We start from the raw sequence: 57,671 nt of genomic DNA, 5'->3' as shown, positions 1-57,671 counted from the left end.
CGCGCCAACCTGTCATGCCCATGACTTTGTCGCCCACGGAAAAATCGGCATGATTCGATTCAATCACTTCACCCACGCCGCTTGAACGCATCACTTCCCCCAGTTCGACTGGCGGGATATAACTTCCTCTGTCCTCACTCATCCAGCCCAGCATTGCTGGATCTAACGACATATGAGTTTGTTTGATAAGGATTTCGCCCTCACCTGCTGTGGGAATGTTTTTTTGTTGTTCCTGAAAAAGATACGCGCCGATTTGGCCGTTTTTAGGACGGTTTACTAATACAATTTCTTTATAGGTAGACATAACAACATTCCTTTTACTTTGTAGAGCAATCATAGGGTAATGGTTTTATATGCTTTGCAGCCGCTCTTGAGCTAATAAACTGGACAGCTGTTTAAGCTTGTTTTCATTGAAATCTGTTTGGGATTTATATCCCTAAAGAGACTATGCCGCCACTTGGCAGAGTAATCAATTTTGATTGAATGGCCGGACTGAGCGTTCGGCCAGAATGAGTGAATTATTCGAATAGCTGCGGCTGTTAACTATTCATAGGAATATAAAGATAACTTCTGAATGCCAAAGCGCCCTTGTGGCAATCGTACATGTCTGCCCTGATGGGTTTGGTCGCCATTTAACTGGCGCACCGGGTGCCAGCTGCCTTGTTCAAATCGGCCTTCCTGCAGGCTTAAAATACCGGCATTGAGTTTGTCATCTTTTGCCACGGCAAAGTTAATCACAACGCCATTACCAGCAATAAAATATTCATTTTGTTTGGTTTGAATAACGATGACTGCCGCCATTGGCCAGCTGTCGTTTTTAGCATCGGGTGACCAGCCAAGGGTAAAATCGTGTTTTAGTTTAAAGATATAATCGCCAAACTGAATGTTTTGGCTCTGCTCGGTTTTATCAAACAATACTGCATCCACTTTTAGCACATTGGCATTGGTAAGCATCGGCTGTAGCTGTTTAATCAAGGCGTAGCTTTTGCCTAAATCCTCCAGCTCTGGTTTATCGGTCGATTCAATCGAAAAAGGCGAAAAGCCCAGCGCACGGTAATGGCCAATCGCGTATAAGGCTTTAGCCGCCACAGTCTCATCAAATTTATGTTCGGGGATGAACAGTGGGTTGTCTGCACGGCTGTATAAATCGTTCCAGTGCTTAAAGCGCGGGTTGTAAAAATCCGGCGAGAGGAAATCAAGTGCGGGCGCGGCGGCTTTCCAACAATTAATCACATGCGGCAGTGGGCCAGCACTTGGGTATTCACCGGGGGCTTTGCCCGGGCGATTTAACGCCGCATTCACGTACATTGGCAGGTTATAAACCGCCTTACCGGCAGCGGCCAGTTGCTGCACAAAGTCGGCGTAATACCAGGCCATAAACAATTCATCGGTTCGTTTGGATTTACCAAACATTTCTACCCAGTTACCTGAGGTTTTATTGCCTTGTTGCTGCCACGCATTTGTTAGTTCCGGCGCAAGTTTGGTCGGTGGATTTTTAAGATAGTTAATTAACTTAGCTGGCACTGGGGCATTGAACTTGGCATTGGCCAGCGGGTGATGATCACGTGCACTAGGTAACATGCCGATTTCATTTTCCACCTGTACCATAAGCACGGTGTTTTGCTGACTGTCGCTAGCCTTTAAGTGCTGCATTAAGGTGACAAATGCGGCTTTATCGGCTTTTAATACCTCGGTGGAAAAGGGTGTTAAAATTTCCTGGCTTTTTCCCTTTTCATCTTTAATGCGTGGGTAAGTTTTTTGATTGAGTTTTATCCAGCCTGGGGCATGGCTCGACATACTGTTTTTCCATGCGCCAAACCACAGCAATACCAGTTTTTGTTGCTGATTACGTGCCTCGCTAATCAACGCATCTAACGAACTGAAATCGAACTTACCCTGGGTTGGTTCAATCATTTCCCAGTACACGGGGGCTAGCACCGTATTGATATTCATTGCCTTGAGTTTGGGCCAGATGGGTTGCATGTATTCCATGCTGGTGGCGGAAGAGTTACCCAGTTCACCACCGAGCATAATAAAGGGCTGGCCTTTGACTAGTAACTGGCTGTGGCCGTTAACGGGTTTTAAATGCGGCAAAGAGTTTGCGGCACAAAGCGGTGAGATAACTAATAGTAACAGGCTGACAAACCTTTTAAAGCGCATAGATAGTTCCTTATTTGCAGATACAAAAAAGCCGGCGTGTTGCCGGCTTTTGTCCCGTTGAAGGGCTGAGTTACAGCACATCAACGGCATTTAAATCGCTAAATGCTTTTTCCAGTCGTTTAACCATGGATGACTGGCCTTCACGCAACCATACACGCGGATCATAGTATTTTTTGTTAGGTGCTTCATCGCCTGTAGGGTTACCAATTTGCCCTTGCAGGTAATCTTTTTTGGTTTCGTAGTAGTTTTTCACGCCTTCCCAGGTGGCCCACTGGGTATCGGTGTCGATGTTCATTTTGATCACGCCGTAACTAATGGATTCTTTGATTTCGGCTTCGGTCGAACCAGAGCCGCCGTGGAATACAAAGTTCAGCGAGTTTTGTGGCAGGTTAAATTTCTCAGACACATAGGCTTGGGAATTGCGCAGAATTTCCGGGGTTAACTTCACGTTACCCGGCTTATACACACCGTGCACATTGCCGAATGACGCAGCGATAGTGAAACGGTGGTTAACTGCAATCAACTCTTCATAAGCATAAGCCACGTCTTCTGGCTGGGTGTATAACAAGGATGAATCCATGCCGCTGTTATCCACGCCATCTTCTTCGCCGCCGGTGCAGCCTAATTCAATTTCCAGCGTCATGCCCATTTTGCTCATGCGTTCTAAATAGGCTTTGCAGGTAGCGATATTTTCTTCCAGTGGCTCTTCAGATAAATCAATCATATGGGAGCTAAACAGTGGTTTACCGGTTTCTGCGAAGTGTTTTTCCGAGGCATCTAATAAACCGTCAATCCACGGCAATAATTTACGTGCTGCGTGATCGGTATGCACAATCACCGGTACGCCATAACTTTCGGCCAGGGCATGAATATGTCTTGCGCCAGAGATGGAACCAATAATGGCGGCTTGCTGACCTTCCAGTTTTAGCCCTTTGCCTGCCATAAAGGCTCCGCCACCATTAGAAAACTGGATAATTACCGGAGCCCGTACCTTGGCAGCCGCTTCCATTACCGCATTAATCGAATCGGTACCCACAACATTAACGGCTGGCAGGGCAAAGTTGTGTTGTTTGGCAACCTCAAAAACCTTTTGTACGTCGTCTCCTGTGAGTACACCGGGTTTTACAAAATCAAAAATCTTAGACATGGTAGGGCCTTTTAGTAGTGTGTTTGAGTGTGGTTGTATTGTAATGGCGTTCCTGCGCGTAAATGTTATCCAATACATGGCTAAAAATACGGCAAAAAGACTGTTTTTATAAGAGTAAAATGATAAATAATATACAAAGTGCACACAATCATTGAGGCACAATTTATTCACAACTGAAATATTTGCTTAACATCTGTGCAGATATGGCGTAGTGATTAAACAATCAGAACAACTCTGCACAAGGAGTGTTGCAATGAAAAAGGGAATAGTACTGCTGCTGTTGGTTTTGCTGGTTGGGGTGTATGTAACACTCCCCGCCTTATTAGAGCCAAAATTCAATCGGGTCATTGACCATCCTCCCTATAAAATAAGTGACCAAGCAGCTCAACTTCACCAAAAACTGACCATTATGGACTGGCATGCGGATACGTTGTTGTGGGAGCGGGATTTAAATCAGTCAGTTGCGCGTGGACATGTGGATTTGGCGAGGCTGCAACAGGGCAATGTGGCGATTCAGATGTTTACTACTGTGACCAAATCTCCCTCCGGACAGAATTATCAGAAAAATGATGGCAATAGTGATCGCATTACTCTGCTTGCTGTGGCGCAGGGATGGCCTGTTTCCACATGGGGTAGTTTGTTGCAACGGGCGCTTTATCAGGCGCAGAAACTGGATGATGCTGTACAACAATCTAATGGTCAGTTGCGCTGGATTAAAAATCAGAAGGATTTAAATGCATTACTTGAAGCGCGCGGTGAGCAAGGAGATAAGCCACCAATTGGTGTCATGTTAGGCAGTGAAGGAGGTCACCCGCTGGAAGGTAATATCAGTAATCTCGATTTAATGTATCACCATGGTTTTCGCATGATGGGATTACAGCACTTTTTTGATAATCAGTTGGGCGGTTCGTTGCACGGTATCTCACAACAGGGATTAACCGCATTCGGTCGTCAGGTGGTTAAACATCTTAACGAACTGTCCATGATTATTGATGTTGCACATTCATCGGCTCAGGTAGTGGAGGATGTACTTGCAATATCCAGTCGGCCAATAGTGGTATCACATACCGGCTTGTATGGCGTGTGTCAGACGCCGCGTAACTTATCCGATGGTTTGATGCAAAAAATCGCGCAAAAGGGTGGTTTAATTGCGTTGGGGTACTGGGATGCCGCAGTCTGTGACATTTCTCCGCAAGGTATCGCCAAAATGATCCAGTACGGTATTAATTTAGTGGGCGAGGATCATATTGCGCTGGGATCTGACTTTGATGGTGCGGTTGAAACTCAGCTCGATACCAGTGAACTGGCGGCAATTACTCAGCATTTAGTGGATTTAGGTGTAAAAGAAACGCAAATTCAGAAGGTCATGGGTAAAAATTCTGTTAATTTTTTGCAAAATAACCTGCCAGAGTAACTGAATTTGTTATAAATATAGCGAAGTAGTTGGTGTCATAAAGTATTTATTTTACACTATGTAGTGCGCACGTAAGTTATTTTCAAATTTCAGTTTTAAAGGCCGGTTAATGTTTAAAAAACTTGTTATCTGCAGCTTCGCTTTGGTACCCATGGTTAGCATGGCGGACATCGACCTTATGTCGAAACTTTATATGGCGGAAAACAGCTCGTCACCTGATGGTGGTGAGAATGTTAAACCTTTTACAATGGATGGTGAGCTGGGTCTGATTAAAACCACAGGTAATACTGAAACCACCTCATTAAAAGCCACGTTAAGTGCGCATCAGGAAATGCAGGACTGGAGTAATGATTACGCTCTGGAAACTCTGTATAAGCAGGATGAGCTTGATACTGACGATGGCAAAGAAACCACTACCACAGCTCAAAAGTTGTTTGTATCTGGCCAGGGTAACTACAAGTTAACCGATCCCAATCACCGATTGTTCGCCTTTGCTTCTTATGAAGACGACAGATTCAGTGGTTACCAGTATCAGGGCACTGTCGCTGGCGGTTGGGGCCACCAAATGTGGAAAACTGATACCAGCAGTTTTAACTATTCAATCGGTCCGGGTTATGCGTTTGCCAAAACCGAAGACGGCGAAAGTGCGAATGGTTTCATTGTTCGTGGCGCGTTAGATTATAAGTGGAAAATTTCGCCTACAGCGACTTTCCGCCAGTTAATCAGTACGGAAGCCGGTTCCAACAACACCAAATCGAAATCCGAAACCTCACTGTCAGCCAAAATTAATGGTTCGCTGGCGATGAAAGTATCACTGCTGTTAAACCACAACTCAGATGTGGCCGAGGGCAATGAAAATCTCGATACACAAACCGCAGTGACTTTGGTTTATACCTTCTTCTAAATATGACAAGGCCAGATGCAATCTGGCCTTTTCTTTTGTCATTTAACGACTTTTCTTATGTGGTATCAAAAACACATTATCATTAGCGCCAAACCCCGCGGTTTTCATTTAATCACCGAGCAGATTATCAGTGCACTGCCACAAATCCGTTCGTTAGATGTGGGCTTGCTGAATCTGTTTATCACTCATACATCAGCCTCGCTGGCGATTAATGAAAATGCAGATCCCACTGTACGCAGTGATATGGAGGCCCACTTTAATGTGCTGGCACCGGAAAATGCGCCTTATTATCGCCACACCTACGAAGGGCCGGATGATATGCCTGCACATATTAAGTCGGTACTGCTAGGTGCCAGCCAGACGATTCCGATCAGTAAGGGTAAACTGGCGCTTGGTACCTGGCAGGGCATTTATTTGTGTGAGCACCGGGACCACGCCTCAGAGCGCACATTAATCGCTACGCTGCAAGGTGAGTAAAATTATCACTACAGTGCTTCAGGCGCCAATTTCTGTAACACGTCGGCGTTTTACATTTTTTTCACATCGTGTCATTTTAAATCCTCAACCTTCAAAATAATGTGAAAAACAAAACCAGCGGCACATAGGATAAAGCTGCTGGCAGGTGTTGCAGGTGTAAAATGAATCGTAAACTAAGTTGTTTGATGCTGGTATGGCTGGTTGTTTTAATCCGGCCGGTTTATGCACAAGCCGAATTTGATTTACCTGACTGGCTAAGTGTGTCGGTTAAGCTTCCTGACTCTTACGATAAAACGGAACGTGCTTATCCTGCGGTGTATGTATTGTCCGCTGCGCCTTTTTATTTGGGGGATTATCACAAAGAAGCTACAGATCTTATTAGTGGCTTGCACCGTTATGGTTATTTTCCCGAGGTACTGGTAGTCAATGTTCAGGTAAAGTCACTTTATGATTATGTTGCTAATCAACCAGAGGTATTGCGTGATACGTTAGTTAACCAGTTGGTGCCGAAAGTCCATGAACAATACCGCACAGGCATTTCGTCAACACTGGTTGGGTTTTCCTACTCAGCTGCATTTACCAGCATTTATGCACCTTCGCTAGCCAGCCAGTTTGAACAGATCATTAGTATTTCACCGGTGTTTTCGACTGCTAAATATTCAGCAGCAATTAACCAGCAAACCACTGCCACATTGCCTGAATTATATCTGGCTTATGGCAATGAAAGTTTGCGTGAGTTTCAAACAATCAAATCCCGGTTTAACCCGGACCATTTACAACAAGTTGTTTTTGCGCAGGAAAATCACCAGTCGGTTTTATTACCGGCACTACGTGGTGGATTGTTGTGGCATTTCCGTGATTATCGTAAACCCGGTTTCAATCAGACTGAGAGTGAACAATGGAATAGTGACAAAGTACGCGCTTTTTTGACCCGGCGTAATGCCAAATATCAGCTTCAGCAGGATGATACTGAATTTTCACAGTTGTGTACCGGGTTAGCGCAGGATTATATGGCACAGCATAAACTCGATGCTGCATTTGAATTGTGGAAACACAGCCAGTCGCGTTTTCGTAGTTATTTTTTACACCAGTATGCATTAGGACAGAGTCAGGCGGGCGAGTTGCAACGAGCCAGCAAAATCTATGTGCAAATGGCGATGTTAAGCCCGAAATATCCGCTACCGGATTATCAGAAATTAAAATTAACCGATGGTATGAGGCATGTGTCAGTAAACGATCTTAAGGCGATTTCTGACAAAGTCCGGATGATGACAACCGATGTGTCGGAACAGGAAATTAACGATTTTGCCTATGTCTTGCTGGAAGACAAACACAACAAGCTGGCAATACAGACGCTGGACAAAGGTATATCACTTTACCCGTCATCGTTAAATTTACTGGATAGTCTGGCCGATGCGTATGTGGCTGTGGATGATAAAACCAGCGCCAAAGTGACAATTAGCAAAGCATTAGCCCAGGCCGGTAATGACAGACAAAAAGCCCATTTTAATGCGCGTTTAATCGCCCTGAGTGAGTAAGTCATGAATAAACATAATAAACTGAGCATCTTACTGGTTGAGGATAACCAACGTATTGCCGAGTCGGTTATTCAACATTTCACCCAGAAAGGACATGTGGTGGATTATGCGTCCAGTGCAGAAACCGCGTTAAATTTACTCGAACAAAGTCGTTTTGATTTAATGATTCTGGATTTAATGCTGCCAGGCATGGATGGACTTACATTTTGCAAACAGGCGCGTGAGCAAAATAATTATGTGATCCCGGTGTTGATGTTAACCGCCAAAGATGCCATCGATGACATAGTACAAGGTTTCAATCATGGTGCGGATGATTATCTGACCAAACCATTTGCCATGCAGGAGTTGGAAGTGCGGGTAGTCGCATTATCACGTCGCCATATGCTTAATACTCAATATTTAATTGAACTTGGAGAGCTGCAAATAGACCGGCGGGCGTTAACGGTCAAACGGCAGGGCAGGATAGTTGAGTGTTCACGTATGGGGTACAACATTCTCAAATACCTGGCGGAGGCGTACCCCCGAGTGGTGACACGCTCCGAATTGATTCAAACGTTATGGGGCGACAATGAAACTGAATCAGATGCCTTACGCACCCATATGTATCAGTTGCGGTTATGTTTAGATAAACCTTTTACCAGTCCTATGTTAAAAACGGTACATAGTGTTGGGTTTACGTTGCAAAATATTGAATGAACCAGTTTCGACGACTACATAGCCTTTCACATCGCATTATTGTTTATTGCTGTTTATGCACCTTTTTGTGTGGCGTAGTGTTTAGCGGCTTTAATGTGGCATGGTTATATTGCCTGGAAAATACATACCTGAATCGCATGATCGATGTGGAAGTGGATTATGTTGATCCTCTGTCAATGGAGCAAATTCAGCGGATAGCGGCCCAAAAAGAACACTTGCAGTTGATCAATGACCAGCAATTGCCTGAGCACTTTGATATTGGCCAGTGTGAAGAACATGGTCATCGTGCAATCACTTATCATCATGATGGACAGGATTTTATTGCACATGGTTTGGCACAACACCCGGGGGTGTGGCTGGTGACTAATATCAGTAAGCTGGAATTAGTCCGGCCATATCAGGGCATGATTTTGCTAACCCTCAGTGCAGTGGCTTTGGGTCTTATTCTGCTCACCTGCCTGATTATTTATTTAGTGCTCAAAAAATTACTCAGGCCACTGAATCGACTGGCCGACTTTGTCGCAACCATGAAAATAGATGATCTGCCAAAAGGATTTGCTGCACGCTATCCTGCTAATGAGGTGGGATTACTGGCATTTACTCTGGAGGAAAAAATAACCCGTATCAGTGAGTTTATTTACCGTGAACAGAATTTTACCCGTGATGTGAGTCATGAGCTAAGAACGGCTATTGCTATCATCAAAAATCAAACATCTGAATTAATGGCTAACCCTAATATTGATCAACAGCAAAGGCAAAAACTTGAACACATTCAGCATGCTAATTTTGAAGCTGAAAATACGGTAAAAAACCTGCTATTTCTGGCTCGTGAACAGCATGATGAATTGGTTCATCATTCGGTAAAATTATTGCCTGTGGTGGAGTCGACCATCATTCAGCAGGCTTATCTGCTTGACGGAAAAAATGTAAACGTTGACGTTAATATTGATGCTGCGGTTTCTGTGCATATACCTGCCGGTGTTCTGGCGATTTTACTATCAAATTTAATCAGCAATGCATTTCAGTATACTCAACAGGGGCAGGTAGAAATTGGTTTCGATAATTACAAGTTATCGGTGTCAGACACAGGTATTGGTATTCCACAATCAATTCGTCACAAGGTTGAGCAACCCTTTGTGAAAAGCGAGAATAGCCGAGGTTACGGCGTCGGTATGGCGATAGTGAACCGATTATGTGATGTGTATCACTTGCGCTTTTATATTGAAGATAAACAACCGGGTACCTGTGTTACTGTGGTGTTTCCAACCCGCGCTTAAAATAGCATCGTGGTTCTATCATCTCAGTTTCATTCAATTGCCGGAATAATACGTTTAATAATGGTGGCGGGATTGCCTGCAATGACCACATCGTCGCCAAAACTTTTGGTTACCACAGCGCCAGAGGCAACCACCACATTGTTACCCAGAGTAACGCCGGGATTAATGACCGCCATACCACCAATCCAGCAGTTGTCTCCAATGGTGACGGGTTTGGCAAATTCCAGTCCGTTGTTACGTTCAGCAGGGTTAAGCGGATGAGTCGCGGTATAGATACCCACCTGAGGCGCTAACATGCAATTATCACCAAAACGTATCGGTGCCACATCGAGTAATACGCAATTAAAATTAGCGTAGAAGTTTTCCCCAACATGGATGTTAAAACCGTAATCACATTTAAAGTCAGATTGGATTTTGATGTTGTGGCCGGTACTGCCAAACAAGGATTTTAATATCTGTGCGCGTTCATCGGTTTGCGTCATGCTGGTGTGATTAAATTTTTCTAAATTACGCATACAATGCTGGTGCAGCTCAACCAGTTCAGGATCATCTGGCCGGTACATATCGCCATTAATCATTTTTTGTTTTTCGCTCATTTAATGTCTCTGTTTTCAATTGGTATCGTGACGGACGGCATCCTGGTTATCGGTCCAGCAAAGGGTAAATCTGGCACCGCCAAGCAATGAATTTTCAACCAATACTGTGCCATTATGTAACTGCGCAATTTGTTGCACAATCGCTAAACCCAATCCATGCCCTGTGGTGGTATTCGTTGAGCCGGAAGCTTGAGTAAAAGGCAACAATATTCGTGTTTTATCTTCATCTTTCACGCCTTCGCCATCATCCTCGACACTAAGGCTGTAACGGTGTTCGCCCTGTTGCTGCACGCTGATCCGAATCTGCGAATGGGCAAAGCGGCTTGCATTGGCCAGTAGATTATTCACTGCGCGCATAAACGCACTTTCGTCCAGATAAAAGGTTTGCTGTTGCAATGATGGGGCAATCTGAATATCAAACTGCACGGCAGGCTGTTGCAGCTGCATTATCTGAACATCCTGTTTGAGTTTGTCTGCCAGCATTACCCTGGTCATATTTAGCGGAAGAGAAGAGCGATTGTAACGGGCTAAAACCAGTGTTTGATTAATCAGGTGATCCAAATCGTCAATGCTACCTGAAATGCGCTCGCGGTAGCGTTGTATATCTTGTGGGGTTAATTCAGGGCTATCGAGCATCTCAAACGCAAAGCGCAGCCGGTAAAGTGGTGTGCGTAAATCGTGGGCAATGGCATTGGTTAGCTGGCGCTGATTATTGATTAATTCTTCAATGCGCTTGGCCATGGTATTAAATTGTGCACCCAGTGCAGAAATGGCCGAGGTTTTAGCCAGACTCGCCTGTGCATTGAGTTGTCCTGCCCCAAAATCACTGGCTGCCTTGCTTAGTTTGCCAATATCGCGCCATAGCGGCCATACCCATAAAAACATGCAAAGTGAAATCAGCACCACAAATACCAATAACAGGTAAATGATATTAAATGGATTGGCCGAGCTAATGGGCAGAGCCTGGGCAATCAGATATGTTGAGTCATTTAACTGAGTGATAAAGGTAAGTTGGCCATCGGCTTCCGGTTTCCAGCTAAATCCAAATTCTGCCATTTGCCTATTTTGTAAGGGTGTCAGGCTAAATTGCTCTTTGGTTTGTAAATACAACCTTGCGGCAAAATGGGGTTCCAGTTGTTTTAGTGTTGACGGCCAGCTTTCCACAGGGAGTTGTGATAGTTGTTGTTTTAACAAAAACACAGTGCCTTGTGCACCTCGTTTGATTTCTTCCTGTAGTGCAAAATCGACCGCCAGCATGACGACCCATTGTGAATCGGTCAGGCGTTGTGCCAGCCATTCTGGTTCAGAATTAATAAATACGATTTGGTTATTGATTAAGTCTTGTTGTACAGCGGGAGCATTAGCAAAGTCGCTTAGCCGGCTTAGTTTTAATTCAAACCCAAATTGCTGTTGTAAGTCGGCCAGTTTGTGTTGCTGATCGTCGGCTGACGTTGATTGCAATGCCTGTTGTAGCAAATAAAAGCTGCCACGGTAGGCTTGAATAAAGCGGGTACTTTCTATGTGATTATTAAATAGCTGAATAGGGCTATAAGAATGTGGATACAGCAGAAAAAACAGGGGCGCAAATACCACCAGCCATAAACCGATAAAAGATTTAAACATCTGCAGACTCCGGATGAGACAAACAAAGCTGATATCCAGTGCCTCGAATCGTTTTGATTATGCCGGGCTGATTTGGATCATCCCCTAACTTACGACGTAAACGTGAAATACGGCGGTCAATTGAGCGTTCCATACCGTCATATTCATAACCTTTAAGTTGATGGCTGATGGTATCGCGGCTGACGATTTTTCCACATGATTGCGCCAGCAAATAAAGAAGATCGTACTCTGCGGTGGTTAAGTCGATATTTTGTTGATGTAAAAGTACGGTTCGCGTGGCAACTCTGATTTTTAAAGGACCAATATCCAGATCTATCGCTGTGGTTTCCTGAGGGGCTGGCTGTTGCCGACGTTCGAATCTGCGTAACAAGGCATTAATGCGCGAGAGTAAAAGGCGGGGTTGAATTTGTTTCACGACATAATCATCAGCACCTATCTCCAGTCCCATCATCTGATCAATATCGTCATCCAGGGCGGTTTGCATCAATACCGGCCCTGTGTATTCAGGACGAATAGCTCGACAAATATCCATGCCATTCATGCCCGGCAACATAATGTCCAGAATCACCAAATCGGGTTGAGCATCGATAATTCGTTGCGCAGCATGTGTACCGTCACTCAGGTGGGTAATGTTAAAACCAAAACGGCACAGGAAGTCAGTAATGAGTTCCGCTAATTGCAGATCGTCTTCTACTAAAAATAAATGGGCTGCTTGCGTCATCCATGTTTTCCCGTACGAAAAATATTCGTCAATTGTAAAACAATCAACGCCATTGCTATGTGACCAATTGTGACAAATCTGGACTGTCACCCTCAAACTTTGGCACTTGTCACTTAGTGTCCACAAAACAAACAATTAAGCCACAGAGTCACAGTGCATATTGCTGCAACATCAGGTTATTCGTTTATTGATGTGACTCACTAAGGATTCTAGCAATGAAATATTATCGGCCCTTTTTTAATCGAACCAGCATTGTGCTTTATACAACCTGTTGGTTACTGAGCGCTTGCAGTGATGACGCTGCCAAATTTGGCGGTGAATATAAAAAATATCAGGGGATTTGGCAGTCAGATGCCTACGGCCAGGTGATGCAAATTGCCGGTGACACCATCATTAATTATCAGAATACTTTTGATCAGTGCATTCGCGTATCAACCCAAAATAATGTCACGCTCCAGCAGTTCGAACAGCGTTTTAGCTTTAAAGGAGAGCAATTGTTTGCGTTCAATTATCCACAAGTGAAGGACGTTGATGAGTCTGGGGTAACGATGCAGCCAGTTAAAGCCTTACCTTACAGTTGCAAATCAAACCTCATCGCAATCAAGGGCGATAAAAATTATCAACAGGATGCTGAACGTGACGCCAGATTTTGGTTTGATGATTTTAGTGAACACTATGTGGATTTTGAGTTGTCTGCCACTGACTGGCAACTTACGCAGCAACACATACTCAGCCAGATTAATCCACAAACAAGCGACAGTGAGTTTTTTGAATTCCTGGCTGTCGCGATGGCCGGGCTGAAAAATGGCCATCTTGGGTTATACGATGGCAGCATAACCTATCAGGTGAAACGCGCGGATAAACCGGATCTGTTTGAGAAATTATCTCAGGAATACCTGCAGGAAGTCGATTTGCAGCCACCTTTGACTGAAGAACAAAAGCAACAGCAGGCTCAGTATGTTGCAGATAATCTCGCCCTTATTGAGGGCATTATTGGCTATTACAGCAACGATATGTCACAAATAAAAACGGCCGCGCAGGGGAATCTGGTGTGGTTTAAAACCGCAGACTTAGCTTACCTGAACATTATGGGGCTTAGTGAGTTTGCCAGTGCATCAGATTTAAGTACACAGCTGAGTGTGGCCGATACTGCTCTTAAGGAGGTAATTGAGTCGATGCAGGATACCAGTGGCATGATAATCGATTTGCGTTTTAACGGTGGGGGATACCCGTTTTTAGCCAAAAAAATAGCCGGTTATTTTACTGATGTTAGTTATGTGGCTTATACAGAACAGACAAAAGGATTAGGTGGTTTTAGTGACAAAGTTGAAGTAAATGTTGAACCTCAAGCACTTTATTATGAAAAGCCAATCGTGGTTCTGGTCAGTAATACCACTGCTTCGGCAGCAGAGTTGCTGGCGCTGATGTTACGTGCGCGCGGTAATGTCACTTTTATCGGTGAACCCACTCAGGGTATGTTATCCGGCTCATTGGGCAGAACCCTGCCAAACGGCTGGTTGTATAGTGTGTCGAATTTGAAGCGGTTAACACCTGATGGTGACTGGTTTGAGTACAGTGGGATCCCGGTCAGCAGGCAAACCACTTTTTTTAGTAAAGAGGAGCGGGCTGGCTTTTATGACCAGGCAATTGATGCCGCAAGATTAAGTCTGACCCGAAATCTTTAACATTAAAAAAGGCCCGTTTAGGGCCTTTTTTAACTGAAAGAGGTTAACACACTAGTGTTATTGGCAGCTTTTACACACACCATGCGCTTCAATGGTTTGGCTTTTTACTTTAAAACCATGCTCATTAGCTTGTTTGTCGAGGGTTTGTTGTAACCCGGCAGACTGTATTTCCACCACATCGCCACACTGGTCACAAATCAAAAATTGCACTGGATGGCTGCAACCAAAATGATGACAAGCAACAAAGGCATTGCTTGATTCGATGCGGTGAATTAATCCAAACTCGAGTAAAAAATCCAGTGTACGGTATACAGTGGCTGGCTTGGCAGTGTTTTCTGTTTCTTTGAGTTTATCCAGTAACTCGTAAGCACCTATTGCTCCTTCGCGCTCCAGTAACAGACCGTACACCTTTTCACGCAGTAAGGTAAAACGTGCACCTTTGTCTTCACAGTAGCTTCGGGCTTTATGAACTTGGGTTTCAACTGACATTAGTAATCCGTTCCTGAATATTTCGCAGACAGTTTATCACAGTAAAAGTGAAGCGAAATTAGTAATGTTAATCCTGATACAGGGGTAAGTTATCAACCCGTTGCTGTACCTGTTGTTTCAGTGCAATGTATCGTTCACCATCCACATCCCCGATTGCCTGATTAAACTGATCTTTATGCAGGCCTTCCGGTAAATTCTTTATATCAGGAAAATAAAAAGATTCGTCAATATGTTGCATAAAACGCTGTTGTAACCGTCGTGCTTTGTCACTGTGAGTAGCTTGCATTGCCAGTTTTATACCGGCTAAATCTGCACTTAAATCCGCAAAACTAAAACCGCTACCACTGTTGTTGCGATCCATCAGCTCTTTTAATTCACCAACGGCAGCAGATATGCCTTGCTGGGACAATATCTCGATGGCAGCAGAGTAAACAAAGTGCTGACACAGGTCGCGACGACTTGCCAGCATTAACAAATGTTTGGGTCTGGCTTTTTCAAGTTGCTCACGGTCGAAATTACCGCTTAATCTGGCAAAGTGTTTGCTGCCATCAAAAATGGCCAATGCCAGTAACGCGGCTTTGTTTTCTGTAGCGGCATTATCTGGATTTGATTGTTGACTGGCCTGCGTGAACAGGGCGACTAAATATTGATTCAGCGACACCGCGGGTAATTGCAAATCCAGCGGCTTAAATTGCTGTAAAAAGTCCAGATAAAATGAAACACGCTGTTGTAAATATTGCTCATCCTCGCTGAGTTCACGTTTGATGCTTTTTAAGCTGATGATTACATCCTGTACCGGTGCCAGACTGAGCTGTAAACGTTGCGGATCCATGGCTGTGCGTTCAATGCGCGAAATGAGTTCGCTGGTAACGGGTTTTCCAATATAACTATCTGCGATATAGGTCAGTGTTCCTAATGCCATTTTCCCCGGTAAATAAAGATCACCAATTTGCACCGATTCCAGCGGAAAGCCCTCTCCTTCCTGTAACCAGGCCTGTATGTTGATGAAGTAAGCATCCAGTGGCGCCGGAAGCTGGTAGCTCATTGCTGCCACGCTGCGAGTATCTCCCAGATTGACCTGGGCTCTAACGGCGGGCTGAGCCCGTTGCGCAAAACCCGCCAAAGAATTCAGCTGCTTAGCATTGAGTGAAATATTTTGATGGCGATGTGCTTTGTCGCTTAAGCGTTGTAAGCGTTTTAATAATGCCGGTAAGGTGTCTGCATTTTCGACCTGGACATGACTTTGTGCCACGACTAATGGTGTTTTTTCAATGGCCAGAAAAATTAACACGCCACATAAAATGATCAGAATGCCGCATAGCAGAAATACAGATTTTAACAGGCGTTGTAACACTCGCATTGATCGTTCAGGGAGGGAGGATTCGATAGGTTTAACGGTACCAAGTCAGTGTAAAAAACGCCAGTATTTCAAAGACTTTTTCACAGCGAAAAAATGTTATTTAGGGTAAATATAGCGATACGATTGGGTAAATGACTGGATTTAAGGTTTGCTTAATCTTTGGTTTTTATAGTCATCCTATCAAGTTATGTTTAGGTGATAGTCTGGTGAATAAAAAAACAGGTTTCAGGCGTATTAGTGCCGCAACCGGATATTCAATAAGTGGTTTAAAATCTGCGTTTATTTCTGAAGCTGCATTCCGGCAGGAATGTGTCCTGTTTTTAGTCTTGTTTCCGGTTGCGTTGTTATTGCCTGTTAGTTATTCGACAAAACTGCTTTTAGTTTCTACTTTATTTTTAGTCTTAATCGTTGAATTAATTAATTCTGCCATTGAAGCCACGGTGGACCGGATAGGGGAAGAACATCACCCGTTAAGTGCTAAAGCCAAAGATATTGGGTCTGCCGCTGTTTTTATCTGCCTGATTTTTATGGCCACAGTATGGGGAATAACCTTGTGGTCTATGTAAAACGTCAGTGGATAGTCGGACCGGTTATCAGCTGCATTGTGATTAGTGCACTGGCATTTTACTGGCACTGGAATTTACAAATTGCATCGTGGTTTTATCAACTTGAAGGTGGGCAATGGTTGTTGCGTGACCATTTTGTTACCCAAACACTGTTTCATAAAGGTGCGCGTTTATTAAATGATGCGGCGGTTATTTTATTGCTGTGTATAACTGTTGCAGTGAGTGTGCAATACCGGGGACGTTGGATAAGTCGTCAGTTTTTATTCTTACTGGCGTCTGTTTTGGTGTCGTTTGGTTTGGTTGCCTATTTAAAATCGGTGACCAATATGGATTGTCCATGGGACATCAATTTATTTGGTGGGTCGAAACCATACTATGGATTGCTTGATTTCAAGCCCTCATCGATAAAACTGGGTAAATGTTACCCGGCGGGTCATGCCAGCGTTGGATATGCCTGGTTGGCACTGTTTTTCTTTTTTTATCCCATCAATAAATCGGCAGCTCGAATGAGTCTGATTGGTGCGCTCATTTTAGGTGTGATGTTAGGGATTGCTCAGCAATTGCGTGGTGCACATTTTTTTACAGATGATGTTGCCACTGCGTTGATATGCTGGTTGGTACCGGCGTGTTTATTTGGTTTAGGTGCAAAACAGCGTGATAAGGAATTTGAATAAAATGAAGCTCGGATTGAAGTGGTTAACCGTCAAAACAAATCGTTCATTTTCTTCACACCATATTGCGGTGTTAACTGCACTTTGGCTGACCGTTGCCTATAACTGGGTGTTAAATCAACAAATACTGCAGTGGGCAAATCATGTATTCGAGCCGCTGCAAATCGGGCTAAATTTATTATTATTTTTAATCAATCTGATTTTGATCTCGTTGTTTACTTATAAACGCAGTTTTATGGCGGCAAGTAGCCTGTTATTTATCGTCAGTGCTGGCAGTCTGTACTTTATGCATAGTTACGGCATTGTTATCAGCAAAGAAATGATTACAAACGTTGCTGAAACCGATGTTAGCGAAGTAAGTGAAATTGTTAACAGCTCAATGATGTTTTATATATTGGTGCTGGGAGTGTTACCCGTTTGGCTTTTGCACAAAATCTCGATTAGCTGGCAGCCCGGCTGGAAACAACTTAAAGCTAATACAATCCGCATAGCTTGCAGTATTGCTGCAATAACAGTGATTCTGATCAGTCATTACTCGGCGTATGCCTCTATGTTTCGCCAGCATCGGGAAATTAAATATCTTGCGACACCATTGAATGTTATTTCGGCCAGTCTGGGTTACGTAAATAAACATGCTTATGCCATGGAAATGAGTGATTATCAGGATATAACCAGTGATGCTGAAATTACCCGTACTAATCATATCCCCAGATTACTGGTTATGGTGGTAGGGGAAACTGCCCGGGCCGATCACTTTGGCTTAAACGGCTATGCTAAAAATACCACGCCTTATTTGTCACAAAAGATGCAGAACAAAGAACTCATCAGTTTTACTCAGGCTACGTCTTGCGGCACCGCTACTGCGGTATCTGTGCCTTGTATGTTCAGTTATTTGACCGAGGAGCAATATCAGCCTAAAGAGGCTAAAAGTCACAGCAATGTGTTAGATGTATTACAAACTGCAGGGTATCAGGTGTTATGGGTCGATAATAATTCCGGCTGTAAATCCATGTGTGACCGGGCGCCCACGATTGAAGTGGAGTATGATGCGACCAAAGCCGATTGCCAAAGTGGCAAGTATTGCTATGACACTATTTTGAATCGTATTCTGGCAGATAAAATAGAATCAGTCGCGCAGGATACCGTTATTGTTTTACATATGGTGGGCAGCCACGGGCCCGAGTATTTCAAACGTTCGCCTGAAAATTTAAAAAACTTTAAACCGGAGTGCCTTGAATCACGTTTGGATCACTGTACTTCTGATAGCATTAATAATGCTTATGACAATTCGATACTGGTGACTGATAAAGTATTAAACGATGTTATTGAGTTACTGAAAAAACAGCCGCAGTTATCCAGCTCGATGCTGTATGTCAGTGATCACGGTGAATCTTTAGGGGAAAATGGTATTTATTTGCATGGTTTACCAACCTGGCTGGCACCTGAAACCCAACGTCATGTGCCTTGGTTAATGTGGCAATCGGATGAGCAGTTGGACTGGCAATGCATGCAAAGTAGAGCAAATGATGCTATTAGTCATGATAATTTATTTCACACCTTATTAGGTATGGCTGGTGTCAGCAGTCATTTATATCAGTCTGATTTGGATTTAACCCAATCCTGTCGTCAAAATTAGGATTTGTTTTATGCGTATTTTGTTAGTTGAGGATGACAAAGATGTTGCCGCAGGTATTATTCAGGGATTAGAACAACAAGGGTATAAAGTTGAACATTGTGCCAATTGCGCACAAACCAAAGCTGCCTTAAGCACTGATAAGTTTGGTGCGGCAATTTTCGATTTAGGACTGCCCGATGGTGAATCCATGCCGCTGATAAAGCAGATTAAATCCGAACCTGAAGCCATGCCAATTATAGTGTTAACAGCATGGGATGATATCGAAAAAAAACTTACTGCGCTAAATATGGGTGCAGATGATTATGTAGTAAAACCTTTTGATATTCGTGAGCTGGAAGCACGTATTCGTGTGGTGGTCCGACGTTCACAGGCGCGACAAAATGATCAAATTAGTCATGGCCTATTGTCGATTGATTTAAATAATCACAGTTGTGAATTTGATGGTCACAGTATAATGCTTACCCAACGGGAATGGTTGCTTCTTAAGGAATTTATGTTAAACAAGAAGAGGGTGTTAACCCGGGAACATCTTGAGTCACTCTGTTTTGGCTGGGATGGTGATACCGAGAGTAATGTGCTGGAAGTGCATATTCATAAATTGCGTAAAAAAATATCAAAAGATGTTATCCGTACCGTCAGAGGGGTAGGGTATCTACTGGGTGATTCGCTTTCTTGAAAATTTTTAATTCTATCCGCAGCAATTTAATGCTGTGGATTAATCTATCGGCACTTATTTTACTCGGCATAGCCGGCTGGCGCACTTATCAGGCAACTGAACATGAACTGGATGAGTTATTTGATGCGGAGTTAGCACAGACTACTCGTATGATTTCGGCCATGCTCAATCAGGAGAATGGCGTCAAACTTACTAATGTCACTACCATTGTTGATGTACCACGCCTGACCAATCCCGATGAAGATGATGCCGATGATAAAGTGCGTTTTGTGAGCGGTCACAGATATGAGAGCAAGTTGGGATTTCAGGTTTGGTCGCCCGAAGGTAAATTGTTGCTGGCATCAAAAAATGCGCTACAAAAACCTTTCTCTAAAATGGAACATGGCTATCACGACTTCTATCAGGATGGCAGGCGTTGGCTAAGTTACAGCTATTTCGATAAAGGCACAGGAACCTGGATTTTTGCTGCTCAACGTGAAGATGTTCGTTCAGAATTAAGTGGCTATATAGTGGATGAGCAAATGTTACCTTTGATGCTCACCTGGGTACCCGTTTCTCTGGCAATTTTTATTGTGGTGTCATTGGTACTTGCACCGGTAAACCGTTTTTCTGATGAATTAAAAAAGCGCCGTCCCGATGAATTAACACCTTTTAATGAGCCACTACCCAAAGAAGTAGAGCCGGTGCGAATCGCTACCAATCAGCTACTTGAACGCATTGATCATTTTATTGAACTGGAAAAGCAGTTTATCAACGACGCTTCCCATGAATTACGAACGCCACTCGCTGGATTAAAAGTACGACTGGTTAATCTGATTGAGCTGGATTTAACAGAACAGGAACGCAAAGACGGCCTGGAGGCCATCTTAGCGCTTACTGATAAAATGACCTCGTTGGTCAATCAGTTGTTGCTAATTGCACGAATGGACTCAAGTAAATTCAAAGCACCGCAACCTCAATCTATTGTTGTCAGAGAGGTTGTGGACGAAGTTATTTCTGATATGCCTGAGCCATTACTGGAAAAAGTACAATGGAATATTCGGTTGCAAAACACCATTCAGGTAAATGCTGAGCCAGTGCTTTTTCACACCTTATTGCGAAATTTAATGGATAATGCAGTGCGTTACTCTCCACCGGATGGAGAAGTTACCATCAGTGCAGAGCAAACCAGTGATGGAGTTTTAATTCGTATCGAAGATGAAGGTGGTGGTGTACCGCCAGATGCATTAAAGCGTCTGGGTAAACGCTTTTATCGTCATGAAGCTAAAAGTAATATCAGCGGAGTTGGCCTTGGATTATCCATTGTAGAACGTATTGTCGCGCTCAATCACTGGTCGATTAATTACGCTAATAATGACAATGGATTAGTGGTGACTTTAACTGCCCGTTAGTGGCTAAAGTAAGAAACCAATACGCTAGTCCATATAATTGCTGCTATCCCAAGTGAGATTAGTACGGCTGCCGATCCCAGGTCCTTAGCTAAACCCGACAGTGGGTGGATATCGAGGCTAATTCTATCCACCACAGCTTCAATTGCGGTGTTAATGATTTCTGCCAGTATGATCAGTAATAAAGAAATAAACAGCGCGGTTTTCTCATACAAACTGATATCCCAAAAAAACAGAATGGTTGTTCCCAGCAAGAGTAAAATACATTCCTGACGAAAAGCCGCTTCGTTTTTCATCAGCCAGTTAAATGCTCTGAAAGAGTTGTTGCTGGCCAACACCAGTCGGTTAAACCCTTGCGGCTTATTGGTATTATCAAATTGTTTCACGTCTAAAATGCCTTAGTATTTTTGCAATAACTAAAAAGGTCTTGCTGAGCCTGATACACCGAACTTTTTACATCAGAAAGCCCGAGCATCAAATCAAATAAGTTGTCGTGTGACACTGGAGTTGCGGACTTTTCTTCTATGCAACTTTTGTAGTTTGTGTCGCTGAAATGACTGTCCCAGTATATCATCGGCACATGTTTTTGTTCATCTGGAGCCAGTGCGTAGGGAAAACCATGCAGATACATGCCATTTTCACCTAAAGATTCTCCGTGATCAGAAATATATAACATGGCTGAATTCGGAGTGTTTTTCAGGTTATTAATGACTTCATTTAAAATATAGTCAGTATATAAAATCGTATTATCGTAAGTATTAATCAGCTGTTGCTGACTACAGTTTTGAATATCGCTCTGTGGACAGTCTGGGACGAATTGTTTAAACCCGGCAGGATAGCGGCGATAGTATGTTGGTCCATGTGAGCCGATCATATGCAATATGATGACTTTATTTGACTTTGATTTTTGTGAGATGGCGTCCTTTAATTCGTTCACCAGAATCTGATCAAAACAATAGTCACCGTCACACAGCTTTTTATCACGTTGAGCATCAAACTCAATGGTATTTACGCGTTTGCAAACACCTTTACAGCTGCTGTTATTGTCAATCCAGGTAACATCTACCCCAGCCCGGTGAATAATGTCCAGAACGTTATCCTGACTACTGGCCATGCGGTCGCTGTATTCATCTCTGGATAAACGCGAAAACATACAGGGCACCGAAACAGCAGTGGCAGTGCCACAGGAGCTCACATTGCGAAAGGTTACCGCATTTGAATGTTCCAGTAATGGATTGGTGTTGCGCGTGTAACCATTGAGGCTGAATTTATCTGCTCTTGCTGTTTCACCGACTACAACAACCAGCGTTCGGGGGGGCAATGAGTCAGATGAAACTAATTCAGGTGATTTATCCAGAATTCGATAAGGTAAGGGTGGGGCAAGATAAGTATGCTTAACGTATTTAAAAAATGAGTCGTAAAAGGTGAATGGTGTGATGCTTTTGCTTAGTGCTTTGTGGTTACGGCCCACCGAGGCGTAATCTTTATAAAACGCCCCTAAAATCGCCACAACACAAATTAATGCGATCACATTCAGTTTTATTATACCTTTTAGTTTTTTAAAAAAGCCTTGTTGAACGTTTTGACTAAATATCGCGATTAATGGAAACAAACAAAAGAATACAAAAAACAGAACCAGACCAAGGTTAAGGTAAGAGCCAGCCTCTCCACTGTTAGTCTCCATTATGTTTTGAATCATGCCTTTGTCGAAAATAACGCCATAGGTGCTGGTGGCATAAAACAAAATCGCGGATACCACAAAATGTACACCAATAATAAAACGCGGGAAAAATAAGGCGCCTGAGATAGTCATAACAATGATGCATAACGCGCAAAGTAGCACGGGTACACTAAAGAAAAATAACCATTCAAATATGCTATGCGGGGCAATCGCATTAAAAACGGCGGTTAGAAATGGCCAGTTGAGCAGGGTTGCCATAATGACTGCCGCTAACGCCAAAAGCTGTGCAGATGAGAGATGCACGTTAAATGTATTCCGACTTAACACTTATTCAAGGCCACTAAAATAAAAATCCAAAGGAATAGTAGAAGCTGAATCTTTAGGATTGCTGAAGGTAAACTTAGGGCTTAAATGTTGGGGATTTAGTCAGTTTTAGTAAGGTGGTATACAGGCCGGGCGCAATCAGTAACACCAGAGGTAACTGCACTAACAAGCCGGAAATAATAGCGACAGCCAGAGGTTGTTGCATCTCTGCTCCCTGACCCATAGCAAATGCCAATGGGGTGAGTGATAAAATTGCCGCTAAGGTGGTCATTAAGATTGGCCGTATTCTGTCGTGACCAGCTTGTTGCAGTGCCTCTGATGTTGAAAGGCCTTGTTCAGCCAGCTGTTTGAATTGTGAGAAGTAAAATATCGCTACCTCAGTAACTATACCCAAAATCATGGTCATGCCCATAATGGCGGTAATATTCAAATCAATCCCGGTTAACCACAGCCCAATAAAAACCGTTCCTGCTGCAAGTAAGGCAACACTGAGAATGGCAATACAAATTAAAAAATCTTCATACAGATACAGCAGTAAGGTGAACAAAATGGCGACGGCAGAGATAAATACCGTGATTAGTCCACTGAATGCTTGTTGCTGCTGCTGGTAAAGGCCGCCCAATTCAAAATACATATCCTTTTTTAGCAATTGGGATGTGGAAATAAGTGATTTTATTTCGCGTACAGTAGAGCCGATGTCCCTATTTTCAATACGTGCGGTTACTGCAACCAGACGTTTTAAATTTTCGCGGGTAACTTGTGGTTCACCCTGGGTTTGTTTAATGCTCACCAACTCCTTTAATGCCAGTCGTTGACCCTGGGGTGTTTTTAGCCAGATACCATCCAGATTGGTGGCATTGTTACGAGCTGATGGTGGGACCCACAATCTTAAGTCGATGTTTTTTTGTGTATCGCGGAACTGGCCAACAACATCACCATCAAACCAGCGCCTGGCCTGTTCGGCGACCCAGACTGGACTTACACCTTTTAACGCTGCTTTTTGCTGGTCAATGACAAATTCAATTGAGTTGCCGGCGATATTGCTGCCATTGTTGATATCTACCACACCTTTAACCCTGGCTATAAGCTGTGCGATGCTATCTGCAGTTTGTAATAACTCATCTGCATTGTTACCAAATAATTTAATTTCAATTGGTTGCGGGACCGAGGTTAAATCTCCAATGAGATCTTCCATCAATAGTACCAGTTCGATTTCTAACTGAGGTACTTGCTGATTAACTTGCTCTCTAATGTCACTCATGACCTGATCAATCGGAGCCCGTGGCAGAGGTTTTAATTTGACAAAAAAGTCACCTTCGTTGGCTTCAGTGAGTCCGCCACCAAGTTGCAGCCCGGTTCTGCGTGAATAGGTGTCTACAGCTGGGTTTTGTTGCAGAATTTTTTCTAATTTTGCAAGCAGTTGGTTGGTTTCATTTAAGGATGTGCCGGGCTCTGCGCGGTAATCAAGTACAAAGCCACCTTCGTCCATTTTAGGCATAAAACCGGTGCCCACCTTTAAAAACGATTGATAACAAACCAACGCCAGGACGACGGAAGGTATCACTATCAGCCGCTTTTTGTTTAAACAGGCTTTAAGTACTTGTTGGTAAACGCGTTGCAGCGATGAGGTTGAGTTTACGTCGCTCCCCAGCTTTTTTGTGGATAACCATTTGGTCGCCAGTAGTGGTACCACTAACCAGGCTAAGGTATACGAGGCGATTAATGAAATGGCTATGGTTAATGATAAGGCTTTAAAAAAAGCCCCTGTTACACCATCTAAAAATGCCAGGGGGGCGAAGATAATAACGGTCGCTGCAGACGAGCCGGTCAGGGGTCTGGCAATCTCGCTGCAGGCCTGCAATATCGCATTTTTTTCGTCACGTTTCCGGGTCGAAAGTTTATGCATGATATGTTCTATGACCACTATCGCATCATCGATAATTAATCCGATAGCTGCAGCCATACCGCCCAGCGTCATAATATTAAAACTCATTCCCGCTACGTGCAGCAGCAAAATTGTCGTTGCGACTGACATAGGAACCACACACATCGCAATCATAACCGTGCGGCTGTTTCGTAAAAATACCCACAGTACTATTGCGGCCAGACCAACGCCTATTACCATGGCCTCTACGACGCTCATCGCTGCATGTTTGATAAGTTCACTTTGGTCGTACCAGGGTTTGATTGATAAATCTGCAGGTGCCTGATTTATAAAATCTGCGATTGCTGCTTTTACATCTGCCACTATCTGAGTGGTATTACCGGCAGGTTGCTGATAAACCTGCACTAAAACCGATTGTTCACCATCCGCCGTTACTGTCTGCCATACCGGTGATGTAGTTAAGTAAACATCAGCAATATCACTCAATTTAATCGGATTGTTATTGCGATTGGCAATCACTGTGGCTGCGATGTCATTAATACTGTTCATTTGTGCATTGGCAATCAGCAAATACAGTTGATGCTGTTGTTCAATTCTGCCTACCGATGTCAGTTGATTATGTTGTTTAAGCGCATTGGCCACATCGGTTAAAGACAATGAATAAGCGAATAATCGATCAGGGTTTATTACCAGACGAAATTCCGCATCCTTACCCCCTAATACGGTTGCCTTGGCTAAGCCCTGGATACCTGAAAGTCTTGGGACTAAATCAAACTGAGCCAGATCTTTTAACTCGACCAGATTCAGGTGAGGGGAATGCAAACTATAAGCGAGAACCGGAAATATAGTGGGATCCATTCTACGTACTTCAAACTGTAAACCCGCAGGCAGCTGGTACATATGCTGATTGATGGCGCTTTGAATCAGTAACATGGCCTGAGTCATGTCATCCTGCCACGAGAAACTCACGGATAATTCGGCGCTGCCACGACTGGTCGTCGACTTAATATTTTTTACACCAGGCACAGCTCTTAGCGCTTTTTCCAGCGGTAAGGTTATATCAGTAACCATTTGCTTTGCCGGTATATCGCCGACATCCACAGACACCACTATTCTGGGAAATTCCACATGTGGAAATAAAGATACGGGTACTGAACGACTGACAATCAATCCACCAATGGCAACCAGTATAAATAAGCTCAACAGAGCGCGGCTGTGTTTGCGTGCCCATTCTGTAATAACAGTACTCATAGCATTTTTACTTTTACTGGTGTGGTATCAGTTAATTCATTGTTGCCTGAAATAACAACTGTCTGACCTGGTGATAACCCTTTAACAATTTCAATTTGATCATCAAGTTGGGCGCCAGTATCGACATACTTTTTATGTACGATGCCCTGATTGATGATAAATAAGAAATGACCACCAATATCCTGTTTAACCGCGGTTTGCGGCACGACTAAGGCAGAGTGCTTATTTAAGGTGAGGGTTGCTGAAACATGGGTGCCAAGTGGAAAGGCATTTAAATCACCGGCCGGCAGCGTAGCAAGCACGTCAACCAATCCAGTACTGGTATTAATCGAGTGGCTTATGGACGTAATCTGACAAATTACCTTAACCTGTGGATTAAACACATTATAAAGCTGGCAGCCACTGTCAGTTGTCAGGTTTGGCAAATCTGATTCGGCCACACCTAATCTCACCTTCATTTGTGCTTCATCAATCAGGGTAAAAAGCGTCGAATCGGCCGGGAAGCGCTGTCCATTTTCAACCTTGATAGCATAAATGATACCGTCAAGTGGCGAGACAATTTGTTCAACCGTATGATTTTTTCCCTCCGATTTTAATGCTTTCAGAACGGCATTCGCCACCTTTAACTGGCGTTTGGCATCGTCCAGTTCGGTTATATTAACGAGGTGGTTCTTAAATAAGCTTTCGATCTGACGAAGATGCTGTTGCTGAAAATCAACACTTGCCTGAGCTTGTTCCATTTGTGATTGGTCACTGGCAAGGCTTTGGTAGGTAAGTACAGTCTGGCCTGCTGTAACTTTATCGCCCTCAACCAATCTTATATCTGATACTGTTCCTGCGCGTCTACTTGCCATTGTGTGTATGGAAGTGGCATCGGCTTCCACCGTACCGTAAACCTGAATAAGCGAATGTATCTGTTGGGCAGAAATTTTATGTGCTTCGACAATTGGTATTGATTGCTTGCTGGTTTGCGCAGCCGCTCCAGCTAAGCCGCACAAGTATAATATAACCGGGAGGTATCGCATTTAAGTCCTTTAAAAGCTGGTTCTGGTAGTGATCAAAAATTCCACATTGTTGACATTTTGATGATTTAACATCGGGAACGACATATCGATATGGATCACTTTTGCATCTGATGAATGTTTTGAGAAAAGTCTTGCACCAATTCCGACGCTGGTTAGCCATTGATTGGTATCATTGTGAAAATCGTTAGTGGAAAATGCTTTTCCTGTATCCACAAAGGCCGCGGCACCTAATTCAAACAGGTTGTAAATATTAATATTGGGGTAATAGCGTAATTCGCCAGTGAATGAGATTTTGTGATCGCCACGTTGAAATTCCAGTGGATAACCGCGTACACCCGTTTCCTCACCGATAGCAACAGGCGCATCTAAATACTGGTTTTTACTCAGAGTCAGGAATTGACCACCATAAAGAGAAAAACGGTCAGACAGGCGATAAAACAGTTCATTATCACTTTTGACCACAAAGCGATTTTTGCTGCTACTGCCAAAATCAGACTCAAGGGAAAAGTCTGAAAATAGCAGCGTGTTATTGGATAACTGTGTTCCTTTACTGGCGTTGAGATTCCATATGAAACGGGATTCGTCGTTATTTCTGGCAGCAACATTCACACCTAGTTTAGTGGAAAGCTGCCAACCAAAATTGAAGTCTTCAATTTGGTTAATTACGTGAATATTATTAAGTTCAGCAAAAGCATCCTGAATGTAGTCAATTTGTACAAATGGCACCAGATAACGTCGATCATCTGGCTGGTTGATGTCAAAAATACTAGTGATACCGGTAAACTGGCGGTCAGTCGCATCCACTCCAACCTGATAGCGCCAGACAGAATCTGGCTGGCGTGATAACAGCTGCCCCCAGCTGGCAGAAAAATTGGTATCTGTGTACGCCAGTTCATAATAATCGGCACCATTGAGGTAAAATTGTTGTGATAACTTGGCATGATAGGCGTCAAATGAATACGCAGTATTGGTGTCATAACTGACAAATGGTTTGATAATACTAATGCCCTGTGCGCTGCCATCGTCAGTATCTGAGAGTATTAAACCACCATGGATGTTTTGCCCTAAATAGAGAGGGAATTCAGATTTAAAGGTATATCCAGTACGCTGATCATTTTTAAAATATTCAATATCAGCATCTATGCCATAGCCAAACAGATTGCGATCTTTGAGGCCAATTGAATATTTGTTTTTACCTCCTTTGCGGCCGAAATCCAGTGTTGGCATCATGGTCCACTTATCACTGGTTTCTACTAATATATTTCCTTCATCATTAAAACTGGCTTCAGCTGTTTTGATATATTTTAATTGGCGTAAATGACGCTCCACCTCACGCAAATCGCGTTCAGAGACATCACACTTTTCATTTAAAAAAGCCAGCTCATTTTCAATGGTTGATTGTCTTGTTACCACATTTATACTGTTGGCCAGGCGATGGAGCCATATCGTATCCGGGTCAGTCAGATCAAAGATGTTATTCGTTTTCACCTCAATCTCGGGAACGGAGTTACAGCTATCTGCCACTGCGACTAAGGGACAAACAGCAACCATACCTACAACCAGAATCAAGTGTTTTACCATTGGGTAAACCTGCAATTAAAATAACCAGTATCAAGCGTAGGCATGAATTCTTATGATTGGCTGAAGAAAGGCTTAAAGTTTCTGTTTGAGCAAATTTGGATGAGCCTGGCTAACATTTATTTCCGGGTACAAAGTACAACCTTTTTACCGTCAATTCCGGTATCATTCACAACATTCCCAGCATATTGATGATTGTTTTCTGGTTAGTTTTTTATGCGTTTGCTTTTGATTGAAGATTCAGTGTCGCTCAGACGAACTCTAAGTCTTGGTTTGGAAAAACTGGGATATATGATCGATGCCACAGGAGATGGTGCCGAGGGCTTAAGTATGGCTCTGCTGGGGGATTATGAACTGATTATTCTGGATCTTATGCTGCCGGAAATGGATGGCATGTCGATTCTAAAAGCCCTTAGAAAAAGCCAAAAAGATACCCGGGTACTTATCTTGTCAGCCAAAGCTGAACATGAAGATAAGGTTGGAGGGTTATTAGCAGGTGCGGACGATTATTTATCTAAACCCTTTTCATTTGATGAACTACATGCCCGCCTAATCAATTTGATGAGACGCGGTAAAGCTATCCAGGCTGATGATAAAATTCAGGTGGGTGATTTTGAACTGGATATTCACAGCAAAAGCTTTTGTTATCAGGGCCAGAATGTTGATTTAACACCCAACGAATACCGCATTCTTGAATGTTTATTTTTAAACAAAACCCGGGTGGTTACGTCTGAAAAAATGAGTGAGTACATCGCGGGTCATTATGACTTTGTATCTAAAAATGCAATTGAAGCCCATTTATCATCCGCACGTAAAAAGGTGCGAACACTCGGAGCCGATTTACCGGTCAGGAATAAACGTGGTTTTGGTTATATTGTGACAGAAAACTAATGAAATCGATTCAAAAAACACTTTCCCGCAGATTGTCCGTTGGCCTTTCGTTATTAATTCTGACGGTACTGATTATTGCTGATGTATCACTTGATGGTTGGATTGAGGATGAATTTAACCGCAACATGATTAACAAAATTGGATTACTGCAAACTTTGGTAAATGAAGATGCAAATGGCATAGAATTTGAGTTTTCTGGTGAGTACATGCCTGAATTTGAAGGGAGTGTAGAGCCGGAGTACTTTCAGCTATGGTATGACGGAGAAGTATTTGAACGGTCGGATACACTGGCATTTCACTCGCAAATGGATTTACCGTTTAAAACCACCGCGTTGCATGAAATTGAATTGCAAAATCTGGAATTACCGGATGGGCGGTTAGGACGAATTGCATTTATTACTTTTACCCCTCAAATTGATAGCAAAGACAGAGATAAGCTAGCGGAGAACAGGCCAGTTGCAAAACAAATGACTCTGGCATATGCGACATCCCGGGAAGAGCTGGAATATTATCTGTGGCTAATCGATATCAGTTTCATTCTGGCCGTCATTCTGGTGCCACTGATTATTCGTTTTATTGTCAATCACACTGTGTATTTTACTTTATCACCCTTACAAAACTTAAAACGCGACATTCAGAAAATTCATTTTACGTCACACGATAATAATAAGCTGGTTCTGGCCGAACCGATTGAAGAATTAATGCCGATTGTTGAGAGCCTTAATCATTTTATTGAACAAAACTACACACTGTATAAACGTGAGCGGCAATTAACCTCGGATATTGCACATGAATTAAAAACACCGGTTACTGAACTTTTAAATCTTACCGAAGTGGCCATGCGCTTTTCTGACCGTGAACTTGAAACCAGTTATAAGCCAGAAGTGCTGCAAATTGCATTACGTATGAAAAATATCATTTCCAATTTAATGATGCTGCATAAACATAGTCAGCAATCATTAGAATGTAACGACACATTTGACTTTGCACATAAAGTGCAGGAGCTTATTGAAAGGCAAAGCGTTTCGAGGTTTTCGCTGACGCTGCCCGGCAATCAATCATTTTTGGTCACATCTAATTTGTTTGCAGTTGAAGCCATTATCAACAACCTGTTTGAAAATGCCCTGTGTTATAGCCCCGACGAATCAAAAATTGAGGTGGAAATCGAGCGTATAAATGAGCAGTCGTTGCAACTATTGGTCAGCAATCAGTTGATTAGTGTTATCACACAAGATGAGCTGGTGAAGATGTTCGACCCGCTGTGGCAGAAAGATCAATCACGTACCTCGAATGAAAACTTTGGTCTGGGCTTATCTATTGTAAAAGTGCTTAGTGATGCAATAAATGCCAGTATAGATGCCAGTGTGCCAGATGATAAAATTTGTTTTAAATTAGTGTTACCTGTCGAAAATAAGTCTTCAGTAACCACTGCCAATTAGGCTGAATTTAGATACTGTCTACCAAAGCCAATACACCGATAATTCCGGCAGCAATACTTAGCAACAAAACCATTGCTGCCAGCATATCTTTAATGCACCCGACTGTGGGGTGTATGTCTGGATGCAAATGGTCTAACATCGCTTCAATTGAGGAGTTTAAAATTTCTGCTGCGATAATCAGGCAGATCACCAATACAATCAACGCCCACCAAATTGCTGTTGGCTGGACAAAGGCAAATAAAATAAGAGCCGTTAACCCAAAGAATATATGTCTGCGTACGTTCGATTCTTGTTTAAATGCGTAGCCTAGTCCTTGTAGTGCAAATTGTAACTTTTGTTTGAAAGGCTGATTTTTTAAATCAGCAGCGTTATTTTCCATTGATTAAATATTCCTATTCCACAGCAACAGTTCAATGCGATTAAGTTAAAAATTCATCGCCAAATGCACGCCAACACCATCAGCATTAGCATAGGGGGCTATGTTTAAATCTTTATAACGTTCCGTAAAGTAAGCACTGCTCAGTATGCCAATCGCTGCACCAGCGAGCACATCTATACTGTAATGTTGATTTGATTTTACTCTGCTCCAGCCCACATAACTGGCAAGCGTGTATGCAGGCACACCGTACTTCCAACCATAACGTTTTTGCAAATAAGTGGCACTTTGAAACGCAACTGAAGAATGCATAGAAGGAAAAGAGGTATAAGAATTCCCTTGCGGACGTTTTTTATGTACCGCGTATTTTAGTAATTGGGTTAATGCCAGATTACTAAGTGCTGCTTTTGAAAATTGCTCTATTCCTTGTTGATCATTATTAAGATAGCTCCATCCCGCAGCAAAAAGTGGTAGTGTTACTGCGCCAATATCGCCATAGGTCTCAGTGTCAGATTTGGCAAAGCTGTTTTGACTAAACAAATAAAGTACCAATAAGATCAGAGGCAGTGGGAATCGCGCTGTCATCAGAAGAAATTCCTGTATTTTATTTTGTGTCGCTCGCACAAATTGTAAATTTCGTGCTTTTTAAGCGTATGTATTGAAACTGATAGTGCCCCACGAGTCTTAAAAAAACTTAATTATCCAGGAGTTATGTGTCGGGATTTGAATCGATTATTTACGCAAGAGGTCAGCTTAAGTTAATCGAGTCCTATCTTTTTGTAAGCAAGACGTGGTGTGCTAAAATCCGCAACCCCAAATTTCCATCCGCTCAAAAGTTGGCCGGATTGGAAGCCGTATTAATTTATCGCGATGAGATTCTCAGTGAAACACAATGTCCAGCAACCAAATGCAATCAATGTAGCTTCGATTAACAGACGTATCTCGGTGGCACCGATGCTGGACTGGACCGATCGTCATTGTCGTTATTTTCTGCGCCAAATCTCGCAGCATACGTTGCTATATACTGAGATGGTCACCACAGGGGCGATTATTTTCGGTAAAGGCGATTATCTGAGCTTTAGTGATGCTGAGCATCCCATTGCGCTGCAATTAGGCGGCTCAGATGCTAAAGACATGACCCTCTGTGCGCAAAAGGCGCAGGAATATGGTTATGACGAAGTTAATATTAATGTGGGCTGTCCGTCTAACCGGGTTCAAAATGGTCGCTTTGGTGCTTGCTTAATGGCCGAACCACAAACAGTGGCAGAGTGTGTTAGCGCCATGCAGCAGGCGGTTGATATTCCGGTTACGGTCAAATCCCGCATTGGTATTGACGATATGTGTGAGATGGAAGATTTAGACCGTTTTATCACCACCGTTGCCGAAGCCGGCTGTGACACTTTTATTGTGCACGCCAGAAAAGCCTGGTTAAAAGGCTTAAGCCCCAAAGAAAATCGCGATATTCCCCCACTTATGTACGACCGTGTTTACCAGCTTAAACAGCAGTATCCAGATTTACACATCGATATTAACGGTGGGGTAAAAACGCTGGATGACGCCGAATTGCATTTGCAACATATCGACGGCGTGATGATCGGACGCGAGGTATATAGCAACCCATGGATCCTGGCCGGGGTTGACGAGCGTTTTTATGATCAGGCGCCAAATGAGCTAACCCGCGAGCAGGTCATTAAAGCTATGCAGGATTATACCGAGCAACAAATGCAGCAAGGTGCGCGTTTTTGGCATGTTGCACGTCATATGCTGGGTTTATTTCAGAATCAACCGGGCGCACGCGCCTGGCGACGTTATTTAAGTGAAAACGGCACCAGCGACACAGCAACTCCTGCCACTTTTGATGCAGCACTTGCTGCCATGGCCCAACGTTGAATTGGCTGGGGCAAATTAAGTTGGTTAATTTGACCAAATGGTTGGTTAATTTGGCTATTTAACAGTCTGGCAAGTTGGCACGCTTAAACACTCTTGATAAATTAAAATTAAAATATTCAATTAAAACAAAGAGATAAAATTTTTTTAAAGATTGGCACAACTATCGCAATAGTTACTGCGACTTAACTAGTAACCTAATAAATGGAGCCAATCATGTTTAACAAAGTCAAAACTTTAAGCGCAGTATTTTTAATCGCCGTTTCTGGTAGTCAGGTAGCTCAGGCACAGGAATTCGATTTAAACCAGGTATCTGGTCAGTTAATGCAAAAAGCGACTCAGGTATTAGAGCAACAAGTTCAACAACAAATTGATAAGGCGGTAGTCAATGCGACTGAGAGCCTGGATACTCAATCTAAACAAACTTTACCTGAATCTGATGTTGTGATTCAGACCGAAGAAGCACCGGAAATTATCGCTGCTAACATCGGGTAAAGATTATGCTGAGCCAATTAGACCTAATCGGAATATTGATGATGCCCGTGGTCGCCTATCTGGCAGGGGCCGTTATTCTCAGCCTGTTAGAGTTTAAACAAACTCACATACAATTTGACCACTCATCGAGGCAAGACAGTCAATCCTAAACGACTGTCTTGCATTTTGTACTTTTCATTGTCTTTAAATCTCTAAATCACTCGCATTTTTCAATTTCATCGTTCCTCTTTATATTTACTCCTAAGATCCATCAACTATGAAAATAATGGTGTAATTTTATTTTTCCATGAATTAAATTCATAAAATAAGTTGCTTAAAATTGGAATCTCGTTGTGTTGGGTCGTTTTCATCTGGAAGTGTTAGCTGCAATCAAACAGCAAGGCACCTTAACTCAGGCCGCTGAGTCATTGAATTTGTCTCAGTCTGCGCTCAGTCACAGTATTAAAAAACTTGAGGGGCAGTTGAAAGTACCTGTGTGGCAAAAAGAAGGGCGAAATTTGCGCCTGACGGCAGCTGGTGAGCGGATCTTAATTCTTGCCAATCGTGTATTGCCACAATTCCAGCATACCGAATTATTATTGAGCCAGATTGCCAGGGGCGAAATGGGCTCGTTACGCATTGGCATGGAATGTCACCCCTGTTACCAATGGCTGTTAAAGGTGATTGAGCCGTTTCTGCAAAAATGGCCTGAAGTGGATATTGATGTAAAACAGGAATTTCAGTTTGGTGGTTTGGGCGCGTTGCATAGCTATGAAATTGATATTCTGGTTACGCCAGATCCTTTGTTTACACCAAAGGTGGCTTATCTTCCGGTATTTGATTATGAACATCGCTTAGTGGTGCCCGCTTCTCACCATTTAGCTAAACAAGACTTTGTGATCCCCGAGCAGCTAAGTGATGAAGTGTTATTTAGTTATCCTGTTGAGCCACAGCGGCTGGATATTTTTAGTCAGTTTTTAAATCCGGCAAAATGCACGGTTAAAAAACACAAGATTATCGAAACCACCGAGATCATGTTGCAGATGGTGGCGGCAGGTCGTGGTATCTGTGCCTTGCCCGGTTGGTTAGTCGATGAGTTTGCCAGCACACTGCCAATTAAAAGTTTACGTTTTGGCAAACAGGGTATTAAAAAACAGATCTTTCTGGGTATGCGTAAAGACGAAGAACAAATTAATTATCTTAGTGATTTTATCGCCCAGGCCAGAACCAGCGGTTAAATCTAAAGGTATCTGTGTAAAGCGCTAATTTATTAGGCGAGGGGTGTTTAAATACGACCCCGCGCAGATTTATCTTCTTTTCTAACCCCATAAAATCGTATTTCAGCTGGCAACAAGCGCCAAACAATCAAACAAAACGGCATAGCTTATTCCTTTTATTGGGTTATTTAGGCCGTTTTTTAAGCGATATTACATGATTTATTGTAATTATGAATATTGTGCATGTATTAATGAGATTAAATCATTTTTATTCATGTATTTGGCGCAGTATAACCTACTCATCGCTTCAACATTCAGGGTTTATCCCAGATTACTAGCAGAGTACAGAGCCATGTTTAAAGATTTCACCTTTACCATTGAGAGCCTTAAATTTGATGAAAACTATCAGCCATCAGAAAGCACCCGTATCACCACTAACTTTGCTAATTTAGCGCGGGGAGAAAGTCGTCAGCAGAATTTACGCAACGCATTAAACATGATCGATAACCGTTTTAATGCGTTGGCTTACTGGGATAATCCGCAAGCCGATCGTTATTCGGTGGAGCTGGAAATTATCTCGGTGGGAATGGATATTGAAGGCAGCGAACAGGCTTTCCCGTCGATTGAGATTTTAAAAACCAACATCCTTGATCATAAAACCGGTAAACGTATTGAAGGCATAGTGGGTAATAACTTTTCCTCTTATGTGCGTGACTATGATTTCAGTGTACTGTTGCTGAAACACAACAAAGATCAGGCGCAATTTAGCATTCCGGATAACTTTGGTGACTTACACGGTAAATTGTTTAAGCACTTTGTTAATTCCGACGCTTATAAACAACATTTCCAAAAGTTACCGGTCATTTGCCTGAGCGTGTCGGATAACAAAACCTACCACAGAACCGAAAACCAACACCCGGTATTAGGTTATGAATACCAACCGAATGAAACCTCGTTGACCGAGCAATATTTTAAAAAGATGGGCTTGCAGGTGCGCTACTTTATGCCGCCTAACGGTGTGGCTCCGCTGGCGTTTTACTTCTTTGGCGATTTGTTAACGGATTACACCAATCTGGAACTGATTAGCACCATTAGCACCATGGAAACCTTCCAGAAAATTTACCGTCCTGAAATTTACAACGCTAATGCGATTGCCGGTAAGTGCTTTAAACCGAATTTAAAACATCAGGACCATTCACTAACGCAAATCGTGTATGACAGAGAAGAGCGCAGCAAACTGGCGATTGCGCAGGGCAAATTTGCTGAAGAGCATTTTATTAAGCCTTACCAAAATATCCTTGAGCAGTGGTCGTCGCGCATTGCGATCTAGGCCATATAAATACTGATTTTAACTAATACAAAAGCTAACTGAATTAATCATGACAAAGTTATTACCTACTTCAACCGCTGGCAGCTTGCCTAAACCCTCATGGCTGGCTCAGCCGGAAACTCTTTGGTCACCGTGGAAATTACAAGGTGACGAGCTGGCAGAAGCCAAACAGGATGCACTGCGTGTTTCATTGCAGGAGCAGCAATTAGCTGGCATCGATATCGTCAGTGACGGTGAGCAAACTCGTCAGCACTTTGTGACCACCTTTATTGAGCACCTAAGTGGTGTGGATTTTGAAAACCGTAAAACCGTCAAAATCCGTGACCGTTACGATGCCAGTGTGCCTTCTGTGGTCGATGCGGTATCACGTCAAAAACCGGTGTTTGTGGAGGATGCGAAATTTTTGCGCCAGCAAACTACTCAGCCAATTAAATGGGCATTGCCTGGCCCTATGACCATGATCGACACTCTGTACGATGCGCATTATAAAAGCCGTGAAAAACTGGCGTGGGAATTTGCCAAAATCCTTAATCAGGAAGCCAAAGAACTGGAAGCTGCGGGTGTGGATATTATCCAGTTTGATGAACCGGCCTTTAACGTATTTTTTGATGAAGTAAACGACTGGGGCATCGCCTCACTTGAGCGCGCAGTCGAAGGGTTAAAATGCGAAACCGCAGTACATATTTGTTATGGCTATGGCATTAAAGCCAATACCGACTGGAAAAAAACACTGGGCTCCGAATGGCGCCAGTACGAACAGGCGTTTCCTAAATTACAGCAATCCAGTATCGATTTGATTTCACTGGAGTGCCATAACTCACATGTGCCAATTGATTTACTCGAATTAATTCGCGGTAAAAAAGTAATGGTGGGTGCCATTGACGTAGCAAGCAATAACATCGAATCCCCGGAAGAAGTGGCCGCAACACTGCGCAAAGCACTGGAGTTTGTGCATGCCGATAAACTTTATCCGTGCACCAACTGCGGAATGGCGCCGCTATCGCGCAATGTGGCACGCGGTAAATTACAAGCATTAAGCGCGGGTGCTGAGATTATTCGCAGAGAGCTTTCCGTTTAATCAGCTAAGCAAATTCCGATTAATCAAAATTCGATATGGGTTAGGGTTTAATGGTGTCGCCGCAGCGTTTAAAACTCGCTTATGGCCACACCTTAAATCACTAGCCCTTTTTGTTGGCTTTACTTTTTAGTGGTTTAAATCAAATCAGGCACAGTGATCTACATGTTCCTAGCAAGCATCAGTAAGGTAGCTATGAGCGAAATAGCGGACATCGAATAATTAGGTTTAAGCTAGTCCGCTATAGGCAAGGAGCGGAAGTTCAGGAAATTGATATTGCACTGTATATTTGTGCCAACATTAAATTGTCAATAGAACCGCTTATCCTGATGATTTTGCTCATAGTTTTACTTTAAGTGATTTCTCCAAATAGCTTTTATCCAGATGATATACCGTCGCTGCTTGAGATCCACTATTCAATATTTTCTCGATAGATGTACCATCCTTGTTCGCTTTGTAAATATCAAAAAAACCATGCACGTTTTCCGATGAAAAAATGACTTTGGAACCGTCAGAAGACCAGGTTGGTCCCCACTCTTGAATATCATTTTTAGTTATTCTCTGATGGCTAGAGCCATCAACATTCATGATGTATACCTCTTGATTCCCATCTCTACTTGAAAGATAAGTGATTTGTGAGCCATCAGGGGAAATCTTTGGCATCATGTTATCTGTATCATCTTTGGTTAATTGAATTACATTGCTTCCATCTATATTGGCGATGCTTATTTGACTTGGGCTAGATTTGGATTGATAGAGAATTCGTCCATCTTGCAAAAACGTGGGAAAAAGTCCATTAAGTGCTTTTATTTGACGTTGCTCAGTTCCATCTGTATTCATCAGCCAGATTTCTTCCTGCCAAGCTCCATTTGAATCTTGATACTCTCTAGCAAACGCAATAGTTTTTCCATCAGGGGACCAAGCTGGGGCACTGTCGCGAACATTTTTGTCATTGGTTAATCGGCGAACATTCTTTCCATCTATATCTGCAGTATGAATGGACCAAGTTTTGTTTTTGTCGTATTTACCATAAAATGCAACACTTTCTCCTGTTGGGGATACAGCCGGATAACCATCACTGCTAGTTGAATCTACAATTTTTATGCGAGTTTTACCTTCTTCATCACTCAAATAAATTGCTCTGTTCTTTCCCTCTTTAAAACTATATACAAGGGATAAGGGCTTAGAGGGCAGTTGTTCATCGCCTTTGCACGGAGCCGCTAAGCTAAGAATAGTAATTGAGAGCAGTAGTGTTTCTATCCTAATAATTTGTTTTGCTAGCATTGAATATTTTTCCTAATTTTCATTTTTGAGCTAGGGCAAGAACAAGTTTAAGGAGTTGTATCTTCGAAGATAGATAACCCATCCCGAAAATCATATCATTCAGCTTTAGTCAGACTCCTTATGACTCATCGAATGAATTGTGCCTAAATCGCTTTAATTAAACCTAAACCCAGTAGTTCATCCGTTTAACACCATTTCGCTTCCAAATATCTAATCACTCAGTTTCCATATTTATCTATTTTTTGTCTTTCGATCATTCAACTCAATTTTCAATTGGCGAATTTGACTAAATTGCCTGCGATTTTGACCACTTTTGTTTTTTAAATTCTTTGCTGTATACCCCACTTAAAACATCGAGTCTCTAAAAATTCATTTAAAAACAATAAGATAAATTTATTTTTAATCTTGGCACGCCACTTGTAATAACTCTATTGGAAAGGGCAAACAGCCCGAACAACAAAATTAATTTTTAGTGTGGAGATTAAAAATGGGAATGTTTACTCGTATTAGCGACATCGTGCAATCAAACATCAATGCGTTACTGGATAAGGCAGAAGATCCGCAAAAAGTGGTTCAGCTGATTATTCAGGAAATGGAAGAAACCATGGTTGAGGTGCGTTCTGTCGCGGCCAGACAACTGGCTGAGAAAAAAGTATTGGCACGCAAACAAATTCGCTTAGCCGCCAAAATTGCAGACTGGCAGGCAAATGCCGAGTTAGCCATGAGCAAAGGCCGTGAAGATTTAGCGCGCGCCGCATTAATTGAAAAGCAGCAAGCACAGGCTGAGCTGGACGCATTGCAAAACGAACTGGATGCAGTGGACGAAAGTATCACTAAATTGCAGGACGATTGCAGCAAGCTAAATGAAAAGCTGGCGGAAGTGCGTGCTAAACAAAAGTCACTGGTTGCCAGAAATCAATCTGCCACCGTGCGTTTAAAAGCCAAAGCACAACAAAGCAGTGAAAAAATAGCTGATTCTATGCTGCGTTTTGAGCACTACGAACAACGTATTGAACAGATTGAAGCCAAAGTGGAAGCCTACGATTTAACCAGCTCGGCTAACAGTCTGGAAAATGAATTTAAGCAGTTAGCTAAAGAAGATGACTTGCAAGCAGAGTTAGACGCTCTTAAGAAAAAAGTTGCTTAAGTCGAAGGTTGTCAGGTTGTGGAACGCAGCCTGACACCGGACCTCAACAAATCCAGGTCATCTATAACAATTATTAGGAGCAGAACATGAAAGATTATTATCACAATACCCGTCAGTTGTACCGTGCAAACTTTGGCAAAAAGGTGACTGGTGTCTGTGCAGGTTTGGCGCGTTACTGGCAGCTTGATGTCAGGTTAGTAAGAGTTGCAGCCATTGTTGCGCTTATCTTTTTAACTGTACCAACTGCGGTGGCGTATTTTTTAGCGACCTTGTTACTGCCTGTTCGTTAGGACTTTGGGGGAAACCATGTTTAAGAATCTATTAATTGCGGTATTGGTGGCGATTATTCTGACCTGGTGTTTTGGAGAGCTGTTTACTGATTCACACCATATGCAGATTATGTTTGATGATGGTCCGGCTAATTTTCTGGAAGGTGGATTAGCGATAACCGGCATTGTGATATTTTTTGTGGTGTTAGGCTTTTTACTGGCCGTGAGTATGCTATCGGTTTTGTTTTTTGTGGGCATTGTAGTGGTGGGCTCGATTTTATTTGCCGGTGTTGCCGCGCTTTGGCCTGCTATATTGTTTGTTGCCATCGTAATTTGGTTAGTGAAAGATAATAAACAGCCCAATTATTAGCTTGGGCTGTTGGCTTCTGTCTGATTTTGCTGAATAATTTCGCTTAATCATTCAAGGAGTGTTGTATGCGCTATCTACTGCTAATGTTAATTGGATTATTCAGTACCACGGCTGCGGCCACCATCGAAATTAGTGACGCCACTGTGCGTTTGTTACCTCCCGGGGTTAAAAACACTTCAGCCTATTTTACGATCAACAATAGTGATAAAACCGATTGCATTATTGTTGCCGCACAAACTGATATTGCAGCGCGTACCGAGTTACACGCGCATATGATGCATAACAATATGATGCATATGATGAAACAGGAAAGTGTTACCTTAAAAGCCGGTGAACAACTTCAGTTTCAGCCAGGTGGCTTACACTTAATGTTGTTTGATTTGAAACAGCCGCTAAAAGAAGACCAACAGGTTATGTTGACGCTGATCATGCAGGATGGTCAAAAAATTGAATTTAGCGCTGTGGTTAAACGGCCCGGCGCGCAAAAAATGAGTCAGCATCAACATCACTAGCTCAACAAGGAGATCCCAGTGAGACAACTTTTTAATGTGAGAAATTCGCTGATTTCACTCACCGTGTTATTTATTTTGTTCTATGCGCTGGCGGTGTACTGGAGTTTTGAGCCGGACCAGTTTGATCCGCGTGAACGTGCTGTGGCACAAGTTAACGCCCATGGTCAAAAGCTGGTATCAGGTTACATTGTGACTAATACCTTAATTGAGGTGTCGCAAACCTTATTAAATAAATCCGGTGGTTATTTATCCAATGATGTATTGCCGCCCAGCGTGATGATGGACAATATGCCCGCATGGGAATTTGGTGCGCTGGAAATGGTGCGCGATATGGCGCTGGCCATGCGTCGCGATTTCAGTCGTTCACAGTCTCAGTCGCTGGAAAATCCCGATTTAGTTAAAGCCCATCCTAAATTTAATATTGATCATCGTGGCTGGTTGCTGCCTTCTGCGGAATCACAGTATCAGGAAGGTATCGACGCGCTAATACGTTATCGCGATCATCTGGCACAACAATCGGACAATACTGCACAATTTTATACCCGTGCCGATAACTTACGTGACTGGTTGAAACAGGTGCAAAAACGTCTGGGTGGATTATCACAACGCTTAAGTGCCAGTGTAGGGCAGGAAGCAGTAAATACCGATTTGGCCGGTGATGCCTCTGCTACTCAGTCAACACCCACCCGTAATCAGGCGTATTTAAAAACCAGTTGGTGGGATTTGGATAATGTGTTTTACGAATCGCGTGGCGCGAGCTGGGCATTAATTCATTTCTTAAAAGCTGTGGAAGTGGATTTTGCTGATGCACTGGATAAGAAAAATGCACTGGTCAGTTTGCGTCAGATTATCCGTGATTTGGAAGCCACTCAGCAAACGGTGTGGAGCCCAATGATTTTAAATGGCAGTGGTTTTGGCACCATGGCTAATCATTCATTGGTTATGGCTAACTATATTTCCCGTGCCAATGCCGGATTAATTGATTTAACTGAACTTTTGACCCAAGGATAATGTATGAAAAAATCGCTAATATTACTGGCAGCACTTGGACTATCGGGCAATGCTGCTGCAGATACATTGTTAGGGTTGTATGCCGGTGCGCAACTATGGAATTTTGACGCAAAAGGTGGCTTTGCCGATGAATCCAATCTGGTGAATTATAATTTTGACCGCGATAACTCGGCCTCACTGTATGTTGCACTGGAACACCCAGTGCCAATGATCCCCAATATTAAAATTCGCCGTACTGATTTTGATAACGAGGGTACTGCGACTCTAACCGGTTCTTATACTTTTGGTGACCAAACCTTCACTGAACAAAGCAACCTGTTAACTCAGATAGATTTAACCAATACCGACTACATCCTTTATTACGAGTTATTTGATAATGATTTGATCACCTTTGATTTTGGTTTGAACATCAAAGATGTAGACGGCACCATTAATGTACAGGATGCCAGCGATCCTACTATTCAGGGCGCTGAGGATTTTTCTGGCTTTATTCCTCTGCTGTATTCAAAGTTCGCTACCGAAATGCCACTGACTGGTTTGGGCTTTTACGCTGAAGGTAACTATTTATCCATCGACGATCACACCGTCTATGAATATCAGGCAGCGTTAACTTATTACTTAATGGATAATCTGGCGCTGGATATGCGTGTTCAATTAGGTTACCGCGCATTTAAAATGGAATTAAATGACCTGGATGGTGTTTACACCGACCTTGAATTTAAAGGCCCGTTTGCAGGTATTGAGTTTCACTTTTAATACGCGAACTCAATCTTTGTTGTAGTTTAATTCATGCCCCAACTTATGCTGAATTTGGGGCATTTTTATGTGAACTGAGCAAAAATTGTAATTAGGTCTACCGAGCATAGAAGGAATCAAGGAGTGATTCGCAACTCTCTGAAATATTTATACCTGATACTTATATTGTTTTTAGTTATCGATAGTTTTGAGATGACTTCAAGAATTCAGTCTTGGGAGTATTTTACGTCGCTTATATTAAGCATGTTGCTTGGAGTTTTTTGGGGAGGATGGAAATTAGTTTCACAATTGCGTGCTTTTCCAGCAATTTGTATTGTCGTTATTGTGGCATTTTCTCTAATCGCTGGAGGAGTGCAAATGGAATACTATTTTGGCTCTGAGTTACGGTTTTACTTCTTTTCAGTAGGTTTCTATTTGCTTGTTTTTTCTCCATTTTATTTAAGGATTTATTTTTTATTTAAACAGAACACCAGCAACAAACTGTAAATTTGTCTGTTTTCATGTCGATTAATTAGGTTGAAAACGCGCAGAAATAATTACTCTAAGCTTAAAAAGTAATAAAAAATTTTTATTTATTCTTTCCGGTTATTCTCTTTCCTCTCTATCCTTCCGAATAGTTAACGGTAATAACAATAAATTCGGATTTTAGTTTCTATGTCTCAACAATCAGATGCAGTGGTCGCGCAAGGCTCTATGCTAAGTGAACCCCAGTGGAGTGCATTAAATCAACTGGCAGGTTCGCTCAATGCTCAACAACTTACCTGGGTAAGTGGTTATCTGGCAGGTTTGGCTCAGGCAGGGCAGGGCGCTACTGTTGTGCCCCAGGCACAATCGACTGCGCAGGCCACACTGACGATTTTATATGGTTCGCAAACGGGTAATGCCAAAGGCGTCGCCAGCGAATATTTGCAACAGGCGCAGGCGGCTGGGTTGCAAGCCAAATTAGTAAATATGGCGGATTACAAACCGCGTCAGATAAAAAGCGAAACTCATGTATTGGTTGTGGTGAGCACCCACGGTGAAGGTGATGCGCCTGACGATGCCATTGAATTGCATGAATTTATCGGCAGTAAAAAGGCCCCCAAATTAGATAACCTGCATTTCGCAGTTATTGGACTGGGTGACAGCAGTTATGAGTTTTTCTGCCAGACCGGTAAAGATTTTGAAAAACGCCTGAGTGATTTGGGCGCTAAACCTATATGCGATCGTCTGGACTGCGATGTGGACTATGACGATGCCGTGGCGGTTTGGACAAAGCAGCTTACAGATTTGATTCAGCCTCAGTTGACTGCCAGTGCAGCACCCGTTTTAGGTGGCGCTGCGCCTGTTACTGCAGGGGCTGCAAGTCAGTACAGTAAGAAAAATCCATTTAGTGCATCACTGATTGAAAGCTTAAAAATTACGGGGCGCGATTCGGTTAAGGATATTCGCCATATCGAATTATCGCTGGAAGACTCCGGTCTCACATACCAGCCGGGTGACGCGTTAGGTGTGTGGTTTACTAATGACCCGGATATGGTCAGTGACTTAATCCAGTTATTAGCTCTGGATGCCAGTGAAGAAGTGAGTGTGTCAAATCAGACTCAGACGCTGGCAACGGCATTAATTGAGCATCTGGAACTTACGCAAAGCTATCCCAAATTTGTAGAAGCCTATGCGGCTTTTGCAGGTAGCGATGTATTAAACGCGTTGCAGGAAGATAAAGCGGCGTTACGTGCGTTTTTAGCTGAACGTCAGATCATCGATATCGTGCGTGAATTCCCGGCTAAATTGTCTGCGCAGCAATTAGTTGATGGATTACGTGGCATTACACCACGTTTGTATTCTATCGCCTCAAGTCAGGCGGAAGTGGAAGACGAGGTGCATTTAACTGTAGCGTTGGTTGAATATGACGCACACGGTCAGCCGCATACCGGCGGCGCTTCTGGCTTTTTATCTAAGCGCGTGCAGGAAGGTGAGCCAGTAAAAGTGTTTATTGAACACAATGATAATTTCCGTTTACCACAAAATGGCGACACACCTGTGATTATGGTGGGGCCGGGTACTGGCATTGCGCCTTTCCGTGCGTTTATGCAGGAGCGTCAGGCTCAGGATGCTCAGGGCAAAAACTGGCTGTTTTTTGGTAACCCGAATTTCACTCAGGATTTTCTGTACCAGACTGAATGGCAGTCGCTGGTTAAAGATAAAGTGCTGGACAAAATCACCCTGGCATTTTCCCGCGACCAGGCTGAAAAAATTTATGTGCAACATCGTCTGCGCCAACATGGCAAAGAGGTGTTTGAATGGTTAGAGCAAGGTGCGCACTTTTATGTGTGTGGTGATGCAGATCGCATGGCCAAAGATGTTGAACAGGCTCTTATCGATATTGTTGCTGAACATGGCGCTAAGTCGCAGCAACAAGCTGAAGAATATATATCTGAATTGCGTAAAGCAAAACGCTACCAGAAGGACGTTTACTAATGAGTAACGAACAAGATACCTCAGTCAAACTCTCGGATAACGAGCGACTGAAGCGCGAGAGCCGAAATCTGCGCGGTACAATTGAACAAGATTTACAAGATGACTTAACCGGTGGTTTTACTGCGGATAATTTCCAGCTTATTCGTTTTCACGGTATGTACCAGCAGGATGATCGTGATATCCGTAATGAACGCACCAAGCAAAAGCTGGAGCCATTGCATAACCTGATGCTACGTGCACGTATGCCAGGTGGTATCATCAAACCGGATCAGTGGTTAGCCATCGATAAATTTGCTGGAGATCACACCATCTACGGCAGTATTCGTTTAACCACGCGTCAGACTTTCCAGTTCCACGGTGTATTGAAACCAGAACTGAAAAACATGCACCAAACATTGAGTAAAGTGGGGATCGATAGTATCGCCACCGCGGGCGACGTAAACCGTAACGTATTATGTACCTCGAATCCGGTTGAATCGGAAGTGCATCAGCAGGCGTATGAGTGGGCGAAAAAGATCAGTGAACATTTGCTGCCAAAAACCCGTGCATACGCTGAAATCTGGTTAGATGGCGAAAAAATCGAATCTACGGAACTGGAAGAAGAACCGATTTTAAGCGGTACTTATTTACCACGTAAATTCAAAACCACTGTTGTGATCCCACCACAAAATGATGTGGACGTGCACGCTAACGATCTGAATTTTGTGGCAATCGCTGAGAATGGTAAATTGGTTGGTTTTAATGTGTTAGTTGGCGGCGGTCTGGCCATGACCCATGGTGATAAAACCACTTACCCACGTAAAGCCAGCGACTTTGGATTTATCCCATTAGAAAACACCCTGGATGTTGCCGCAGCGGTAGTCACCACCCAACGTGACTGGGGAAATCGTAGTAACCGTAAAAATGCCAAAACCAAATACACCCTTGAACGTGTTGGTGTTGATGCGTTTAAACAGGAAGTGGAAAAACGCGCAGGTGTGACATTTGCGCCGAGCAAAGCCTACGAATTTACTGGCCGCGGCGACAGATTCGGCTGGGTTGAAGGTATTGACGGTAACTATCACCTGACCTTGTTTATTGAAAACGGCCGTATTTTAGATTATCCGGGCAAAACATTAAAAACCGGTTGCCGTGAAATCGCAAAAATTCACAAGGGTGATTTGCGTATGACAGCCAATCAGAATCTGATTGTTGCTGGTGTGGCGCCTGAAGATAAAGCACAAATAGAACAGCTCGCCAGAGAACATGGCCTGCTTAAGGATGACGTTTCTGCACAACGTTTAAATTCAATGGCGTGTGTATCTTTGCCTACCTGTCCGCTGGCGATGGCAGAAGCGGAACGTGTATTGCCTGAAATGGTAACTGACGTTGAAGGGTTGTTAGCAAAACATAATGTGGCAGATGAGAGCATTGTTTTTCGTGTTACCGGTTGTCCAAACGGTTGTGGCCGCGCCATGTTGGCCGAAGTCGGTTTAGTGGGTAAAGGCCCGGGTAAATACAACTTGCATCTGGGTGGTAACCGCGAAGGTACACGTATTCCACGTATGTATCGTGAGAATATTAGTGATGATCAGATTTTACAGGAGCTGGATGAACTTATCGCACGCTGGTCGCAAGAGCGCAATGCCGATGAAGGTTTTGGTGACTTTGTGATCCGTGCTGGCGTGATAGCACCGGTAATCGATTCAGCTAAGGATTTTTATGACGCAGCTAGCGTTTAAACCTAACACCTTTGAGAAAGTTCCATCAGCAGAGCTGGTGGAATTGAATCAGGAGTTAGAACAACTTACCGCACAAAAACGGGTGGAGTGGGCGTTAGAAAACCTGCCACACCAGTTTATGTTGTCGTCCAGTTTTGGGATTCAGGCGGCGGTGATGCTGCATATGGTGACGCAGCAGTATCCTGATATTCCGGTGGTGTTAACCGATACCGGGCATCTGTTTCCGGAAACCTATCAATTTATTGATCAGTTAACCGAGCGATTAAAACTTAATTTAAAGGTATACCGTGCGGATGTAAGTGCGGCCTGGCAACAGGCGCGCTTTGGTAATCTTTGGGAACAAGGGGTGGAAGGCATTAAGCGCTACAATCAAATCAACAAAGTTGAGCCGATGCAGCGCGCGATTGATGAGCTTCAGGTTAAAAGCTGGTTCGCCGGATTACGTCGTACGCAATCAGATACCCGTGAAAAGTTATCGGTGCTGCAACAGCTTGATCAACAGTTTAAAGTGTATCCAATCCTGGACTGGAGCAATAAGCAGGTACATTACTACTTGAAAGACCATGACTTGCCTTACCATCCGCTGTGGGAGCAAGGTTATGTTTCTGTGGGTGACTGGCACTCCAGTCGTCCACTGGAAGCGGGCATGTCGGAACAAGACACGCGTTTCTCGGGTTTAGTACGAGAGTGTGGATTACATGAATTTGGTGATGGCATTTAATTATAGCCATCACCATTGTTATTTTTTATTACTATTCACCTAAGGTATTAATTTAAAACAGTCGTTTACAGACTTTTTCATCTTTCATCCAGTAGCAAAAAAGCTGTTATTCCGTCTAGAATTATATTAGCTTATCCTAATTAATGTTCTGTTCATCAGGGTTCTTCCTGTTTAAAAAAACTGGTAGTTTTGAATGTCACAAAACGAATATGAGAATGACGAACTAGTCTTTTTTGAAGAAGATGACGCGCCGCCACAAAATCCTGTAAGCAAAGACGTGTGGAATTTACTCATTGTTGATGACGATGAAGAAATTCATTCGGTTACCAAACTGGCTTTGTCTGATCTGGAAGTTAACGGTAGACGGCTTAAGTTTCATCACGCCTATAGTGGTGCCGAATCCCTTGAGCTACTTAAAACAATGGGCAACGACATTGCTATTATCCTTCTCGATGTTGTCATGGAAACGGATGACGCGGGGTTAGTGATTGCCAAAACGTTGCGCGAAGAACTTAAACTCGAAGAGCCCCGTATTATTTTACGAACCGGTCAGCCTGGTTATGCGCCGGAAGAAAAAATCATTAAAGAATACGATATTAATGATTACAAAACCAAAACCGAACTAACCCGAAGCAAACTTGTTACTACCATTATTGCCTCAATTCGTGCATACCAGCATATTCAATCAATTAACCAAAGCCGCACCGGGTTAAATCAAATTATTAAGTCGGCTTCCAATTTACTCGAAGAGCACTCAGTTAAAGGCTATTGCGAAGGTGTGGTTACTCAGATTAGCTCTTTAATGGGCTTAAAAGCCGACAGCATTGTATGTGCCCGCGCTGGCAGTATGTTGGATAAAGATGATAACGGTGTGTATGTTTTAGGTGCCGCAGGGGAGTACGCCAGTTACATTAATCAAAAACTGGAAAATATGCATGATGGTAATATCGTTTACCATGTGATCCAGTGTTTGTTGCGTAAAGAGCATATTTATACTGAAGATTTCACTGTGTTGTACATGTGCAGCTCAGGCTATGAAGCTGCAGTATTTGTCGCTATCGGTAGTGAGAAAATTGACGATGTGCATCGTCAGTTGTTGGAAGTATTTTTATCCAGTGTGTCAGTGGGATATGAAAATGTTAACTTATTTCATGAACTCCGCACTGCGGCCTATCGGGATTATCTGACCAAACTTCCTAATCGTAATCAGTTTATTAATCGTCTGGATAATCTGGATGAGAAAATGCAGGCTACAGGCCAGATGGTAGTAGCTTTGGTCGATATTAATCATTTTGCAGATATTAATGACGGTCTTGGACAGGAAGTGGGTAACCAGATCCTGATTTCAGTTGCTGATTTGTTAAATGAAAAGCTAAGTGAAAAAGTCGAAAAAGGTCGTATTGGTGCTGACGTTTATGGTTTGGTTGGCCTGGAAAATGAAGTTAACCCTAAATATCTGAATGATATTTTTAAACAACACTTTACTGCTGGGGAGCACCGGTTGCTGCTTACGGTAACCATGGGGTTAACCCGGGTTCCTATCGATACTGAATCAACGGGGCTGGATTTTCTAAAACAAGCCAATATCGCGTTAAATCGTGCCAAACGCAATTCCGCCAGTAATTTCGAATATTATATTGGTGAAATGGAAGATCAGACATTCTGGCGACTGGCGATGATGCGCCAGCTTCGGACTGACTTTTCGGAGCGTCGTCTGCAACTTTGGTATCAGCCGCAAATTAGTCTTAAAACAGAGCAAATCATTGGTATGGAAGCGCTGTTGCGCTGGCCCACCAAAGATGGTGGATTTATTTCGCCTGCGGTATTTGTTCCACTGGCCGAATATACCGGTTTAATTGTTGAAATTGGTTTATGGGTGTTGGAAGAAGCTTGTATTCGCTTGAAAAACCTTAAAGAAGCAGGCATTGATGGTTTACGCATTGCGGTGAATATTTCTGTACCTCAGTTCCGTGATCCTAATTTTGTTAGCAAAGTTAAAAAAGTGATTACCCAAACCGGTATCGTTCCATCACAAATCGAACTGGAAATCACTGAAAGTGTGGCTATGGATGAACCTAATATCGTGGTTCAGGCATTAAAAGAGCTTAAAGATTTTGGGGTCTCAATTGCGATTGATGATTTTGGTACTGGTTTCTCGTCTATGTGTTACTTACAGCAACTTCCATTAGATCGTCTTAAAGTGGACCGGGCTTTTGTTAAAGATGTATGTGAACAGCGCAGTTCATTCTTCGCAGAAACAATTGTGACACTGGGTAAAAAACTGGGATTAGAAACCATCGCGGAAGGTATCGAAACCAAAGAACAAATGAGTTATATGCAATCTATCGGTTGTGATGAAGCTCAGGGTTATTTATACGCACAGCCCATGCCATACGAAGATTTAGTTACTTTTATCAAAGAATATCAAACCTCTGACTTTTTCTAATCGTTAGATAAGATTTTATCTATTTGCTGCCGCATTTGTGGCAGCAATTCCTGTTCAAACCACGGGTTTTTCTTTAACCAAATATTGTTGCGTGGTGAGGGATGCGGTAACGCAATAAATTGTGGTAGGTAGCTACGCCAGTTTTGTACTCGTTGGGTTAAGGTGTATTTATCCTGCAGATAATATTGTTGTGCGTACTGTCCAATTAACAGGGTTAGCTGGATGTCAGGCATTTGTTGCAGCAACTTCTTATGCCAGGTGGGCGCACATTTTGGAATAGGGGGTAAGTCACCTGATTTTCCTCTGCCCGGATAACAAAACCCCATCGGCATAATGGCAATATGCTTTTTATCGTAAAACTGTTCCTGCGTGACCTGTAACCAGCTGCGTAATCTGTCTCCGGATGCATCATTCCAGGGTGTGCCAGTCTGATGTACTTTGAGTCCTGGCGCCTGACCAATTATCAGTAGTTTTGCTGAAGAGGAAGCCTGGATAACAGGTTTGGGTATCAGAGGAAGTTGCTCACTGCACAATGTACAGCGTGCAACGTCTTCAAGTAAATGTTGCACTGGATTTAATCAAATATGCGGTTTAATCCGTTCAGGGCCGCAACACGATAGGCTTCTGCCATTGTAGGGTAATTAAAGGTCGTATTCACAAAGTAATCCATTGTGTTGCCTGCCCCTTGTTGTTGCATAATGGCCTGACCGATATGCACGATTTCCGATGCATTTTCACCAAAACAATGAATGCCGAGTACTGCTTTGGTTTCCCGGTGGAACAATATTTTTAAACTGCCTACCAGATTATTGGAAATTTGTGCCCGGGCTAAATGTTTGAATTGGGCGCGACCTACTTCATAAGGGATTTTCTGTGCAGTTAATTCCTGCTCATTTTTACCCACCGAGCTTATTTCCGGAATGGTATAAATACCGGTTGGGATATCTTCAATCAGGCGTGTATCGCATTTGCCATGTAGCATGGCTTCCGCTGCAAAGCGTCCCTGATTGTAAGCTGCTGATGCCAGGCTCGGATAACCAATCACATCACCAACGGCATAAATATTATCAATCTCCGTGCGGTAATTACTGTCCACTTTTACCTGTCCACGGGAATCTGGTTTAAGACCAACCGATTCGAGATTGAGCATATCTGTGTTACCGGTTCTGCCGTTGGCAAATAACAGACAGTCGGCTTTCATGCGTTTACCTGAGTCGAGCTCCATCACTACACAATCATCACGCCCTTCGACTTTAGAATAACATTCGTTGTGACGAATAACTGCACCGTTATTCCACAGGTGATAGCTCAGCGCATCAGAAATTTCTGCATCAAGGAAAGACAATAAGCGGTCACGCATATTGACCAGATCCACCTTGATTCCCAGGCCTCGGAATATAGAGGCGTATTCACTACCGATAACCCCGGCACCATAAATAATGATGTGTTTTGGTTCATGTTTGAGTGCCAAAATGGTATCGCTGTTATAAATTCGGGGATGAGAGAAATCGATATCTTTGGGGGTGTAAGGCCGTGAACCTGTCGCCAGTACAAATTTGTCGGCACTGACGGTCTCAAATGAACCGTCATTGCGTTTAATTTGAATATGATGCTGATCGATAAATGACGCTTCACCGTGGAAAACAGGTACATTATTCCGTTGGTAAAATCCGCCTCGTAACTGAGTTTGTTTACGAATGACGGCGCTGGCATGGTTGAGCATATCCTGAAAACTCAGGTTGCGGGTATGGTTATCGTTGAACAGGGAATTGGTATTATATTCAACCAGTCGACTAACCGATTGTCTCAGTGCTTTGGAAGGAATGGTTCCCCAGTGAGTGCATCCGCCGCCCACCAGCTCATAACGTTCGACCACGGCTACGCGTTTACCAGCTTTGGATAATTGCATCGCAGCACCTTCACCACCGGGGCCCGTGCCGATAACGATGGCATCAAATTGAAACTTTTCTGGCTTTTTAGCCGGGGATTTTTTGCTGCTCACTGCTTTCTCCAAAGTCTTTTAAAATCAGAAACTTGTTTTAGTTTAGCAGTGTTAGTCTGGCTGTGAATAGTCAAACAAAAAATAAAGCCCGCTGAGCGGGCTTTATTGGGGGATATAAACGGGATGCTTTTTAAGCAAATTGCATGGAGTTAAGTTTGCTCCATTTTTGCATTTGTAATTGTAAGTGCAATTTCATTTCCTGATATTTGTAATCAAGTTCCAGTTTTTCCAGCTCGCGTATTAGTTTACGTTTTTTAATGTCCATTAAACGCTTGCGAGTGGCATAATATTCACCGAGTTTATGCACCAGTAAATCATATTCATGTTGTAATTTGGCTAGTAGTTCGTCGGCATTGGGTAAATGGGCAATACGTTTAACTGAGGATTGCAATTCCATGGTAATACGCGCCTTAACAATACGCTCATCGGGGACTTTACGCAGGTTGCGGGTTAAGCCAATCAGGGAACAACCGTAAATAAGCCACTTGGTTGGGTCATAATGGAACCAGCGCACTCCATTTCGGTAGTCATGTTCAAAAATATGATGGAAGTTATGATAACCCTCCCCATAGGTCACGAATGCCAGAAATCCGTTATCTTTGGCGGTATTTTTATCTGTGTAGGTTTGTTTACCCCAGATATGCGCCAGTGAATTAATAAAAAAGGTAACATGATGGGAAATGACCAGACGTAATACCCCTGCCAGTAAAAACATGCCCCAGATATCGCCATTTAACCAACCCAGAAATACAGGTAAGCCAATATTCATTATCAGTACCAGCGGCAAATAATATTTGTGTTGCCACATGACAATTGGATCTTTTTGCAAGTCACGGCAGTTGGCATAGTCGCTGTAACGTTGTGCCTGATACTCACGCAACATCCAGCCAATATGCGAATACCAAAAACCACGTTTTGCTGAGTAGGGATCTTTGTCGTTGTCATCCACATGTTTGTGGTGAATACGATGGTCCGAAGACCAATGCAGAATACTGTTCTGCAGGGCAAATGCACCACCCAGGGCCAGTATGAAACGTAAAACAGGATGTGCTTCATAAGTTTTATGCGACCACAGCCTGTGGTAGCCCGCAGTAATCGACATGCCTGCAAAGCCTGTCAGCAGGATAAAACTTAATATTTCAAACCGGTCATATCCATTAACCAGTGCTTCGTAAGGAACCAGTGTAATTGCAGCTAATCCAGTTAAGCTGAATAGCAGTACATTGGTCAGAATGATAGGGGGTTTTTGCATTATTATTACTTTCAGCTTACAAGTGTGCGCTAATTTACCCGTTTGATAGTGGCAACTCAAGTCTAAATTAGCCTTAATCGGGCGTTTTTGGCTGGCTCCAGGACAACCAATTTGTTATAAACCAACAATTATCTCTCGCCCCGCTCTTAAAAACTCGCGGCTTTTTATTAACTTAGTCTGAAAATTGCACAGGATCGCAATGAATCGCAAAGAACAAAAGCTTAGAACCCGGCAAGCAATTATGGATGCCGCGTTCAGTTTGATGTCGGATCAGCGCAGTCTGGCAAGTATAAGTTTACGAGAAGTGGCTCGTGAGGCGGGCATCGCCCCCACATCCTTTTATCGACATTTTAAAGATATGGATGATTTGGGCTTAGTGCTGGTTGATGAGGCCGGTTTAGCGTTACGCCAGCTGATGCGTCAGGCGCGGGTTCGTATTGCGCACGGTGGTGATGTCATCCGTGTATCTGTGGATACTTTCATGGAATTTGTGGCAGCAAATGCCAATGCTTTCAGATTATTGTTACGCGAGCGTTCGGGAACATCTACTGCCTTTCGGGAAGCGGTGTCCCGTGAAATTAAACATTTCATTGAAGAGTTAACCGATTATGTGACGCGTCATACCGGCTTGCCACCTGATATCGCTTATCTGCAAGCTGAAGCTATGGTAAAACTGGTGTTTTCTGCTGGTGCCGAAGCGATTGATTTATCAGCTAAGAAGCGTAAAGAATTGGCGGAGCGGCTTATTGTGCAGTTGCGCTTTATCGGTTTTGGAGCTGCGGCGCACCACAGCTCCAGAGTTGCTGACTAAGCTTTAGTTAACCAAACCCCACATTCGGCGTGATGGGTGTACGGAAACTGATCAAATAAGGCAAAACGTGAAACCTGATGGGTCTGTGTTAACGTTTGTAAATTGTTAAACAGCGTATCCGGATTACAGGAAATATAGAGAATATTGTCATAACCCGACACAAGTTCCAGCGTATTATCATCTAAGCCCGCACGTGGCGGATCAACAAAAATCGTATTGCAACGGTAGCTATCTAAATCGATACCATCAAGGCGGCTAAAGGTTCTTTGTTTGTTGATGGCCTGAGTGAATTCTTCACTCGACATGCGAATAATATCCACATTTTCGATGTTGTTTCTGGCAATGTTAAATTGCGCAGCATTAACAGAGGATTTAGATATTTCGGTGGCCAGTACGCGGTTAAAGTTTTGTGCCAGTGGCAAGGTAAAGTTACCCGCACCACAATAAAGCTCAAGTAAATCGCTTTTGCTATCAGATGTGCAATCCAATGCCCATTCAATCATTTGGCAATTAACATTGGCATTAGGTTGAGTGAAGCTGTTTTCTATTTGTTTAAAGTCATAATTGCGCCCATTAATTGGCAAACTTTCTATTACGTAGTCTGAATCCAAAATGTGCTTTTGTTTTCGCGCACGGCCAATTATTTGCACATCATATTTTTCACGAAGTTTTGCTCGGATGTTACCTATCTCTGATAACCACTCGTCGTCCAGTTGTTTGTGATAAAGCAGTGAAATAACAGCTTGCCCACTTAAGCTGGTTAGGTAGTCAATTTGGAATAACTTTTGTCTGGCAATAGGGTTGGGCTTAAGAAGCTCAAGCAAATCCTGCATTAACTGATTAATCAACCTGGAGCCGGGAGGGAAATGATCAACCCGGTATTTAGATTTGCTCTGTTGATCAAACATGATGTGGTACAGATCGTCGCCTTCATGCCAAACGCGGAATTCTGCGCGTTGGCGGTAGTGCAGTGGCTCAGATCGAAAGATTTCAAGTTGTGTGTCGATTAATCCGGAAAATTGTTGTTGGATCTGTTCCGCCTTTTCATTTAGCAGTTGATCATATTGTGTTGGGTCGATTTCAGTCGGTCGCACCAGCTTCTCCCGGATTGTTTAAAAATTTCAGGGCGCGGATTGTAAAGGTTAACCGTCTTAGCGCCAAATTTTGTTTGTCGTTTTTTAGCTGAACTATTTTTAATTATGATTAATAAAAAAGACTAAATAACGTACAGCTTTAGCCGATAATAGAGTTGAGGTTAGTGAGGTCATAAATATGAATATTAGTGAAATAAAGGCGTTTTTGAATAAAACGCCAGCGACGGATCGTGCGCGTTCACAGGATACGTCCGCTCCGGCAATTCAAAAACAGGCTGGCCAACAGGCGTATGCCAGTCAGTTAATGCAAAGCTCAACGTTGTCAGTCAGCTCTACCAAATCGGTGGGAGTGAATGTACTGGCTTATTCTTATAACCGCTCTATCGAAATTGATCAGCAGTCACCTAAGTTACCTTTAGCTGATAATAAACAGAATAAAGGTCTGTTTGATTTTGAAGAGGTAGCCAAAAATGTGCTGACATTTGTGGGTGGTGCGTTAAAACACGCCAAAGCCAAAGGTATGTCTGATGAGGAATTAACCGGCATGTTTGAGCAAGCCAGAAATGGTGTGCTCAAAGGTGTAAATATGGCTAAGAAAGATTTGGCCGGTGTAATGAACGGTGAGATATCGGATGGCATTAAAAAAAGTCAGGATTTAATCGAACAAGGCATCCAGGATCTGGAAAAGCAGATTTTGGGTAAAGTGCCTGAGCAAACAACCGATGGCGTGCGGGTTGGAAGCGAGCTTAGTGTCAGTCAACAACAGAGCGGTGATATCACTATATATACCAAAGAAGGTGATGAAGTTCGTATTCGCTTTGAAAATGCGCAGCAGTTTAGTTTGAACCAGCAAATTATGTTGGCGGAGCAACAGCAGAAGCAAAAAGAGGCCGAGTCATCGCAAGGGAACAACGCCGATGCGACGAGTGAAAGCGTTGAAGCTGATAGTCCTGCTGCAACTGGGGCAGGAGAGTCTGAATCACCACAAAATGACAACTCAGAAAATGATGATGCTGCAGACAAAGCTAATGATGCTTCTGTTATTAGTGCACAAAGTCAGTATCAGTATTTTCAGCAAAGCGGATTTTCGTTTTCAGTTCAGGGCGATCTGAATGATGAAGAATTAAATGCAATTGCTAGTTTAGTGTCGGATACGCAAAAACTTGCCAGTGATTTTTATGCCGGTGACTTAGATAAAGCATTTGAGAAAGCAAAAAATCTGGGATTTGATGATACTACGCTAACGGGGTATAGCCTTAACCTAACCAGCATGAAACAAACTCAGATGATAAACACCTATGAAGCCGTGTCTCATTATGATGAAAGTGATAATCGTGCTGTGGGTGAGAACCTTAAACAGGTCAAACCGATCGCGGACTATCTGGAAGATATGATGGGAGTGATGCAACAAGCACAAACGTTATTGCAGGATAAAGATTCATTTGATGGATTGATTAATGGCATTGTTAATACTATGCCAGAGGTACATACACCTGATTTGATTGAAGCTATTACGCGATTTGAACAGTTTAACCAGAAACTATTAGATAATTTACCTGCTAACAAAACCCAGAATGAAAACAGCCCGCAATAAGCGGGCTGTTTTTTAGATTTAGCTTTCGGCTTTATCCTTCGCCATACGAACTTTTAATGTTCGCTCCTGAAACTCGGTATCATTTAAAGCCGCGATGGCTTTTTTAGCTGCGCCATTTTCTATTTCGACAAAACCATAACCTTTACGTTTACCTGTGCGTCGGTCTTTCATCAGACGAACAGAGTTAACTTTACCGAAATCATTAAATAATTCTGCGATGGCTTTTTCGTTTGCACGGTAGGGTAAGTTACCTACATATAATGTTTGCAGATCGTCGTTGGATTCTGCACCAGCACTCACTGAGTTTTGATTTTTCATTAATATAGAAGGTAAGGCACCTAAAATAACACCAATGGCAATCGCAGATGCTGCATCTAGGTTAATGGCTAATACAGAGACAAGGATGTAACAGATAATGCTAAGCACCAAGGTTGTGATGATTGTTAGTGCAAATGAAGACTTCATATATAACTACCTAAATAAAAACATATAAACAATGACAACGAAAAAGATGGTTGCCGTAAAAAATGCGTAAACACGCCTTATGTTACTGGTTTATTTGGGGATAGCAAGCCTATGTGATAAACAAAATGTACCAAGCAAAAAGCGGTTTTTTGGGGCTTTGAGGCTGTTTTTGTACAAAACCTGCGCAAACGGCCAAAAAGTTAAAAAAAAGGGTTGCGTGATTTTGTTAGATGCGTAGAATGCGCGCCACTTCGACGGGGAACGGCAACGGTCAGCGGCGAAGTTGAGATGACAAGAAA

At 43.0% G+C, this 57,671-nt stretch carries 54 protein-coding genes (1 of these 54 running past the window's edge); 32 read left to right on the top strand and 22 right to left on the bottom strand.

All coding sequences use genetic code 11. The features are described 5' to 3' along the window. The 3 genes from H8B19_RS16965 to fbaA all read right to left on the bottom strand — a co-directional run. Positions 1-304: the 5' end (the start) of an NADP-dependent oxidoreductase gene (locus H8B19_RS16965; protein ID WP_186508167.1), read on the bottom strand. It extends 695 nt beyond the left edge of the window; 304 of the gene's 999 nt are visible here — the first part of the coding sequence; its start codon is at positions 302-304; its stop codon lies off the left edge, out of view. Positions 305-543: 239 nt separating this feature from the next. Then, the gene (locus H8B19_RS16960; RefSeq protein ID WP_186508165.1) at positions 544-2,160 is read right to left on the bottom strand and encodes a GH35 family beta-galactosidase; all 1,617 of its coding nucleotides are present in this window, start codon (positions 2,158-2,160) and stop codon (positions 544-546) included. Between the two features lie 70 nt (positions 2,161-2,230). Continuing rightward, a complete protein-coding gene (fbaA, locus tag H8B19_RS16955; protein WP_186508163.1) occupies positions 2,231-3,307 on the bottom strand; it encodes a class II fructose-bisphosphate aldolase in 1,077 nt (358 codons plus the stop codon). A gap of 253 nt (positions 3,308-3,560) precedes the next feature. Here fbaA and H8B19_RS16950 point away from each other — a divergent pair, with 253 nt between their 5' ends. From H8B19_RS16950 to H8B19_RS16925, 6 genes are all read left to right on the top strand, one after another. Continuing rightward, the gene (locus tag H8B19_RS16950) at positions 3,561-4,721 is read left to right on the top strand and encodes a dipeptidase (RefSeq protein ID WP_186508161.1); all 1,161 of its coding nucleotides are present in this window, start codon (positions 3,561-3,563) and stop codon (positions 4,719-4,721) included. 178 nt (positions 4,722-4,899) lie between these two features. Next, positions 4,900-5,625 carry a DUF481 domain-containing protein gene (locus H8B19_RS16945; protein ID WP_186508175.1) on the top strand — a complete coding sequence of 242 codons (726 nt, stop codon included), beginning with the start codon at positions 4,900-4,902 and terminating at the stop codon, positions 5,623-5,625. Positions 5,626-5,682: 57 nt separating this feature from the next. After that, positions 5,683-6,102: a secondary thiamine-phosphate synthase enzyme YjbQ gene (locus H8B19_RS16940; RefSeq protein ID WP_186508159.1), complete on the top strand. Its 420-nt coding sequence runs from the start codon at positions 5,683-5,685 to the stop codon at positions 6,100-6,102. 161 nt (positions 6,103-6,263) lie between these two features. Then, complete coding sequence (locus tag H8B19_RS16935) at positions 6,264-7,640, top strand: alpha/beta hydrolase-fold protein (protein WP_186508158.1); 1,377 nt, start codon at positions 6,264-6,266, stop codon at positions 7,638-7,640. Positions 7,641-7,643: 3 nt separating this feature from the next. After that, positions 7,644-8,336, top strand: a complete 693-nt coding sequence (locus tag H8B19_RS16930) for a response regulator transcription factor (protein ID WP_186508156.1) — start codon at positions 7,644-7,646, stop codon at positions 8,334-8,336. Next, on the top strand, positions 8,333-9,613 hold the full coding sequence (locus H8B19_RS16925; RefSeq protein WP_186508154.1) for a sensor histidine kinase: 1,281 nt from the start codon (positions 8,333-8,335) through the stop codon (positions 9,611-9,613). Before H8B19_RS16930 ends, H8B19_RS16925 begins: the two co-directional genes overlap by 4 nt. Before the next feature lie 29 nt (positions 9,614-9,642). Here the strand turns inward: H8B19_RS16925 and H8B19_RS16920 are convergent, their stop codons facing one another. The 3 genes from H8B19_RS16920 to H8B19_RS16910 are packed head-to-tail and all read right to left on the bottom strand — an operon-like array spanning position 9,643 to position 12,553. Beyond that, positions 9,643-10,209, bottom strand: coding sequence for a sugar O-acetyltransferase (locus tag H8B19_RS16920; RefSeq protein WP_186508152.1), 567 nt, complete (start codon positions 10,207-10,209; stop codon positions 9,643-9,645). Between the two features lie 15 nt (positions 10,210-10,224). Next, on the bottom strand, positions 10,225-11,832 hold the full coding sequence (locus H8B19_RS16915; protein ID WP_186508151.1) for an ATP-binding protein: 1,608 nt from the start codon (positions 11,830-11,832) through the stop codon (positions 10,225-10,227). After that, on the bottom strand, positions 11,825-12,553 hold the full coding sequence (locus H8B19_RS16910) for a winged helix-turn-helix domain-containing protein (RefSeq protein ID WP_186508148.1): 729 nt from the start codon (positions 12,551-12,553) through the stop codon (positions 11,825-11,827). Before H8B19_RS16910 ends, H8B19_RS16915 begins: the two co-directional genes overlap by 8 nt. Before the next feature lie 215 nt (positions 12,554-12,768). On the opposite strand from H8B19_RS16910, the gene H8B19_RS16905 reads away from it, so the two are divergent. Continuing rightward, positions 12,769-14,238 carry a S41 family peptidase gene (locus H8B19_RS16905; RefSeq protein WP_186508147.1) on the top strand — a complete coding sequence of 490 codons (1,470 nt, stop codon included), beginning with the start codon at positions 12,769-12,771 and terminating at the stop codon, positions 14,236-14,238. 57 nt (positions 14,239-14,295) lie between these two features. Here H8B19_RS16905 and H8B19_RS16900 read toward each other — a convergent pair whose 3' ends face one another. Together H8B19_RS16900 and H8B19_RS16895 are read right to left on the bottom strand one after the other, a co-directional pair. Continuing rightward, entirely contained in the window at positions 14,296-14,727 is a 432-nt protein-coding gene (locus H8B19_RS16900) for a transcriptional repressor (protein WP_186508146.1), read from the bottom strand. 67 nt (positions 14,728-14,794) lie between these two features. Further along, positions 14,795-16,087: a YfiM family lipoprotein gene (locus H8B19_RS16895; RefSeq protein WP_186508144.1), complete on the bottom strand. Its 1,293-nt coding sequence runs from the start codon at positions 16,085-16,087 to the stop codon at positions 14,795-14,797. A gap of 206 nt (positions 16,088-16,293) precedes the next feature. Between H8B19_RS16895 and H8B19_RS16890 the strand changes: the two genes are divergently transcribed. The 5 genes from H8B19_RS16890 to H8B19_RS16870 are packed head-to-tail and all read left to right on the top strand — an operon-like array spanning position 16,294 to position 21,027. Continuing rightward, entirely contained in the window at positions 16,294-16,653 is a 360-nt protein-coding gene (locus H8B19_RS16890; protein WP_338401542.1) for a diacylglycerol kinase, read from the top strand. Continuing rightward, a complete protein-coding gene (locus H8B19_RS16885; RefSeq protein WP_186508142.1) occupies positions 16,626-17,327 on the top strand; it encodes a phosphatase PAP2 family protein in 702 nt (233 codons plus the stop codon). Before H8B19_RS16890 ends, H8B19_RS16885 begins: the two co-directional genes overlap by 28 nt. Position 17,328: 1 nt before the next feature. Then, the gene (locus tag H8B19_RS16880) at positions 17,329-18,960 is read left to right on the top strand and encodes a phosphoethanolamine transferase (protein WP_186508140.1); all 1,632 of its coding nucleotides are present in this window, start codon (positions 17,329-17,331) and stop codon (positions 18,958-18,960) included. A 10-nt stretch (positions 18,961-18,970) separates the two neighbouring features. Continuing rightward, positions 18,971-19,636: a response regulator gene (locus tag H8B19_RS16875; RefSeq protein WP_186508139.1), complete on the top strand. Its 666-nt coding sequence runs from the start codon at positions 18,971-18,973 to the stop codon at positions 19,634-19,636. Positions 19,637-19,665: 29 nt separating this feature from the next. Next, positions 19,666-21,027: an ATP-binding protein gene (locus tag H8B19_RS16870; protein ID WP_186508137.1), complete on the top strand. Its 1,362-nt coding sequence runs from the start codon at positions 19,666-19,668 to the stop codon at positions 21,025-21,027. On the opposite strand, the gene H8B19_RS16865 is transcribed toward H8B19_RS16870, so the two are convergent. The 5 genes from H8B19_RS16865 to H8B19_RS16845 all read right to left on the bottom strand — a co-directional run bounded on the left by H8B19_RS16865 (position 21,024) and on the right by H8B19_RS16845 (position 28,771). Next, entirely contained in the window at positions 21,024-21,410 is a 387-nt protein-coding gene (locus H8B19_RS16865) for a diacylglycerol kinase (protein ID WP_338401541.1), read from the bottom strand. The genes H8B19_RS16870 and H8B19_RS16865 overlap by 4 nt on opposite strands. A gap of 2 nt (positions 21,411-21,412) precedes the next feature. Beyond that, entirely contained in the window at positions 21,413-23,008 is a 1,596-nt protein-coding gene (locus H8B19_RS16860) for a phosphoethanolamine transferase (RefSeq protein ID WP_338401540.1), read from the bottom strand. Between the two features lie 97 nt (positions 23,009-23,105). Further along, complete coding sequence (locus tag H8B19_RS16855; RefSeq protein WP_186508135.1) at positions 23,106-26,165, bottom strand: efflux RND transporter permease subunit; 3,060 nt, start codon at positions 26,163-26,165, stop codon at positions 23,106-23,108. Further along, positions 26,162-27,190, bottom strand: a complete 1,029-nt coding sequence (locus H8B19_RS16850) for an efflux RND transporter periplasmic adaptor subunit (protein WP_186508133.1) — start codon at positions 27,188-27,190, stop codon at positions 26,162-26,164. The genes H8B19_RS16855 and H8B19_RS16850 overlap by 4 nt, the downstream gene beginning before the upstream one ends. A 9-nt stretch (positions 27,191-27,199) precedes the next feature. Further along, the gene (locus tag H8B19_RS16845; protein ID WP_186508131.1) at positions 27,200-28,771 is read right to left on the bottom strand and encodes a BamA/TamA family outer membrane protein; all 1,572 of its coding nucleotides are present in this window, start codon (positions 28,769-28,771) and stop codon (positions 27,200-27,202) included. Positions 28,772-28,984: 213 nt separating this feature from the next. On the opposite strand from H8B19_RS16845, the gene H8B19_RS16840 reads away from it, so the two are divergent. Then, complete coding sequence (locus H8B19_RS16840; RefSeq protein ID WP_186508129.1) at positions 28,985-29,659, top strand: response regulator transcription factor; 675 nt, start codon at positions 28,985-28,987, stop codon at positions 29,657-29,659. Next, complete coding sequence (locus H8B19_RS16835) at positions 29,659-31,098, top strand: ATP-binding protein (protein WP_186508128.1); 1,440 nt, start codon at positions 29,659-29,661, stop codon at positions 31,096-31,098. The genes H8B19_RS16840 and H8B19_RS16835 overlap by 1 nt, the downstream gene beginning before the upstream one ends. Before the next feature lie 7 nt (positions 31,099-31,105). Here the strand turns inward: H8B19_RS16835 and H8B19_RS16830 are convergent, their stop codons facing one another. Both H8B19_RS16830 and H8B19_RS16825 read right to left on the bottom strand, forming a co-directional pair. Beyond that, complete coding sequence (locus H8B19_RS16830; protein WP_186508126.1) at positions 31,106-31,477, bottom strand: diacylglycerol kinase; 372 nt, start codon at positions 31,475-31,477, stop codon at positions 31,106-31,108. A 45-nt stretch (positions 31,478-31,522) separates the two neighbouring features. After that, the gene (locus H8B19_RS16825; protein ID WP_186508124.1) at positions 31,523-32,059 is read right to left on the bottom strand and encodes a phosphatase PAP2 family protein; all 537 of its coding nucleotides are present in this window, start codon (positions 32,057-32,059) and stop codon (positions 31,523-31,525) included. Between the two features lie 369 nt (positions 32,060-32,428). Here H8B19_RS16825 and dusA point away from each other — a divergent pair, with 369 nt between their 5' ends. The 5 genes from dusA (at position 32,429) to H8B19_RS16800 (ending at position 37,460) form a co-directional block, all read left to right on the top strand. Further along, complete coding sequence (gene dusA / locus H8B19_RS16820) at positions 32,429-33,364, top strand: tRNA dihydrouridine(20/20a) synthase DusA (protein ID WP_241737655.1); 936 nt, start codon at positions 32,429-32,431, stop codon at positions 33,362-33,364. Between the two features lie 213 nt (positions 33,365-33,577). Further along, entirely contained in the window at positions 33,578-33,856 is a 279-nt protein-coding gene (locus tag H8B19_RS16815; RefSeq protein ID WP_186508120.1) for a hypothetical protein, read from the top strand. A 332-nt stretch (positions 33,857-34,188) separates the two neighbouring features. Continuing rightward, entirely contained in the window at positions 34,189-35,073 is an 885-nt protein-coding gene (locus H8B19_RS16810; RefSeq protein ID WP_186508118.1) for a LysR substrate-binding domain-containing protein, read from the top strand. A 331-nt stretch (positions 35,074-35,404) separates the two neighbouring features. After that, a complete protein-coding gene (locus tag H8B19_RS16805; protein ID WP_186508117.1) occupies positions 35,405-36,382 on the top strand; it encodes a DUF1852 domain-containing protein in 978 nt (325 codons plus the stop codon). Positions 36,383-36,431: 49 nt separating this feature from the next. Next, a complete protein-coding gene (locus H8B19_RS16800) occupies positions 36,432-37,460 on the top strand; it encodes a methionine synthase (RefSeq protein ID WP_186508115.1) in 1,029 nt (342 codons plus the stop codon). 336 nt (positions 37,461-37,796) lie between these two features. Here H8B19_RS16800 and H8B19_RS16795 read toward each other — a convergent pair whose 3' ends face one another. Next, entirely contained in the window at positions 37,797-38,741 is a 945-nt protein-coding gene (locus tag H8B19_RS16795) for a TolB family protein (protein WP_186508114.1), read from the bottom strand. 487 nt (positions 38,742-39,228) lie between these two features. On the opposite strand from H8B19_RS16795, the gene pspA reads away from it, so the two are divergent. The 11 genes from pspA to H8B19_RS16740 all read left to right on the top strand — a co-directional run bounded on the left by pspA (position 39,229) and on the right by H8B19_RS16740 (position 50,154). Next, positions 39,229-39,888: a phage shock protein PspA gene (gene pspA, locus H8B19_RS16790; protein WP_186508113.1), complete on the top strand. Its 660-nt coding sequence runs from the start codon at positions 39,229-39,231 to the stop codon at positions 39,886-39,888. 86 nt (positions 39,889-39,974) lie between these two features. Continuing rightward, positions 39,975-40,178: a PspC domain-containing protein gene (locus H8B19_RS16785; protein ID WP_186508111.1), complete on the top strand. Its 204-nt coding sequence runs from the start codon at positions 39,975-39,977 to the stop codon at positions 40,176-40,178. Between the two features lie 16 nt (positions 40,179-40,194). Beyond that, positions 40,195-40,527, top strand: a complete 333-nt coding sequence (locus tag H8B19_RS16780) for a hypothetical protein (protein ID WP_186508109.1) — start codon at positions 40,195-40,197, stop codon at positions 40,525-40,527. 65 nt (positions 40,528-40,592) lie between these two features. Further along, complete coding sequence (locus H8B19_RS16775) at positions 40,593-41,039, top strand: copper chaperone PCu(A)C (RefSeq protein WP_186508107.1); 447 nt, start codon at positions 40,593-40,595, stop codon at positions 41,037-41,039. Between the two features lie 18 nt (positions 41,040-41,057). Continuing rightward, a complete protein-coding gene (locus H8B19_RS16770; RefSeq protein WP_338401539.1) occupies positions 41,058-42,050 on the top strand; it encodes a DUF2333 family protein in 993 nt (330 codons plus the stop codon). 3 nt (positions 42,051-42,053) lie between these two features. Next, entirely contained in the window at positions 42,054-42,806 is a 753-nt protein-coding gene (locus H8B19_RS16765) for a TIGR04219 family outer membrane beta-barrel protein (RefSeq protein WP_186508105.1), read from the top strand. 123 nt (positions 42,807-42,929) lie between these two features. After that, complete coding sequence (locus H8B19_RS16760; protein WP_186508103.1) at positions 42,930-43,292, top strand: hypothetical protein; 363 nt, start codon at positions 42,930-42,932, stop codon at positions 43,290-43,292. Positions 43,293-43,460: 168 nt separating this feature from the next. Then, positions 43,461-45,266 (top strand): assimilatory sulfite reductase (NADPH) flavoprotein subunit, encoded by a 1,806-nt coding sequence (locus H8B19_RS16755; protein ID WP_186508101.1) that lies wholly within the window; start codon positions 43,461-43,463, stop codon positions 45,264-45,266. Then, complete coding sequence (gene cysI / locus H8B19_RS16750; protein ID WP_186508099.1) at positions 45,266-46,987, top strand: assimilatory sulfite reductase (NADPH) hemoprotein subunit; 1,722 nt, start codon at positions 45,266-45,268, stop codon at positions 46,985-46,987. Before H8B19_RS16755 ends, cysI begins: the two co-directional genes overlap by 1 nt. Beyond that, entirely contained in the window at positions 46,968-47,708 is a 741-nt protein-coding gene (locus H8B19_RS16745) for a phosphoadenylyl-sulfate reductase (RefSeq protein ID WP_186508097.1), read from the top strand. Before cysI ends, H8B19_RS16745 begins: the two co-directional genes overlap by 20 nt. 193 nt (positions 47,709-47,901) lie before the next feature. Next, positions 47,902-50,154 (top strand): bifunctional diguanylate cyclase/phosphodiesterase, encoded by a 2,253-nt coding sequence (locus H8B19_RS16740; protein WP_186508095.1) that lies wholly within the window; start codon positions 47,902-47,904, stop codon positions 50,152-50,154. Here the strand turns inward: H8B19_RS16740 and H8B19_RS16735 are convergent. From H8B19_RS16735 to H8B19_RS16725, 3 genes are all read right to left on the bottom strand, one after another. Continuing rightward, positions 50,151-50,723: a uracil-DNA glycosylase family protein gene (locus H8B19_RS16735; protein ID WP_186508093.1), complete on the bottom strand. Its 573-nt coding sequence runs from the start codon at positions 50,721-50,723 to the stop codon at positions 50,151-50,153. The genes H8B19_RS16740 and H8B19_RS16735 overlap by 4 nt on opposite strands. Before the next feature lie 5 nt (positions 50,724-50,728). After that, a complete protein-coding gene (gene sthA / locus H8B19_RS16730) occupies positions 50,729-52,156 on the bottom strand; it encodes a Si-specific NAD(P)(+) transhydrogenase (protein ID WP_186508091.1) in 1,428 nt (475 codons plus the stop codon). A 130-nt stretch (positions 52,157-52,286) separates the two neighbouring features. Beyond that, entirely contained in the window at positions 52,287-53,408 is a 1,122-nt protein-coding gene (locus tag H8B19_RS16725; protein ID WP_186508089.1) for an acyl-CoA desaturase, read from the bottom strand. Between the two features lie 199 nt (positions 53,409-53,607). Between H8B19_RS16725 and fabR the strand changes: the two genes are divergently transcribed. Next, the gene (gene fabR, locus H8B19_RS16720; RefSeq protein ID WP_186508087.1) at positions 53,608-54,219 is read left to right on the top strand and encodes an HTH-type transcriptional repressor FabR; all 612 of its coding nucleotides are present in this window, start codon (positions 53,608-53,610) and stop codon (positions 54,217-54,219) included. Here fabR and trmA read toward each other — a convergent pair. Continuing rightward, positions 54,216-55,313: a tRNA (uridine(54)-C5)-methyltransferase TrmA gene (gene trmA, locus H8B19_RS16715; RefSeq protein WP_186508085.1), complete on the bottom strand. Its 1,098-nt coding sequence runs from the start codon at positions 55,311-55,313 to the stop codon at positions 54,216-54,218. The genes fabR and trmA overlap by 4 nt on opposite strands. Before the next feature lie 178 nt (positions 55,314-55,491). Between trmA and H8B19_RS16710 the strand changes: the two genes are divergently transcribed. Beyond that, positions 55,492-56,907 (top strand): DUF5610 domain-containing protein, encoded by a 1,416-nt coding sequence (locus H8B19_RS16710; protein ID WP_186508083.1) that lies wholly within the window; start codon positions 55,492-55,494, stop codon positions 56,905-56,907. Positions 56,908-56,925: 18 nt separating this feature from the next. On the opposite strand, the gene H8B19_RS16705 is transcribed toward H8B19_RS16710, so the two are convergent. Together H8B19_RS16705 and H8B19_RS18905 are read right to left on the bottom strand one after the other, a co-directional pair. Next, entirely contained in the window at positions 56,926-57,372 is a 447-nt protein-coding gene (locus tag H8B19_RS16705) for an RNA recognition motif domain-containing protein (RefSeq protein WP_186508081.1), read from the bottom strand. Positions 57,373-57,462: 90 nt separating this feature from the next. Beyond that, the coding region (locus H8B19_RS18905; protein WP_206683204.1) for a hypothetical protein at positions 57,463-57,671 on the bottom strand (209 nt) is incomplete at its 5' end.

Origin of the sequence: Neptunicella marina (genome assembly GCF_014270035.1) — a bacterium.
Taxonomy (GTDB): domain Bacteria; phylum Pseudomonadota; class Gammaproteobacteria; order Enterobacterales; family Alteromonadaceae; genus Neptunicella; species Neptunicella marina.
This window is presented reverse-complemented; position numbering and strand designations above follow the sequence as displayed.

Excerpts from the sequence above, each read along its gene's own strand:
- H8B19_RS16960 (WP_186508165.1), bottom strand. The coding sequence starts at position 2,160 with ATGCGCTTTAAAAGGTTTGTCAGCCTGTTACTATTAGTTATCTCACCG.
- fbaA (WP_186508163.1), bottom strand. The coding sequence starts at position 3,307 with ATGTCTAAGATTTTTGATTTTGTAAAACCCGGTGTACTCACAGGAGAC.
- H8B19_RS16950 (WP_186508161.1), top strand. The coding sequence starts at position 3,561 with ATGAAAAAGGGAATAGTACTGCTGCTGTTGGTTTTGCTGGTTGGGGTG.
- H8B19_RS16945 (WP_186508175.1), top strand. The coding sequence starts at position 4,900 with ATGTCGAAACTTTATATGGCGGAAAACAGCTCGTCACCTGATGGTGGT.
- H8B19_RS16940 (WP_186508159.1), top strand. The coding sequence starts at position 5,683 with ATGTGGTATCAAAAACACATTATCATTAGCGCCAAACCCCGCGGTTTT.
- H8B19_RS16935 (WP_186508158.1), top strand. The coding sequence starts at position 6,264 with ATGAATCGTAAACTAAGTTGTTTGATGCTGGTATGGCTGGTTGTTTTA.
- H8B19_RS16930 (WP_186508156.1), top strand. The coding sequence starts at position 7,644 with ATGAATAAACATAATAAACTGAGCATCTTACTGGTTGAGGATAACCAA.
- H8B19_RS16925 (WP_186508154.1), top strand. The coding sequence starts at position 8,333 with ATGAACCAGTTTCGACGACTACATAGCCTTTCACATCGCATTATTGTT.
- H8B19_RS16920 (WP_186508152.1), bottom strand. The coding sequence starts at position 10,209 with ATGAGCGAAAAACAAAAAATGATTAATGGCGATATGTACCGGCCAGAT.
- H8B19_RS16915 (WP_186508151.1), bottom strand. The coding sequence starts at position 11,832 with ATGTTTAAATCTTTTATCGGTTTATGGCTGGTGGTATTTGCGCCCCTG.
- H8B19_RS16910 (WP_186508148.1), bottom strand. The coding sequence starts at position 12,553 with ATGACGCAAGCAGCCCATTTATTTTTAGTAGAAGACGATCTGCAATTA.
- H8B19_RS16905 (WP_186508147.1), top strand. The coding sequence starts at position 12,769 with ATGAAATATTATCGGCCCTTTTTTAATCGAACCAGCATTGTGCTTTAT.
- H8B19_RS16900 (WP_186508146.1), bottom strand. The coding sequence starts at position 14,727 with ATGTCAGTTGAAACCCAAGTTCATAAAGCCCGAAGCTACTGTGAAGAC.
- H8B19_RS16895 (WP_186508144.1), bottom strand. The coding sequence starts at position 16,087 with ATGCGAGTGTTACAACGCCTGTTAAAATCTGTATTTCTGCTATGCGGC.
- H8B19_RS16885 (WP_186508142.1), top strand. The coding sequence starts at position 16,626 with ATGGGGAATAACCTTGTGGTCTATGTAAAACGTCAGTGGATAGTCGGA.
- H8B19_RS16880 (WP_186508140.1), top strand. The coding sequence starts at position 17,329 with ATGAAGCTCGGATTGAAGTGGTTAACCGTCAAAACAAATCGTTCATTT.
- H8B19_RS16875 (WP_186508139.1), top strand. The coding sequence starts at position 18,971 with ATGCGTATTTTGTTAGTTGAGGATGACAAAGATGTTGCCGCAGGTATT.
- H8B19_RS16870 (WP_186508137.1), top strand. The coding sequence starts at position 19,666 with ATGCTGTGGATTAATCTATCGGCACTTATTTTACTCGGCATAGCCGGC.
- H8B19_RS16855 (WP_186508135.1), bottom strand. The coding sequence starts at position 26,165 with ATGAGTACTGTTATTACAGAATGGGCACGCAAACACAGCCGCGCTCTG.
- H8B19_RS16850 (WP_186508133.1), bottom strand. The coding sequence starts at position 27,190 with ATGCGATACCTCCCGGTTATATTATACTTGTGCGGCTTAGCTGGAGCG.
- H8B19_RS16845 (WP_186508131.1), bottom strand. The coding sequence starts at position 28,771 with ATGGTAAAACACTTGATTCTGGTTGTAGGTATGGTTGCTGTTTGTCCC.
- H8B19_RS16840 (WP_186508129.1), top strand. The coding sequence starts at position 28,985 with ATGCGTTTGCTTTTGATTGAAGATTCAGTGTCGCTCAGACGAACTCTA.
- H8B19_RS16835 (WP_186508128.1), top strand. The coding sequence starts at position 29,659 with ATGAAATCGATTCAAAAAACACTTTCCCGCAGATTGTCCGTTGGCCTT.
- H8B19_RS16830 (WP_186508126.1), bottom strand. The coding sequence starts at position 31,477 with ATGGAAAATAACGCTGCTGATTTAAAAAATCAGCCTTTCAAACAAAAG.
- H8B19_RS16825 (WP_186508124.1), bottom strand. The coding sequence starts at position 32,059 with ATGACAGCGCGATTCCCACTGCCTCTGATCTTATTGGTACTTTATTTG.
- dusA (WP_241737655.1), top strand. The coding sequence starts at position 32,429 with ATGCTGGACTGGACCGATCGTCATTGTCGTTATTTTCTGCGCCAAATC.
- H8B19_RS16815 (WP_186508120.1), top strand. The coding sequence starts at position 33,578 with ATGTTTAACAAAGTCAAAACTTTAAGCGCAGTATTTTTAATCGCCGTT.
- H8B19_RS16805 (WP_186508117.1), top strand. The coding sequence starts at position 35,405 with ATGTTTAAAGATTTCACCTTTACCATTGAGAGCCTTAAATTTGATGAA.
- H8B19_RS16800 (WP_186508115.1), top strand. The coding sequence starts at position 36,432 with ATGACAAAGTTATTACCTACTTCAACCGCTGGCAGCTTGCCTAAACCC.
- H8B19_RS16795 (WP_186508114.1), bottom strand. The coding sequence starts at position 38,741 with ATGCTAGCAAAACAAATTATTAGGATAGAAACACTACTGCTCTCAATT.
- pspA (WP_186508113.1), top strand. The coding sequence starts at position 39,229 with ATGGGAATGTTTACTCGTATTAGCGACATCGTGCAATCAAACATCAAT.
- H8B19_RS16785 (WP_186508111.1), top strand. The coding sequence starts at position 39,975 with ATGAAAGATTATTATCACAATACCCGTCAGTTGTACCGTGCAAACTTT.
- H8B19_RS16780 (WP_186508109.1), top strand. The coding sequence starts at position 40,195 with ATGTTTAAGAATCTATTAATTGCGGTATTGGTGGCGATTATTCTGACC.
- H8B19_RS16775 (WP_186508107.1), top strand. The coding sequence starts at position 40,593 with ATGCGCTATCTACTGCTAATGTTAATTGGATTATTCAGTACCACGGCT.
- H8B19_RS16765 (WP_186508105.1), top strand. The coding sequence starts at position 42,054 with ATGAAAAAATCGCTAATATTACTGGCAGCACTTGGACTATCGGGCAAT.
- H8B19_RS16755 (WP_186508101.1), top strand. The coding sequence starts at position 43,461 with ATGTCTCAACAATCAGATGCAGTGGTCGCGCAAGGCTCTATGCTAAGT.
- cysI (WP_186508099.1), top strand. The coding sequence starts at position 45,266 with ATGAGTAACGAACAAGATACCTCAGTCAAACTCTCGGATAACGAGCGA.
- H8B19_RS16745 (WP_186508097.1), top strand. The coding sequence starts at position 46,968 with ATGACGCAGCTAGCGTTTAAACCTAACACCTTTGAGAAAGTTCCATCA.
- H8B19_RS16740 (WP_186508095.1), top strand. The coding sequence starts at position 47,902 with ATGTCACAAAACGAATATGAGAATGACGAACTAGTCTTTTTTGAAGAA.
- H8B19_RS16725 (WP_186508089.1), bottom strand. The coding sequence starts at position 53,408 with ATGCAAAAACCCCCTATCATTCTGACCAATGTACTGCTATTCAGCTTA.
- fabR (WP_186508087.1), top strand. The coding sequence starts at position 53,608 with ATGAATCGCAAAGAACAAAAGCTTAGAACCCGGCAAGCAATTATGGAT.
- H8B19_RS16710 (WP_186508083.1), top strand. The coding sequence starts at position 55,492 with ATGAATATTAGTGAAATAAAGGCGTTTTTGAATAAAACGCCAGCGACG.
- H8B19_RS16705 (WP_186508081.1), bottom strand. The coding sequence starts at position 57,372 with ATGAAGTCTTCATTTGCACTAACAATCATCACAACCTTGGTGCTTAGC.